The organism is Pseudomonas sp. W5-01 (genome assembly GCF_046540435.1).
GTDB classification, from domain to species: Bacteria; Pseudomonadota; Gammaproteobacteria; order Pseudomonadales; family Pseudomonadaceae; genus Aquipseudomonas; species Aquipseudomonas graminis_B.
The window spans coordinates 515,837-572,477 of the sequence record NZ_JAXCIP010000002.1 but is presented as its reverse complement, the minus strand read 5'-3'; the positions used below and the strand labels follow the sequence as shown (position 1 = coordinate 572,477).

Genomic DNA, 56,641 nt, shown 5'->3' with positions numbered 1-56,641 from the left:
GCTACTGTCCGAGCGTTCTGCCACGGCGCACCTATCCAACGGCGCCCACCATTCGCTATACGCCCGTCTGCTGCGCGGACAGGTGGACAGCGAGCGGGACAACGTTCGCGACTTCCTCCAGGAGCACCTGGAGAAAGCGAATACGCTGCCGTCAAACCTGCCTGCTGACCTCAACGATCTGTCGGCATGGGTGGCCAGTAACAGCCATTCCGTGGCCGAGCAGTATGGCGTCTATCTCGAGGAACGCCGCGCCGGCGGGCCCAGGAAGTTCTTCACCAACAAAGCTCACGCGCTGTTCTTTCTGCAAAGTGTTGCGCCGAGCAAGCTGGTAGATGGCGCCTGGCTGTACGGCACGGTGAAGCATGCCAACGACTGGCGCTATCACGGCTTGATCCGTACCTACCTTGAAGAGCTGGGCGACGGCGAGCCTGCGCTGAATCACGTCGTGCTGTACCGCAATTTGCTCACCGAACACGATTGCGCGCCCATCGCGCCACTGGACGATGCGCTCTATCTGCAAGGCGCCATTCAACTGGGGCTCGGCCATTTGAGCGACGAATTCCTGCCGGAAGTGTTGGGCTATAACCTGGGCTACGAACAACTGCCGCTGCACCTGCTGATTACTGCCTTCGAGCTGAGTGAGCTGGGCATCGACCCGTATTACTTCACCTTGCACGTGACCATCGACAACGCCAGCTCCGGCCACGCCCATAAGGCGGTGCAGGCCGTGCTGGATCTGTTGCCGAACGACGACAGCAAGGATGAGTTCCTCCAGCGTCTGCGCGCAGGCTACCTGCTCAACGATCTGGGCATTGGTTCGACCGACATCGTCCGCGCCTTCGATCTGGAAGAAGAAGTGGTCTCGATGCTGGAGACCAAAAGCACCTTCGGCCAGCACATGCATTCCGATTACTGCCGCCTTGAAGGCCGGACCATCAACGACTGGCTCGCCACCCCTGGCCAGAGTCGCCAGCTGTTGGGTGCGCTGGAGGACCGTGGCTGGATCAAGCGCAATCAAGACCCGCAGGACAGCCGCTTCTGGCAACTGATCGACGGTCCCGGCGCCGTGATGTTCGGTGTGTTCAGCGGCTATGAGATGCAGCTACTGAAAGACTGGATCGCCGGTGACTGGCAGGCCTCCGAGCAGAGCAATCCGTTTCGCGCGCGCTTTCGCCGTCGCCCGGTGGCCGCGGCCGACATCAGCCAGCCGCGCAATACCCCGTCTCTGCCGCTCGAGCGACTGGTCCAGCTGATCGCCCCCGATTCCCATTCAACGCCTGAAGGTCTGGCGGCCACTCGAATCTATGCTCTCCAGTTGGCGCAAGGAAGCCTGACGCAATGAACCAGCAGACACTGCTTGAAACGAACCTTGATCAGCCCGTGCCGGACATGCCGGAAATGACCGACGCAAGCCACGACCTCGCGCTGCTCCAACTGGGACAGCGTCTGCAGGACGGCGGCTATCGTTTCACCACGGTCACGCCGTTAACCCATCAACGGGTCAACGCCCGTGAACAGAACCGCGAGGCCCGCAGCCTGCGCGACGTCTTCGGCTGGAGCCGCCCGTTCGAAAGCGGATTGCTGGACGAAGCCGAACTCGAAGCACTGCTTGCCGCGGGTGTGCTGCGGGCCCATGCCGGCATGTGGGTCAGTGAAGTGCGTTGGTCGAGCCTTGATGACCTGCTGTTCGTCCACTCCGCCTTCCCCACCGTGGCTCACGATTCGGTGTTCTTCGGCCCCGACACCTATCGCTTTGCCCAGGCCATTGGAGAACACCTGCGCACCTCGACCCATCCGATTCGTACCGCCGTCGACATCGGCTGTGGCAGTGGCGTCGGCGCGATCCTCATCGGCCGTGCCCGACGGGATGCGAGTGTGCTGGCGGTTGACATTAACCCCACTGCCCTGCGGTTCACTGCCGTCAACGCGTCGCTGGCCCAGGCCGACAACGTGGTCGCTTACCACAGCGACATCCTGGCGGGCACCACCGGGGAGTTCGACTTGATCGTCGCCAACCCGCCGTACATGAAGGACACCCAGGAACGCGCTTACCGCCACGGTGGCGAACAACTGGGCTCCGAGCTGTCCGTGCGTATCCTGGCGCAAGCCATTGAGCGACTGGCGCCGGGCGGCAGCGTATTGCTGTACACCGGCGCGCCCTCGGTCGACGGCGTTGATCTGTTCCTCGAGCAGGCGCGCGCACTCGTTGATCGTCCTGATCTCGCCTGGTCCTATCGCGAGATGGACCCTGACGTGTTCGGTGAAGAGCTGGAAACCGACACGTACCAGGAAGCTGACCGCATCGCTGCCGTGGTGCTGACGGTGACGCGGATTCAGTGAAATACCCAACGACGCCGGACGGTCGCTATTTCGTCGTCAAGGGCCAACTGTGGCGCTGCAGCAACCCGGCCCTCGGCGAAGAAGAGCGCCAGCAGTGGGTCAATGCGCTGATGAAGGCGCGGCAGGCCGTCAAAGCTGCCAAACGCGCCGATGACGCTGCCGCGCTCCAGGGGGCTCGCGCTTCGGTCAATGCGGCGAAGATTGCACTGGGCGAGCGCGGTCCGGTCTGGTGGTCGGACGGTGCGGCGGACTTCAATCGCTTCAAGGCTGTGAATACGCCTTATCGGGAATGGTTTGAATCGTTCTGACACAGAGTTGCGGACGGTTTGAGGCGTTCCACAGGCGACCTGACAGCAGCTGGTTATGAAATTCTCTGAACGATTAATGTGATCAGTGCGTCGGATTAGTTGCTGGCACTCAAGCCACGTCAAGGACAGAAGAGGAACTTCACTATGGCAAATCTTATTCAGACTTCCGCACTCGCATTGTTGATGGCTATCGGTAGCCAAGGCGCTTTTGCAGCCCAAGACAACGACGACTTCGTGGAAGATGCATCCGCCAAAGGTGTGGCAGAAGTTGAAGCCGGTAAACTCGCGCTGGAGAAAGGCACTTCCGCTGATGTGAAAGCCTTCGCGGAAATGATGGTCAAAGATCACACGGCCGCCAACACCAAACTGAAAGGCATTGCGGACACCAAGAAGCTGGAAGTGTCTGATAACGCCATGCTCATGGACAAAGCCAAAGCGATGATTCTTGAGCTGCGCAGTTCGAAGTCGTTTGATCAGGCGTATGCGAACAACCAGGTTGTCGCCCATGAACAAACCATCGAGCTGTTCAAGAAAGAAGCCGCCGAAGGCAAAGACGCTGATCTGAAAGCGTTCGCGACCGCTACGTTGCCGAAGCTGGAAGAGCACCTGACCCACGCCAAGGCCTTGGCCAAAGCACATGGCGGTGACGCTGCTAAATAGTTCGGAGGACGCCTGTCACGGGCTGATTCGAATCTTTAGTTGAAGGAGGCAGGGTTTAGACACCCTGCCTTTTTCATGTCTGTCAGTGTGTGATCAAGCAATCCGCGCCTGCCCCCCTATAACGTGAGGCCCGACATGAGCAATGCGACCCGCAATCAAATGGCTGTTGTCCTCAATCAACTGGACGAACTTCGCGGCAGCGTTAACGAACTGTTCCGGCTTGAACTGGCCGAAGTCACCGAGCTGACCGGCCACCAGACGGTGGACGATAAACAGAGCATCGCTCAATGCTTTGCTACGCTGGAAGCGTCTATCGTGGACATGGAACAGACCCTGGCGATGCTGGCGGAAGCGACGGAGCAGCGTGGGGCTGTATAGCGCGTCTACGCTCTATGCCAGGCCGTCGATTTTGCAGTGTCTTGGCCGACGCCTTCCCGGCTAAAGCGGGTCCTACTAACAGACCGCGCTGCACACGTAGGACCGGCTTCAGCCGGGAACTGGCCCGTTCGGGCGCGGATATTGTACGGTGTGCCACTTGACGCCTTCCCGGCTAAAGCCAGTCCGGCTGTTGAGCCGCGCTGCACCTGTGGGACCGGCTTCAGCCGGGAACTGGCCCGTTCAGGCGCCGTTATTGTTGCGGGTGTCAGGCGAGGATCGAACCGATACCGGAACTCCGCCCGCGCCGCGAACTCTGCGTTTAACAGACACAGGCTGCAGGCTGAGGGATTTCCATGAGTGCCGGACTGGACGAATACAACCGCAAGCGCGATTTCGACGCGACGCCCGAGCCGTCAGGCAGCGCCAAGAAAAAACGCGCTTCGAGCAACAAAGCAGCCCATGCCCTGCAGTTCTGCATCCAGAAGCATGACGCCTCTCGCCTGCATTACGACTTCCGCCTCGAAATCGATGGCACGCTGAAAAGCTGGGCCGTGCCAAAGGGCCCCTCGCTGGACCCGGCAGCCAAGCGCCTGGCGGTGCACGTTGAAGATCACCCGGTCGAATACGCCACCTTCGAGGGCAGCATCCCCGAAGGGCATTACGGTGCCGGCGACGTCATCGTCTGGGACCGCGGCGTGTGGACACCCCTCACCGACCCTGCCGAGGCCTACGCCAAGGGCAAACTCAAATTTGAACTGCAGGGCGAGAAGCTCGGCGGCGTGTGGAATCTGGTCAAGACGCACATTCCCGGCAAGCAGGAGCAGTGGTTCCTGATCAAGCACCAGGACGAATTTGCCCGCCCGGAGAGCGATTACGACGTGGTCAGGGAACTGCCCGACAGCGTGCTCAGCGAGCGCACCCTGATTCCTAAAAAACGCGGGAGCAAAACGGCGGCAACGTCCAAGCCTGACAAGCCCAAAGCGGTAGAGAAAGTCCCCGCCCCCCGGAAGAAATCCGCCAAGGCGCAACTGGTGGGCGCCGAACCTGGTGATATCCCGGATCTCATCAAGCCCGAACTGGCCACGCTGGTGGAGTCCGCGCCTGAGGGCGACTGGCGCTACGAGATCAAGTTCGATGGCTACCGGGTCATGGCGCGAGTCGCCGAGGGCAACGTGCAGCTCTTCACCCGCAATGGCCATGACTGGACGCACAAACTGCCGCACCAGGCCGACGCCATCGCCGGGCTGGGCCTTGAATCGGCCTGGCTCGACGGCGAGATGGTCGTCGCCAACGACGAAGGCGTGCCCGACTTCCAGGCCTTGCAGAACGCCTTCGAGGCCGGTCGCAGCGGCAAGATTATTTATTACCTGTTCGACATGCCCTTTCTCAACGGCATGGACCTGCGCGAAGTGCCGCTGGAACAGCGTCGCGCCGCGCTGTCCAAGGTGCTCGAACGGACCGACGACGAGGTGCTCAGGTATTCCGAAGACTTCGCCGAAGTGCCGGAAGTCCTGCTCAACAGCGCCTGCCAGATGAAAATGGAAGGCCTGATCGGCAAGCGCGCCGGCAGCCCTTACCTGTCGCGCCGCAGCGGTGACTGGATCAAGCTCAAGTGCAAGCGCCGCCAGGAATTCGTCGTCGTGGGCTACACCGATCCCAAGGGCGCGCGCAGCAAATTCGGCGCATTGCTCTTGGGTTTGCACGATGCCGACAGTGGCGAACTGAGGTACGCCGGAAAGGTCGGGACCGGTTTCAATGAAGCGACATTGGGCACGATCTACGACCAACTCACGCCGCTCCACGGCAAGAAGGCTGCGGTGGTCAATCCGCCCACCGGCATTGAAGCCAAGGGCGTGCACTGGCTCAAACCAGTGCTGCTGGCCGAAGTGGCGTTTGCCGAGATCACCAAAGACGGATCGGTCCGGCACGCTGTTTTCCATGGCCTGCGCACCGACAAGCCTGCGGAGTCGATCACCGAGGAGCTACCGGCGCCAGCGCCTTCAACCGATCAAACGTCGAAGCCCGGGCAGGCGTCAGACGTGCCAGAAGCGCGGTCAGAAGACACGCCAAAACCTGCGACCCCGCGTAAGCGTGCGAAGGCATCCAAACCTGTCAACGCCGAAGAAGGTCCGCGTGAGTCCGACGCCGCCGACACCCAAACAGGCAAGATTCGCCTGACCCACCCCGAACGAGTGATCGATCCCACCAGCGGCGCGACCAAGCGCGACCTCGCCGATTACTACATCCGCATTTCCGAATGGCTGCTGCCGCAACTGTCTCAACGCCCGGTGGCGCTGGTGCGGGCACCGGAGGGCATCGGCGGCGAGCTGTTCTTTCAGAAAAACGCCGACCGCCTCGCCATCCCCGGCATCGAGACCATGGGCAAGGAATACACCGGCCATCCTGTGATGCTGATCAACAACATCGAAGCGCTGGTCGGTGCGGTGCAGATGAGTGCCATGGAGCTGCACACGTGGAACGCCGTCGCCACGAACCTTGAGCGGCCGGACCGCTTCATACTTGACCTCGACCCCGATCCGGCGCTGCCCTGGAAAACCATGGTGGAAGCCACGCAACTGACCCTCGCTGTGCTGGATGAACTGGGGCTCAAATCGTTCTTGAAAACCAGCGGCGGAAAGGGGATTCATGTGGTCGTGCCGCTGACGCCGAAAGCGGACTGGGACGCCGTGAAGGATTTCAGTCATGCCATCGTCAAGCACATCGCCAGGCTGCTGCCGGAGCGGTTTTCGGCGGTGGCCGGGCCGAAGAACCGCATTGGCAAGATCTTCATCGACTACCTGCGCAACGGGCTCGGCGCCACCACGATTTGCGCGTACTCGGTGCGCACCCGGGAGGGCCTGCCGGTGTCGGTACCGATCTATCGCGAAGAACTGCTGGAGATCAAAGGCGCCAACGCCTGGGACATCAACACCGTCCACGAACGTCTCGCCGAACTGGACAGCGACCCGTGGGCGGACCTGGGCAAAACACGCCAGACCATCACCCCCGACATGCGCAAACGGGTCGGGCTTAAATAACCCATCCCCGACGCGGGTTTCCTGTAGCACCGCGATGAAGTAGCAGGACCGGCTTCAGCCGGGAAAGGGTCGGCAGCCACACTGCAAAGATGATGGTGTCTACACAGCCCTCTTCCCGGCTGAAGCCGGTCCTACCAGCACCAAACGCACCGCTAATCCCCCACCGCTGCAAAGTCCTGAACTAAACCCCTCGCCGCCTGCTCCGCTACTTAGTTGCCCCTAATTAATCGCGGAGAAAAACCACAATGAGAGCACTCACCTACCACGGCGCCCATGACGTGAAAGTTGACACCGTCCCCGATCCGGTCATCGAACAGGCTGACGACATCATCCTGCGCGTGACCGCCACCGCAATCTGCGGCTCCGACCTGCACCTCTACCGCGGCAAAATCCCCACCGTCGAACACGGCGATATCTTCGGCCACGAATTCATGGGCATCGTCGAAGACACCGGTTCAGCCGTGACCGCCGTGCAGCGCGGCGACCGGGTTGTCATTCCCTTCGTCATTGCCTGCGGCGAATGCTTCTTCTGCAACATGGACCTGTACGCCGCCTGCGAAACCACCAACACCGGTCGCGGCGCGATCATCAACAAGAAGGCCATTCCACCGGGGGCTGCGCTGTTCGGCTTCAGCCACTTGTACGGCGGCATCCCTGGCGGCCAGGCCGAATACGTGCGCGTGCCGAAAGCCAACACCGGACCGTTCAAGGTCCCTGGCACGCTGTCGGACGAAAAGGTGCTGTTCCTCTCCGACATCCTGCCCACCGGTTACCAGGCGGTCCTGAACACCGGCATCGGCCAGGGTTCGAGTATCGCCATCTACGGCGCGGGTCCTGTGGGGTTGATGGCTGCGGCCGTGGCCCGGATGCTCGGCGCCGATCAGATCTTCATGGTGGACCATCACGCTTACCGGCTGGCGTACGCCCAGGCCACCTACGGCGTGATCCCGATCAACTTCGATGAAGACGACGACCCGGCCGATACCATCATTCGTCAGACCAAGGGCATGCGCGGTGTGGACGGCGTGGTCGATGCGGTGGGTTTCGAAGCCAAAGGCAGCACCACCGAAACCATTCTGACCAACCTGAAAATCGAAGGCAGCAGCGGTAAGGCCTTGCGCCAGTGCATCGCCGCCGTGCGCCGTGGCGGCGTGGTCAGCGTGCCGGGTGTGTACGCCGGTTTCATCCACGGCTTCCTGTTCGGCGATGCGTTCGACAAGGGCCTCACCTTCAAAATGGGCCAGACTCACGTGCAGCGCTACCTGCCGGAATTGCTGGAACACATTGAAGCCGGCCGTCTCGCGCCCGAAGCGATCATCAGCCACCGCATGTCTCTGGAGCAGGCCGCTGAGGGCTACAAGATTTTCGACAAGAAACAGGAAGACTGCCGCAAGGTCATCCTGACCCCAGGCAGCCCGGACATCCCTTTGACTGCATCCGTGACCGAAACTGAAACGGGTACTGCAACGGTTACCGGCATCCCCGCCATGTGATCCCGCGCGGACCGAGGACAATGAAATGGACACGCTGTTCTCGGCCGCCCTGGTGGTCATCATCCTTCTGATCGACGTGTGGGCCATCGCCAATGTCTGGCGCGGCCCCGAATCGCCCTGGACCAAAATCGGCTGGGTGGTGCTGATCTTCATTTTCCCAGTGATCGGCGTTGCCATCTGGGGCATCGCCGGGCCACGGGGCATCGCCAGAGCCCCCACGTCCAGGGTACGCCGCAAGGGCTGAAGCGCTGCGAGGGCTGCCTCCTCTGCTGCGCGGCGAGCAGGCGCGAGTCCTGGGCGCGACGCAGCAGTCCATCCATGATCAGTTACAGGATCGGCTTGCCGCCGGTCACCCCATAACGTGTGCCCGAAATGTAACTGCCTTCGTCGGAGCCCAGCAGTACGTAGATCGGTGCGACCTCCACCGGCTGACCCGGACGGCCAAGTGGCGTCTCCTCGCCGAAGCTTTTCACGTCTTCGTCGGTCATGGTCGACACAATCAGCGGCGTCCAGATCGGGCCGGGCGCGACGCTGTTCACGCGAATGCCGCGCTCACCGAGCAACTGCGCCAGGCCAGCGGTGAAGTTGGCGATGGCGCCCTTGGTGGCCGCGTACGGCAGCAGCGTTGGCTTAGGCGAATCGGAATTGACCGAACTGGTGTTGATGATCGAACTGCCCGCAGCCATGTGGGGCACCGCCGCCTTGCAGATGCGAAACATCGCGGTGACGTTGATATCGAAGGTTTTCACCCATTCCTCGTCGGAGATTTCCTCAAGAGATGCGTGGGACATCTGGAACGCGGCGTTATTGACCAGCACGTCGATGCGGCCGAACTTCCTCACCGTTTCATCGACGATGGCCAGGCACTGCGCCTTCTCGGCCAGATCGCCCGGCAGCAGCAGGCACTGACGGCCCGCCTCCTCCACCCAGCGTGCGGTTTCCTTGGCATCTTCATGTTCATCGAGGTACGAAATCGCCACGTCAGCGCCTTCACGGGCGTAGGCGATAGCGACTGCACGGCCAATGCCGCTGTCGCCGCCGGTGATCAGCGCAATCTTGTTGCTCATGCGGCCCGAGCCCTTGTAGCGGGTCTCGCCGCAGTCCGGGTAGGGGTCCATTCGGCTCTGATCGCCAGGAACAGGCTGCTGTTGAGGCTTGAACGGCGGTTTCGGGTAGTCAGTCATGGGGCTCTCCTTGAAATGTTCCAACCCAAACGGTCAGCGTTAAAAGTGGACTGAACGACCGGGGACGAGTTCGGAGTTTTTTTGCAGCGGCCCTGCTCGACGATTTGCCAGATGTTCCAGCGCCGGGGTTGATTGTTCCCGCAACGGAAACACTGTATTGCGAAATGATAGCTAGCTAACGGTTAACCTCACTGCTAGTTTCAATGACGTTGAATCCGCCGATTTGACAACCCCCCCGGAGCCGCCTTCACGTCAGAGATAACGTGACGGCGGCTCGCTTTTTGTGGACAGCCCCAGGCGCATTGGCACGAATTTTCTGATCGGACCCCTGCTCACTCGGCCGGCCACAACGCTGTCAAGCCTCCCTTTTCCCTTCCGAGTCGGACATCATGGCCGTCGGCCGTTCCTGGCCGGTCATCCACACACTCGTAGAAGAGAACGCCCATGGCCAACCACGACATCACCTTCACGCCGGATCCTGACGCGGATTCCATCTCCTCGGACGTCGCCGGTTTCGGCGGTCTGCTGGTTTCCACGCAGATCCCCACCCGGGCCGACGGCAGCCTGGAACTGGGCGGTATCGTCGAGCAGAGCGAATGCACGTTGCAGGCGTTGAAAGGGGCACTGGAGCGGGCCGGCAGTTCCATGGACCGCGTGCTGCACCTGACCATCTACCTCACCGACATGGCCGATCGCGCCGCATTCAACGAAGTCTACACACGCTTTTTCGCCAAACCCTGGCCTGTGCGCGCCGCAGTGGGCGTCGCCGCGTTGGCCGTCGAAGGCATGCGCGTGGAAGTCACGGCGATGGCCGCCAAGGCCTGATCACGCGGGTTTCCGGCGCCCCCACCCCACAGGCGGGCGCCATCGGGCAGCAGACGGGTGCCGGTCAGGCGTTTCGCCGCTACAATGCGCGCCTTGACCGTGACCGTGCCGACTAAAAAATATGTCTCTGCCCAAACATCATCTGGAATTGCTCAGCCCTGCCCGCGACGTGGCCATTGCCCGCGAGGCCATTCTGCATGGCGCTGACGCGATCTACATTGGCGGCCCGAGCTTCGGCGCGCGCCACAACGCGGCCAACGACGTCAGCGAGATCGCCCAACTGGTCGAGTTCGCCCGCCGTTACCACGCCCGCGTCTTCACCACCATCAACACCATTCTTCATGACAACGAACTTGAACCGGCGCGCAAGCTGATCCATCAGCTCTACGACGCTGGCGTCGACGCGCTGATCGTGCAGGACCTCGGCGTGATGGAGCTGGACATTCCGCCCATCGAGCTGCACGCCAGCACCCAGACCGACATCCGCACCATGGAGCGGGCACGCTTTCTCGATCAGGCCGGCTTCTCGCAGCTGGTGCTGGCCCGTGAGCTGAACCTCCAGGAAATCCGCGCCATCGCCGACGAAACCGATGCCGCCATCGAATTCTTCATTCACGGCGCGCTGTGCGTAGCTTTCTCCGGTCAGTGCAATATTTCCCACGCCCACACCGGGCGCAGTGCCAACCGTGGCAACTGCTCCCAGGCCTGCCGTCTGCCCTACACGCTGAAAGACGATCAGGGCCGCGTGGTTGCCTACGAGAAGCACCTGCTGTCGATGAAAGACAACAACCAGAGCGCCAACCTGCGCGCACTGGTGGATGCCGGCGTGCGTTCGTTCAAGATCGAAGGCCGCTACAAGGACATGGGCTATGTGAAGAACATCACGGCCTACTACCGTCAGCGTCTGGACGAGATCCTCGAAGACCGTCCGGACCTGGCCCGCGCCTCCAGCGGCCGCACCGCGCACTTCTTCCTGCCGGACCCGGACAAGACTTTCCACCGGGGCAGCACCGACTATTTCGTCACCGACCGCAAGGTCGACATCGGCGCGTTCGATTCGCCGACCTTCACCGGCCTGCTGGTCGGCGTGGTCGAGAAAGTCGGCAAGCGTGACTTGCAGGTGGTGACCCATGAGCCGCTGTCCAACGGTGACGGCCTCAATGTGCTGGTCAAGCGCGAAGTGGTGGGGTTCCGCGCCAACATCGCCGAGCCAAAAGGCGAGTTCGAAGAAGACGGCGAGAAGCGCTACCGCTACCGCGTCGAGCCGAACGAGATGCCAAAAGGCCTGCAACTGCGGCCCAACCATCCGCTCAGTCGCAACCTCGATCACAACTGGCAGCAGGCTTTGCAGAAGACCTCGGCCGAACGCCGCATCGGCCTGTCATGGGTGGCGCGCCTGCGTGAAGAGCGTCTGGAACTGGTCGCCACCAGCGAGGAAGGCATCAGCGCTCGCGTCGAGCTGAACGGCCCGTTTGGCGTCGCCAATAAACCGGAGCAGGCGCTGGAGCAGCTCCACGATCTGCTCGGCCAGCTCGGCACCACCGAATACCACGCAACTGCCATCGAGCTGGACGCGCCGCAAGCGTTCTTCATCCCGAACTCGCAACTCAAAGCGTTGCGCCGTGAAGTCATCGAGACCTTGACCGCCGCTCGCATCCAGGCGCACCCGCGCGGTGCCCGCAAGCCGGAAACGTCGCCGCCGCCGGTTTACCCCGAGGCGCACCTGTCGTTCCTGGCCAACGTTTACAACGAGAAGGCGCGGCACTTCTATCACCGTCACGGCGTGCAGTTGATCGACGCCGCGTACGAGGCCCATGAAGAGAAAGGCGAAGTGCCGGTGATGATTACCAAACACTGCCTGCGCTTCTCCTTCAACCTGTGCCCCAAGCAGGCCAAGGGCGTGACCGGCGTGCGCACCAAGGTCGCGCCGATGCAACTGGTGCATGGCGATGAGGTGCTGACGTTGAAGTTCGATTGCAAGCCGTGCGAAATGCACGTGATCGGAAAGATCAAAGGCCATATTCTGGGCCTGCCCCAGCCGGGCAGCGGCGTTCAGGTGGTGGGGCATATCAGCCCTGCTGATCTGCTGAAGACCATCCCGCGCGGGGCGCACTGATCCTGCTATCGCGTTGATTGCTCGCGCTGCACCTCCAGGGCTGCAGCGCGGTCAGTCAGCGCCGTGCGACTTCGTGCTTGATGCAGCCTTCGTAATACACCTGTTTGACGCTTTCCGGCCGCAGCCTCGAAGGGCTGTCGTAAGTCTGCTCGGTAATGCCCAGGGCACTCATGCGCATCCATTGCTGGGCGAAATGCTGGGCCTGCATCTTCTTGCGGGCGCCGTACAGCGTCAGGCCGGACAGTTTGTATTGTTGAGCAGTACCGGCCATCCCCGCGCCCCAGGTGCAGAGGTCGCGTTCGTTCTTGTTTGGACTGCGCGCCAAGGCCTGGGAAGTCACCGTTATGAGCACGCAGAAGGTCAGTAGAGTCTTGAGAAATGACATGCGATTCCTTGCCTAAGTGACTGATCAGGCGTGGATTCTGACGAGGTACGGCGCCCACCGGGGCCAGCATATTGCCTTTTTTGTTTGTCAGCCGACCAATGACACCTGCACCCCTGCGCTCCACGGCACGGCGTCACATTTGAGTAACGAAAGCCTGCGCCGCCTGCTACCGTGTAGGGGTTACGTATGAACCTTATCGACCGATCCCCGGTCGATAGATGCACCTCTGGTTCCGTCGACCGTTGTTGTACCCGACCGAACCCGCTTATTTCCAGAAGGACCGTCCATGATTCCGATTCAACGCATCGCCTGGCTCAAGGCCTGGGGCGCCCATGGTTTTACCGCCACGGGCGTGGTGCTCGCCTTTCTCGCGACCATTGCTCTGTTCGACAACCAACCCAAGGCGTGCCTGCTCTGGCTGGGCTTCGCCCTGATCGTCGATGGCGTAGACGGCTCCCTGGCGCGCAAGCTGAACGTGCAGTCGGTCCTGCCGCACTTCGACGGCTCGGTGCTCGACCTGGTGATCGATTACCTGACCTACGTGTTCATTCCCGCCCTGTTCATCTACCGCTACATCCCGCTGCCTGAATACACCCTGCTGCTGACCACCTCGATCATCCTGGTGTCGTCGCTGTTCTGTTTCTGCAACGTCGAAATGAAAAGCAAGGACAACTACTTTCAGGGCTTCCCCGCCGCCTGGAACGTCGTCGCCCTGTGCGTCTACATCCTTTCTCCGGCGCCGTGGCTGACTTTCATCACGGTGATCTGCCTGGCGCTGCTGACGGTGACGCGCATGAAGTTCCTGCACCCGTTCCGCGTCCGCCGCTTCATGCCCCTGAACATCGCAGTCACTGCCGTGTGGTTCTTCTGCAGCTTCCTGCTGGTGATGAATCATCCGTACAACGGATCGGTGGCCCTGTTCGTGTGGCTGGCCATGTCAGCGTACTTCCTGGGGATCTGCATCTGGCGCACGTCCATGGAATGGATCGACAAAGCCCGCGTCTGATTCAACAGACGACTTTCCTCGACGCATAAAAAAGCAGCCCTCTTCGGAGGGCTGTTTTTTTTGCGCAGAATTTGGATGAAGCGTGCTGATGCGGGTTTACAGGGTGTAGCTCAACGGCAGCTGGGTCGTGGACTTGATCTGCTCCATGGCGAAGCTGGAACTCATGTCAGTGATGCCCGACAACTGGATCAGCTTTTTGTAAACGGCATCGTAGCCAGCGATGTCCGGCACTACGATCCGCAGCATGTAGTCGGTGTCGCCGGCCATGCGATAGCATTCCACCACTTCGGGCAGCGTGGCGATCAGATCATGGAAACGACCCAGCCACTGGGCGTTGTGCTGATTGGTTCGAATGGCGGCGAACACCGTTACCGCGACGTTCAACTGCGCCGGGTCAAGCAGCGCAACCCGCCCGCGAATCATGCCCTGCTCTTCGAGCTTTTGTACGCGACGCCAGCATGCGGTGCTGCCGAGGCCGACGCTGTCGGCGATTTCTGCAATCGGGCGGGTGCAGTCGTTCTGCAGAATGCTCAGGATGGCCTGGTCGAATTTGTCCATGGAACGCGCGGTGGCCTCGGTAAATTCATATGCCGGGAAGCGATAAGGATAGGCCAGAAAGGCCAGTTCATAAAATGATATTCCCTTCAATGAGCCTTTGATGGAAATTCATTCTAATCCGAGGGCAAATCTCCGTTGAGGAATCAATTTTTTTTCACCCTGACGCTAGTAGTATTTTCGGCACGACGGACAGCGCAGAACTCCCCATGAAAACACTCCCTTGTTATTTCGATTACGCCGCCACCACCCCGGTTGATGACCGCGTCATCCAGGCCATGGTCACCTGCCTCGGCCGCGAAGGTACATTCGGCAACCCGGCATCCAGCTCCCACGCCTACGGCAATCAGGCCCGGCAGTCCGTGGAGTTGGCGCGCCGTCAGGTTGCAGAACTGGTGGGTTGCAGTGCCGATGACCTGGTCTGGACCTCAGGCGCGACAGAGTCCAACAATCTGGCGATCAAGGGCATCGCGCTCAACCCCAACAATGGCGCCCGCCGCCACCTCATCACCAGCACCCTCGAACACAAAGCCGTCATCGACACCGTTCGCCAGCTTGAGCAAGCCGGTTGCCCGGTGACCTGGCTCGAACCCGACAGCCGCGGCCTGATTCACCCCGACGCCGTGCGCCACGCACTGCGAGATGACACGCTGTTGGTGTCGCTGATGCTGGTCAACAACGAACTGGGCACCGTCACCGATATCTCGGCCATCGGCCAAATCGTGCGTGAGCACGGGGCCCTCTTCCACGTCGACGCCGCCCAGGGCGCTGGCAAACTGGCGATCGACCTGAGCGCATTGCCGGTGGACCTGATGTCCTTCTCCGCGCACAAAACCTACGGCCCGAAAGGCATTGGCGCTCTGTACATCGGCGAACGGGCAAGGCCGCTGCTTGAAGCACAGATGCACGGCGGCGGCCACGAACAGGGTTACCGCTCCGGCACCCTCGCCACCCACCAGATCGTCGGCATGGGCGCGGCGTACGCACTGGCCAGCGCCGAAATGGACGAAGAAGTCGCGCGCATCGGTGCGTTGTCCGCGCAGTTGCGCGAAGGCCTGCTCGGCTTGGACGGCGTGAGCCTGAACGGCGATCCCCAACAACGCGTTCCCCATACGCTCAACGTCTGCATCGACAGCCCGGGGTTTAACGTTGCCAGCCTGGCGAGCGAACTGGCGGTTTCTTCGACCTCGGCGTGTAACTCCGCGAACAGCAGCGTTTCTCACGTGTTGCTGGCGTTGGGGCTGAGTAAAGCCCAGGCCGGGAGCAGCTTGCGGTTAAGCCTGGGGCGGTATACCGAGGTGGGTGATGTGGAGAAGGCGATCGCAGTGATTGCCGGGAAGTTGACTGCGCCGGCTACGACGTTTTGGTGAGGAAAGTGGGTTGATCGTAAGGGGACGATTATAAGGGGACTGATTTATTTACAGCGCTTCACCGTAAATTAATCTGTCCCCGATAGCGGAAGGGGTTAAAGGTTCAAAAGACGATCGTAAGGGGACTGATTTATTTACAGCGCTTCACCGTAAATCAATCTGTCCCCGATGGCGGAAGGGGTTAAAGTTTCAAAAGGTATCCGTCCCCTTTAACCCCAGTTGAACCTGCCTCCGGATATACGAAGATGTGCGGCATCAGTACGCCCTGCTCTGCGAACAGATCAAAGTCAGGAAAACTTACTGCAAAAAATATATCCTCTCTATCTTCAGTTGCTGAAAGCGCTCTAATCGAGCCAATAAGAAAAAATGCCAGGCTGATCAAAAATTCCGAACTCTTGTCGCTCCCTACACTTTTCTTTAAGATCTTTAGCCGGTGATCCCTAGAGACCAATGGTATTTCTTCGAAACTTTCGAATTCGGAGAAAAAAACGCTTAAATCGTTATAGGGTTCTTTGCTGATTATTTTACGGAATAGCTTCGTCAAATTCATTTTTTCGGAATACTCCATCCATGACCGTTCAGCCAGTCGATAGTCCCTCTTGAAAACCTGAGTTAAAGGGATCCGTCCCCTTTAACCTCTTTAATCTTATACATCAGTAATAGATCAGCTCGCGTACATTGTTCACGAAACGAATCTCGGCATCGTCGCCGACTATTCCCTCAAACTCTCTAAAAAAGAAGTCCAAGTCCTTTGAGAATGCAAAGAATGCATCGCGACCATGCTCTCCAGACACCAACGCTCGTAGTATATAGTGGCAACTTTCATGTAGAGCTTCATACAGCTCTTTTCCGATTATTGATAAATATTGCTCCTCAATAATACTAGCAAGCATCGAACTTTTAGGCATTGTTGTGGGCCTATGCCTCGAGATCACGTTGTATTTCCTCAGATCTTTGTCATACTGCAGATGTTCTTGAACCAGCCTTTCAAATTTGCCGCCCTTATCTCGGAACAGGAGCCGAGGCATTCCTTCGACGTCTTCCGCCAATGGTATTTTTATACTCAAATGATTTATATCGACTGAATAGCATTTGGATACAAGCGCTTTTATAGCTGATTTACCTTGGGCCGTGGCTCCGAAGCCAACCCCTCCTTGCAGATTCGTAGCCATCACCAATGCGAACTCGTCAGTATCATCCGCGGACATTTCGCTTATAAAATCGTTAGCATGATTCTTAAACTCAGCAAATTCGGCTTTAAAGCATAAGATCTTGTAGTATTTCATATCAGATTCCTGTACGTCCTGCCGGGTAGGTGAACACTATTACCGCACCCTTTGTATTTGTGGCGTGAACATGTGGCATTTCATGGTGAGCTGGTTGATCATCTCCGACCAAGTCAGGATGCCCATCTGGATGATCGAACACTTCTGGTACCCCACCTTCACCCCTGCGCCCTAGCGTAGTGATCCCGCGACTTTTCATACAGTTGCAATTCACTCCATGGCTACTTAGGTTGAGATCTTTCATTGGGATCGCCTGCCCACCTCTACCTAACCGCGGTACCTGAGCATGTTGCTGAGCCTTTTTCATCGCAGCCCTACGGCTATTCGTTGCGACAACTTTTTGCAAACCGAGTGGGTCGATCCAACCCGTCGGGTTCGGCACGTAGTAATAGAGGTTTAGCCCACCACTGTAGCCAATCGGGTCCTTGCTGATAAATCGCCCGACCCTTGGATCATAGTATCGATGCCGGTTGTAGTGCAGGCCGGTTTCGTGGTCGTGGTATTGGCCTTGGAAGCGGATCGGGTTGGTCAGGCCGACTTGTTGGGCGAACTCCGAACGGTTTTCCTGTGCTTCGCCCCAGGCTTTGTATTGCGCGCTCCATGCGGTGTGGCCGTTCTGGTCAGTGATTTCCTGCGGGGTGCCCAAGTGGTCGCATTGGTACCAGGCCAGGACGTCGATTGGCAGTGCGACAGGTTTGTAGTTCCAGAGCGGGTCTTCTTTGAAGTTGTAGCGGCCTTCGTAGGTCGGCTGGCTGACGAGGCGGATGGTTTCGTGGCGGATGGCCTGGGCCACTGGCACGAAAGTGCCGGGTTCGTGGATGTAGTGGACGGTGCGGCCGAGGGCACCTGCGTACGGCGGCGGGCTGCTTTCCCACGCAAGGTTGTCGCCGTCCCAGCCGTACAGGGTGAAGCCGCAGCCGAGTTCGCGCTCTTTTCGCGCGTGTTCGTTTTCGTTCCAGCCGGTGCCGGCTTCGGGACGAGGTCGGTAGTGGGCTTTTGAGAGTTTGTAGAGGCGACGTCCCAATGGGTCGTAGCCGAAGTCGACGGTGAGGCGCGGATCTCGGAAGTGCACCAGACGATCGAAGAGGTCCCAGTGCAGCTCGCTTCGCAATCCATTGGTCCAGCGCTCTGTCTGGTTGCCGCGTTCGTCGTATTCGTAGTGGTTGCCGGCGTAGTCGCGTAGCAGGTTGTCGACGAGTTTGTGGCGGACAGGTTCGGGGTCGAGTGGACGGCGGACGGGTGCTGCGCTGTCGTCGAGCAGGTTACTCGCGGGATCGAAGGCGAAGTGCTCCGTGCCGAGGCGACTCGTGGCGGCGAGCAGGCGGCTGACGGGATCGTATTTATAAGCAAGAGAACCGCGACGGCTGTCGTTGATGTCGGTGAGCTGCCCGGCAGCGTCGTAGGTGTACGCGCGTTTGATGAGTGTGGCTTTGTCGTCGGGACGTCCTAGCAGTTGCTCTTGCAGGCGTCCCGCCGGGTCCCAGCTTTGGGTTTGCAGGAGTTGGTTGCCTTGGTGGCGGGCGACTTCGCGATGCAGATCATCGCGCTCGTAACTGAGGAGTTCGTGCTCGTCCAGTTTCAGCCCCAGCAGATGACCGCTGCCATAGGTCAGCCAACTGACGCGATGGCCGTCAGGACGGATAGTCGCAACGCGGTTATTGAGCTCGTCGTACTCGTGCTGCCAGACGGCAACCAGTGGTTTATCCAGATTCGAGTAATGCTGATGCTCTCGCAGCAGGTTGCCGGCCGGATCGTGAAACCATTGCAACTTGCTGATGGCGTTGGTAGCCATGATCAGATGGCCATTGCCGTCGTAGGCAAAGGTTTCGCTCTGGGATTTCTCTCCAAGCGTGGCGCGGCGTTCGGTCAGGCGGCCCATCGGGTCGAAGGACAGCGCAATGGTGCGTTGGCCGTTGATGACCTCGGCAAGACGCCCGGTTTCGGGATCGTACTGATAGCGAGTCGAGCGCCCATCAAAGCCGCGCTCTTCCAGCAGCCTACCCACCGGGTCGTAGTGAAAGTGAGCGCGGCGTTCGTTTTCGTTTTCCAGCGCCACGAGGCGCCCCAGTTTGTCCCAGCGGTAACGCAAGGTTTGCTCGGCTGCGTCGACGCGTTCGGCGATAAATCCTGCAGCGGTGTAACGCCAGGTGGTGCAGCGTTCCAGGCCGTCGGAGTGGGCGAGCAGCCGACCTTCGGCGTCGCGGCTAAAGCGTTCTTCGGTTTTGTCCGGGTGCTTGATCAGGACAAGCTGACCCGCTTTGTATTCGTACGTGGTCCTGTGCCCGGCCGGGTCAGTGAAGCGAACCATTTGGCCGCGTTCGTCGTACTCCCAAACACTGACCTTGCCCGAGCAGTCGGTGTAGTTAACCAGTTGTCCGGCGTCGTTGTAGGCCAGCGCCTTGGTATTCCCGTTGGCATCCTTGATCGCTGTAGGAAGGCCGAACGAGTTGTAGGCGTATTCGGTGGTGTTCTCTAGCGGATCAGTCGCCTCAACCAGATTGCCGCGAAAGTCGTACTCCCGTGTCCACAAACCGCCCTCGCCATCGCTGATCTTGATCAGGTGGCTTTTATCGTCGTACGCGTAATTCATGACGCTGTGATCAGCGCGGGTGTGCTCGGTCAGATTACTCAGCTTGTCGTAGCGATAGCGGTCTGTACTGCCATCGGTATGGACGTGGCGAATGATGTTTTTTGCAGCATCACGGAAGAACCATTCCGAACGCCCGTCCGCATGGCAAATGCGATAGGTGTAGCCAAGGCTGTCGTAGTAGTGCCGGGTTTCGTGGCCCAAAGCATCCGTGACGTAGGTCAGACGGATGTTTTCGTCCCACGCCAGCCGCGTGTCAAAACTGCCGTCGTCGGCCCATTCGCGAATAGCCTTGGCGTCGGAACCTGTTCCCTGCCATTGCAGGTTCAAACCGCGATTGGTGCGGTCGGTATAACGAGTAATCAGGTGGTTTTGATACTGGTAGTGCCAGGCCGAACCGTTTTCGTCCTGCGCTAAAGTGAGATCGCCAGAAACGTCGTATTGATACGCGCACAGTTGACGTTTGACTTCGCCATCACGTATTTCCCAAAGGCCCGTCAGACGCCCTTGATCATCAATCAAAGTGCCAAGGCGAAGATGGACTTTGTTTACATCTTTCTCCGAGTAAGTCACCAACTCGGAAAGCACCAATCCCCCACCGTGCCGATGCTCGTAATGCAGCATCACCCCAGCGTCGTTGGGCAAAACCTTGTTGATCAGAACAAAACGACCACCCCGTCGAACATAGGTTTCCCTGTGTTCCAGGCCACGCATCAGCACCAACCGGTCCTTGCTGAGGCGAACGACGGTCAGGTTTTCAATGGCGTTGAAGTGAAACAGCTTGACCTTGGGAAGAGGAAATTCATGGCTGCGACCGTCGAAGTCATGGAAAACCAAACCATCACCCACACAATCAAACCGCGTGGTAAACGGCGTGATCCAGCGTGCGCCGATAACGCCCTCATCGTAGGCATCCAGACTGGAGCAATAGGTCCGCGTCCACTCAATCGGAAACGGCCCCGGCAAGCTGAAGTCCGTATGACTAACCGACTCCGAGCCCATCGCAAAGCTGATGCTCTTGATCGTCGACGCGCAGGCGCAATTCTTCTGTTCGTTGGGCCGACCCTTGGCAGGCCTCTCGTGCTGAACAACTTCGAGCTTGCCTTCGCCGGCCCGGCGCTTGGCCTGATTAACCATCCCCGGCTTGATGTTGAAAGACTGCCCATGCCCGTTGCGCGCCCGCCAGGAGACCACTGCACCCGCCAAAGTCTGCAGCAACGCCCCAATCGAGTTCTGGACCCCAGGATCCGCCAGACCATTAATCTGGGTCCGAAGCTCCGAGCCCATGGCACGCAGCGCTTTGGCCTGCCTGCGTACCGGGTCTTTCAGCACCTCAGGCACAAGATGCTCGACGGTGCCGTTGACGATGTGTTGGCCGGCAGCGATGTAAACGTCGGCAACCGCGATGAAGATATTGGAAATCGCGCCTTTGGGATCGTAGTCCCACTGCTGGCGCCCCTCGCTGATCAGCTCCACCGCCTCAAGCAGATTGCCCTCGGCATCGAGATCGCCGTTGATCACGCTCTCCAGGCCCTTGGCGATCTCGTTCAACACGCCTTCGCCCAGTTTCCCCGCAGCGTCGAGAATCCCTGGAAGCTTGCCCTGCGCCTGGGTCACGAAGTCATCAAGCGTGCCAACGATGTCCGCATTGAGATGCCCAATCAGCACCTCAATCAGCGATTCCCCAAGCACCAACTTGCCCGCCTGACGCATCTCCTGACGCACCAGAAACAGCGTCGGCCGCAGGCTCATTCGCGCTGCCGCCATGGTCGGCGGCGTCGGCAAGACGCCAATCAGATTGATGCCCAGACTCACCCAATCCAGCGGATCGCGCGTCTCACTCGTCGCCAGCCGAACGATGTCATTCAGCGCATCAACCAGCGCCATGATGTTGCCCACCACCGGTAGAAAACCGGCAGCGCTCTTGATCCGCCCAAGCGAAACAACCCCGCCGCTGATGTCCTGCAGCCAGGCATCGACATTGGCCGCGCCGGCCCCGACGTCCTCAAGCTGGATCTGATCAAGCGGCACAACCGCCACTTCAGGTTCGCGTTTCTCACCACCAACAGGCAGATTTAAGGGGGTCGCCAAGGATGCTCTCCGTGCTCAAAAACCATCCGAAAAAGCGTGAATGCCAATCCGGGGGCGACGGAGATATCAAGGGCTATGCCAGCTATCAATTAGCCAAACAAAATCAACAGCTTAAGAGAAACAACGGCAGGTTTAAGCGAACGCTCAACCCGAAAACAAAGAACAAGTGCGCAAGAAGTTGCGCACCCCTGTGCAACTTCTTGCGCACTCGTCTGCACACCACGAACGACGTGGCCTCCAACCCATCAATCACCCCACTTCCAACAAACGAGTGCGCAACTTTTTGCGCATTATGGCTAAGAGTCATCCCAAAGCTCTCGGCGCGAGCCCCTCCCCAACCCCTGGCACGGTCAGGAGTCCGAAAATCCCTGATCAGCATCAAGCAGGCGCCATCAGGACGAAGCTGATAGACTGCGCCCCGAAATTACTTAAGAGGAACGCTTCATGGCCACTAACCGCTCCCGTCGTCTGCGCAAAAAACTCTGTGTCGACGAGTTCCAGGAATTGGGCTTCGAACTGAAGCTGGGCTTCAAAGAGGACCTGGATGACGAGGCCATTGATGCTTTCCTCGACGCTTTCCTGACAGAAGCCATGGACGCTAACGGTCTGGACTATGTCGGCGGCGACGACTTTGGCCTGGTCTGCCTGGCCAACCGTGGTTCGGTCAGCGAAGAACAGCGCGCCGCTGTCGAAGCCTGGCTCAAAGGCCGCAGCGAGCTGACTGAAGTTGAAGTCAGCCCTCTGCAGGACGCCTGGTACCCGGAAAAGCCGATCAACGCGGCTGTCTGATTAGCGGGCGGGCCTTCCCGCCGAGCTGATACGGAAAAAGCCATCCCCCGGGATGGCTTTTTTGTGTCCGGGATTCAAGCATTCACTCGCCAGAAAACGTGTCCAGCTATCACTCATCGCACTGCCAGGTGCAAAGCCCAGCCAGACACAGGCAGAGAAATTCACGGTTTAACGTGACTTTAAATGGGCAAGCGCAAAAAATAGCGCGGTTTGACGGCTGTACCCCGGCGCAAGTCACGAAAGCTTGGGGCATAATGCCGCTTTACCGAAACGCCAGTGTCACGCCCTGCTATCGGGCATTTTCTGGCGGTTCGTTCACAGTGCGAGGGAATTCACCCCCTCTTCATCTCCGTGTTTGCTGCAGTAGGGTTTATTGAATGATCAAGTCTTTGCGTCCGCTGTTTATCGCCACCCTGCTCTTGCCCCTCTCATTCTCCATCGCCGCCGCCCCCATCAACACCGCCCTGCCTCCCAAGGTCCAAGAAGCACTCAAAGCCAGCAAGCTGCAGAACGATGCGCTGTCGCTGGTGATGCTACCGGTCAGCGGACCCGGCACCCCGACTGTTTTCAACGCCGATGTGTCGGTCAATCCGGCCTCGACCATGAAGCTGGTGACGACTTACGCCGCGCTGGAAATGCTCGGCCCGACCCATCAGTGGAAAACCGAGTTCTACACCGACGGCACCCTCAGCAATGGCGTTCTGCGCGGCAACCTGTACCTCAAGGGCGGCGGAGATCCCAAGCTGAACATGGAACGCCTGTGGCTGCTGATGCGCGATTTGCGGGCCAACGGCGTGCAGCAAGTGACCGGTGATCTGGTCCTGGATCGCAGCCATTTCGTGCAACCGCAGCTGCCAGTGTTCGACGACGATGGCAACGACAAGAACAAGCCGTTCCTGGTGCGTCCCGACTCCTTGATGGTCAACCTCAAGGCCCTGCGTTTCGTCACCCGCAACGACGGGGGCAAGATTCTGGTCTCGGTGGAGCCGCCCATCGCCGCCATCCACATCAACAATCAGGTCAAGGCGCTGTCCTCCAGCAAATGCACCGGCGACGTGCTGTACAACCCGGTGCCGGAAGCCGATGGCGGGATCACCGTAACCGTATCCGGCCAATTGGGCGACGGCTGCAATTCCCAGACGTATCTGTCGCTGCTCGACCACCCGACCTATACCGCGGGCGCCGTGCGTGCCATCTGGCAGGAACTGGGCGGGACCATTCTCGGCAAGGACCGTCTGGACGTGACGCCCGGCAGCGCCAAGCTGCTGGCCAGGGCGTTCTCGCCTGATCTGGCGGAGATCATCCGCGATATCAATAAATTCAGTAACAACACCATGGCCCAGCAGCTGTTCCTCAGTCTGGGCGCTGAGTTCCGCAATGAAGCCGACGGTGACGATGCCAAGGCCGCGCAGCGTGTGGTGCGCCAGTGGCTGGCCAAGAAAGGCATCATCGCAACGCACCTGGTGATGGAGAACGGTTCAGGCCTGTCCCGCGCCGAACGGGTCAGCGCGCGGGAGATGGCGCAGATGCTCCAGGCAGCGTGGAACAGCCCGTTTCAAGCCGAATTCATGAGTTCGCTGCCGCTGGCAGGGATGGACGGCACCATGCGCAAACGCCTGAAACGCACGGCCCTGCGCGGTGAAGCCCACATCAAGACCGGCACATTGAACACCGTTCGGGCGATCTCCGGGTTCAGCCGCGACAGCAACGGCAACACCTGGGTCGTCGTGGCAATCCTGAACGACCCCCGTCCGTGGGGTGCGTCTTCCGTACTGGATGAAGTGCTGGTCAGCCTGTACAACCAGCCGAAACTCGCGAGCACGTCGATTTCCCTTCAGCAGTAATCTCCCGCGCCGGGCTGTGCGAAGTCGTTCGACGACCGACGCACAGCCCGGCCGCAACCTTCCTGCCCGCCCGCCCTGCCCCAACTCCGGCAAACCGAGCATCTGCTTGCGCAGGCCCGCCGGATGCGCCGCTGCCAGGCTCCGCTTGCTGACGCCAATGTCATGCACCTGGACGGGCACTACCGCTATGCTCAGTGCTCAGCCCATCACAGGATTCGCGCTGCCAATGAAGACGTCCAGAACCCAGCCCCTCCGCCACGCCCTTCTCCTGTCCGGATTGCTCGGCGCACTGCTGTCGGCAGCGCTGCCCGCCCACGCCGAAGACGGCAAACCCACCCGCGTGCGCGGCGCCATCACTGCGGTCGAAGGCGATTCGCTGAAAATCCACAGCAATCGCGGAGAGGACCTGCAGGTTGCGTTGACCCCTGATACACAGATTCGTGGCGTGACCCTGGCGCAAGTGTCGGAAATCAAACCGGGCAGCTACATCGGCTCCGCGGCGGTGCCGTTGCCGGACGGTTCGCTAAAGGCGCTCGAGGTGCATGTGTTTCCGCCGGCCATGGCAGGCACGGGAGATGGCCATCGGGCTTTTGACCTGACGCCGGACAGCACCATGACCAACGGATCGGTTGGTGATCTGGTCGCCAGCAACGGACGCACCATCACGGTGAATTACAAGGGCGGGCAAAAGAAGATCGTCATCCCTGACGACGTGCCGATCGTCAACCTGGTGCCCGGCGATCGCAGCTTGCTCAAGCCCGGCGTGAAGGTGGTGCTGCAAGCGCAGAAAGGCGCGGGCAACACGCTGACCGCGCTGTCGATTTCTGCCGGGGAAAATGGCGTGACTCCGCCGATGTGAAGCAGGCGATGTCAAAAGCCGAGGTAAAGCGGCCAGGGTGAATCGTCTGTGTTGCTCAAAGCCTGCGCGACGCCGGGACATGATAGAACCGGTCAGCACGCGCAGGTCAGTGAATGCAGGCTCGATTCAGAGGCAGGTTGCGAGCACCGCGCCACGCTGCTCAACCACTTTGGCGCCCGGCTTGGCGTAGAACTTGACGTTGGTCATGCCCGCCTTGCCCGCCACATCAGCGAAATACTCGCCTTCGGTGGTGTAGACCGTGAACGCGCCAGGATCCCCTTTGGCCATGAACACGTCCGCTACATCGCCGAACAGCTGGACGTTGGCCCAAGTGACCTTGATGCACTCGGCAACGGCAACCGCAGGCTTCTGACTGGTGTAAACCTGCGCCGGCCCTGCCGAGCGCGTCTGATTCAAGCTCATGCAGCCAGACAGCATGATCAGTGCCACAGCGCCCGCCCAATGTTTCATGCCAGTCCCACTCATCAAACGTCCCTTTCGGTGAAAAAGGAGCGATGTTACCAGCAACGCCAAGCGAGCCCCATGGGTATCGCGTCTGAGCGGTTAATCATCCAGCCCGGCAGGCGGCGCAGCGGGCGCGACCTTGCCAGGCTTGGCCGGCTTGCCCGACGGCGTTGCGGCCTTCGGCTCGGCGACGGGTGCAGGAGCCGCAGCGGCGGCCGCCTCTTTCTCAGCCATCGGCATCTGGTCGATGGTGCTGAAAATCTCCTTGGGATCGATGGGGCCGTTGTGGATCATTTTCTTCTCACCGTCCTTACCCACCAGGATCACCTGAGCCTGCTTGTCTGTCTGCGCGCCAAGCTTAAGCTCGCGAACCAGCGCCATGGTGGTCTGGGCATCGAGGTCCTTGCCGCCACGCTGACCGACCATGTTAATGATGGTGTAAAGGACCATGTCACGCTTGGCGAAACCCTCCTTGTTGGCGCTCTCGTCCAGACTTTTCTTCAGACTCACCAGCGTCGGATCAACCGAACTCGATGCGATGACGATCAATGGACGGTTCTTGCCGCGCTCCTGAGACAGTGGGCCATCACCGTCGGCAGCCAGCAAGGGGCTCGACAGGGCGAACAAAACGGCAAGGGTCAACGACCGGCTAAACATACACACCTCCTCTGGATTTCCATGCACTGATGATCGCGCATCATGGGAAAAGGTCCAGACGGTAGCGGGAAAAAAAACGGATTTTTTCGCGGCTCGGCATGGTACGTAAGCGTCAAATCGGGCTGAAGCGTCCGGCCATAGGGGCTATGGCTGATTCAGGCAAGGCTGGCATGACTTAAAAGTTTCAGGCAATAAAAAAGGGCGAATCTTTCGATTCGCCCTTTTTTTGTTACCGCCCAGCAGAGCGGATTTGTTTGGTAGGCGCGATTGGACTCGAACCAACGACCCCCACCATGTCAAGGTGGTGCTCTAACCAACTGAGCTACGTGCCTGCTGTGGGTCGGCATTCTACGGATATTCAAATAGCTGTCAACGTCTTTTTCGCCCAGTAAGCCTATGAATATGCAAATTATTTCCCCGGCACATCGACACGGACGGCTTGACCTGACACGGCCCCTGTCGATCAGCCAGACCCGGCGGTCAATCCCCTGACACACAGGCTGATCTTCGCCACCCGGCTAGATCGAATGAGCGGTATCCCGCCAATGACGCCCCCACCAACATGCCGCTTGTCGCCGTGATGGCACTTCGGACAAGGTTCAGATGCCGAATGGGGACAAGGAACCAAGACACGGAGATCACCTGATGAACAGATCACTTGCTGCATTCACGCTGGGCTGCGCGCTGTCCTGCACCTCCCTTGCTGCGCTGGCTGGCGCGACATCGCCGGACATGGGTCCGCCGCCTTCGCAGACGGGCATCGATCCGCGCGTACAAGGCAGCGACCCGGCTCGCCAAGGTGCTGATGTGGACGCGCAAAACAAGAAGGGCATCAGCATTGGTGGCGGCACGTCAATGAGCAATGGCACCGGCAACAAAGACGATGCGGATTTGCCCGGTGGCGATACCACGACGGGCGGCGGCAGCAAGGGCTCGGGTTCGTCGAGCGCGGGCGGCGCGGGCGGCTGAAGCATCACCCACGCATGAGCCGTGACACGAGGCATCCAAGGGCGCTTGAACAGCGCCCTTTTCGTGCCTGGTGGTCGTGGAAGGCCATCGTGCTTTGATATAGTGCGTCGCCGCCGCGCCTGAATCAGAGGCGCGGGCCCGGCGGTAATCAACAGTGGAGAGCGGCACCGTGGGCATGAAAAAATCAGCGCTGGAACTCAAGCGTGACCTGAGCGGCATCGCGGCCAATCTGGAAAGCACCGCTGGCGAAATCAGCCGGTTGGCCGAACGTGTCAACGATGTGGACGTAGTCGCCGTGCTGCACTTGATGAATCAGCAGTACAAGGATGCTGACCGGCTGCGCGCCTATGTGGACGAGATCAGGGCGGGCCGCATTACCCGCGCCAAGGGCGAGTGACCGGTCAGCCATAAAGGACCGCACGCCTGACGTCATTCGGATTCGAGCACAAAAAAAGGGTGACCCTCTCGGGCCACCCTTTTTTGTCACCGCCCAGCAGAGCGGATTTGTTTGGTAGGCGCGATTGGACTCGAACCAACGACCCCCACCATGTCAAGGTGGTGCTCTAACCAACTGAGCTACGTGCCTGCTGTGGGGCGGCATTCTACCGAGATCCGCATCGCTGTCAACTTCGATTCAGCCCTAAGCCCATGAATGTCCAAGCTATTTGCGCCGGCACTCTCGAATCGGTCTGAGTAGATGCGCCTGTGCCTCGATGGCCGCTGCCTTGCCAGCGTCTCGTCGACACCGCAAAGCTGCGGCGGTGGCTGGCCGCCCAATTTCATCTCAGGTACGATCCGCCCATTCGTAAAAAATATAAAACAGGGGTTACAGGATGACGAACACGCCATACCCACATTCCTACTACGCTGCTTCCGCCAACCCCGTTCCGGTGCGGCCACGGCTGCAAGGGGACGTCGAAACCGACGTGGTCATCATCGGCGCAGGCTACACCGGCCTTTCGAGCGCGCTATTTCTCCTGGAACACGGCTTCAACGTCACTGTGCTGGAAGCCGCCAAGGTCGGCTTCGGCGCCTCGGGGCGTAATGGCGGGCAAATCGTCAACAGTTACAGCCGCGATATCGACACCATCGAAAAGTCTGTCGGACCGAAGGAAGCGCAACTGCTCGGCCATATGGCCTTCGAGGGCGCGCAGATCATCCGCGACCGCATCGCCAAATACCAGATCCAGTGCGACCTCAAAGACGGCGGTGTCTTCGCGGCGATCACGCCCAAGCAGATGGGCCATCTGGAATCACAAAAACGCCTCTGGGAACGCTACGGCCATACGCAGCTGGAGCTGATGGACCAGCGCCGCATCCGTGAAGTGGTGGCGTGCGACCAGTACATCGGCGGCATGCTCGACATGAGCGGCGGTCACATCCACCCGCTGAACCTGGCGCTGGGCGAAGCGGCGGCGGTCGAGTCACTGGGCGGGGTCATTTACGAACAGTCGGCGGCAACGCGCATCGATCGCGGCGCCAGCCCGGTGGTGCACACCGCCGAGGGCAAGGTTCGGGCGAAGTTCGTCATCGTCGCGGGCAATGCCTATCTGGGCAATCTGGTCCCGGAACTGGCGGCCAAGTCGATGCCCTGCGGCACACAGGTCATCACCACCGAGCCGCTGAGCGAGCAACTGGCAAGCACTTTGCTGCCTCAGGATTACTGCGTCGAGGACTGCAACTACCTGCTCGATTACTACCGGCTGTCTGGCGACAAGCGTCTGATCTTCGGCGGCGGCGTGGTGTACGGCGCGCGCGATCCGGCGAACATCGAAGCCATCATCCGGCCGAAGATGCTCAAAGCCTTTCCGCAACTGAAGGACGTGAAGATCGATTACGCCTGGACCGGAAACTTCCTGCTGACCTTATCGCGGTTGCCGCAGGTGGGCCGGCTGGGGGACAACATCTATTACTCCCAGGGATGCAGCGGCCACGGCGTGACCTACACCCATCTGGCCGGCAAAGTGCTGGCCGAAGCCCTGCGCGGACAGGCGGAACGATTCGACGCCTTCGCCGGCCTGCCCCACTACCCGTTCCCGGGCGGGCAACTCTTGCGCACGCCGCTGACGGCATTGGGTGCCTGGTATTACAGCCTTCGGGACAAGCTGGGGTTCTGAATCAGAGGTGATGAACGGCCAACCGTTAACGGGCGGCCGGATTGTTCAGTGCCTTGACCGCCTCACCCGCCGCCTGTTCTTGCCCGGCCTGGGCCAGATCATTGGCGGCTTTCAGCCAGCGTTCACGGTCGACCGGCACTGGCACCTGACGCGGGCTCTGGATCAGCACGGCCCAGTTGCCGGCGTCGTTCCAGTCCGAGGTAAACGAATCGAAGCTCGTCGTCACCCGCCCTGGCCCGGTATAGATCAGCACCGTGCGCTTGTTCTGATCGAACCCGACCAGCACCCCGTAGCGCTGCTCTTTCCACAACAGGGAGCCGTCCGAAAACCGCACCATGACTGGATACCCCGCCGACACCTGGGCCAGCAGGTCCGGGAGACCATGGTCGACGGGATACACCACAAAGCCGTATTCGCGGGCCAGATTCAGCATGCTGCGGTCGAGCTTGTCTTCGGCGCCCGGCAGTTTCAGCGGCTTTTCCAGCAGGCCCGGCGTGGTCTGGACGCCATGCACGGTTAGCATGCTGGCCAGCGCGAACGGTCCGCTCTGGTAATCCTTGCCCCGGAACGACGGCACCGCGTTGATTTCCACTCGGTCGGGCAGTGCCTTGTACATCGGCGGGTAGCCGGGCTTCCAGTTGTGGGCGTTCGAGCAGCCTGCCAAGACCAGCACGGCGGCAAGCGCCAGCCATTTGCGTCGACTTGCAACGCTATCCAATCGCGTCAATGCCCGCACGTTCTTCACTCACTTGACTGATGGCAACGGATCCCGAGATCCGGCCGGAACGCGGATGATAGAGCCGCCACCGATTGTGGTATAGCCCGAAGCGCTGTCAACGCGAGTGGATAGAACGAATCGGTCATGCAATTCCTACCACCGGTCAATTTTTGGCAACAACAGCGAGACTAGACTGTCGGTAACTAAGAGACGAAGAGAAGAGCCGGAGGAAGCCATGGGCCTCGGAATGACCATTGTGATGTTGATCGCTGCCTGGCTGGCCGTTGCGGCTGCCATGTTGTGGGGGGTGATGCGCATCTCGCGTCGCCATCATCCGCACTATCGGGAAACCGAAGCCGCGAAATCCGTAGAGCGTGCACAACGCAAAATCCGTCCTGTCACGGCGCACTGAGGATGTGACGACGTGAATGCGGAAAGGACAAACGAAAACGGTCGGTAATGGCATCCCATTCCCGACCGTTTTTTATTGCCCTGCTTATTACGGCCCCGCCCTCGATAGCCAGGCAAAGCCGTCCAGGCGTCAGACCTTCTGAGCTTGGGCTTCGGCGTCCAGGCGGCGCTGGCGGGATCGACGAACCAGCATGTTCAGCACTTCAATCAGGGCCGAGAACGCCATCGCGGTGTACACGTAGCCTTTCGGAACGTGGGCGCCAAAGCCTTCGGCGATCAGCGTCATGCCGATCATGATCAGGAAGCCCAGCGCCAGCATGACCACGGTCGGGTTGTCGTTGATGAACTTGGCGAGGGGCTCCGACGCCACCAGCATCACAACCACGGCGGCGATCACGGCGATCACCATGATCGGCAAGTGCTCGGTCATGCCAACGGCGGTGACGATACTGTCGATGGAAAACACCAGGTCAAGCATCAGGATCTGACCGATCGCGGCAGCCATGCCCAGCGTGACGGCGCTGGAAGCGGCTTTTTCGGCTTCGCTCTTTATGTCGACGCTGTGGTGGATCTCGGTGGTTGCCTTCCAGACCAGGAAGAGGCCACCGGCGATCAGGATCATGTCCTTCCAGGAGAAGGTCTGCCCGAACACTTCGACCACAGGCGCGGTCAGCTGGACAATCCAGGCCACGGTGGTCAGCAGGCCCAGGCGCAGGATCAACGCCATGCTGATACCGATCCGGCGCGCCTTGGTACGCTGATGAACCGGCAGCTTGTTGGTGAGAATCGAGATAAAAATGAGGTTGTCGATACCGAGCACGATTTCCATGACGACCAGTGTCGCCAGAGCGATCCATGCCGTTGGGCTTGCAGCCAGTTCCAGAAGATATTCCATATAGCGAGTGTCCAGGATCAGTTCAGGGGATAGGGCAGCATTCTAGGGACGGAAACACTTCAGCAAAATTCGTATTTTTCAGGCGTATACTTCGGTTTTTCCGAAGTGACAGCGCCCATGCTCAATTACCGACAGCTGCACTATTTCTGGGTCGTGGCCAAGACCGGCAGTATTGTCCGCGCCTGCGAGCAATTGAACCTCACGCCCCAGACCATCAGCGGGCAGATCAGCCTGCTGGAGCAGACCTACGGCGTCGAGCTGTTCAAGCGCGTGGGCCGTCAACTGGAGCTGACCGAAACCGGTCGCGTTGCCCTGCCCTATGCCGAACAGATGTTCCAGCTGGGTGGGGAACTCGAAGCCGTTCTGAGCGCCCAGCCCGACGAGCAGCAAATCCTCTTTCGCGTCGGCGTCGCCGATGTCGTGCCCAAGTCCATCGTCTATCGCCTCATCGCGCCGAGCATGGCGCTCAACGAACTCGTGCGCATCAGTTGCCGGGAAGACCAGCTCGAACGCTTGCTGGCGGACCTCGCGATTCAGCGCCTGGACCTGGTCATTTCCGACAGCCCCATGCCTTCTCATCTGGACATTAAAGGCTATAGCCAGAAGCTCGGCGAATGCGGCGTGAGTTTTTTCGCTACCCGCGCCCTCGCCGCCCTGTACGGCAAGCACTTCCCCCACGGCATGCAAGGCGCGCCGCTGCTGGTTCCGGGCCAGCAAACGGTGGTGCGCAGCCGGCTGATGCGCTGGTTCGCCGAGCAGAATATCCAGCCGAAGATCGTCGGCGAGTTCGACGACAGCGCCCTGATGAAGGCCTTCGGCAAGTCCGGCAGCGGGATTTTCATTGCGCCGAGCGTGATCGCCGATGAGGTGATCGAGCAATATGACGTCGAGCTGATCGGTCACACCGACGCCGTGACCGAGTCGTTCTACGCGATCTCGGTGGAGCGCAAGGTCAAGCATCCCGGCATTGTGGCGATCACTGAAGGCGCACGCCGCCAGTTGTTCCCGGACTAGGCGTCGCAGGTCGCCGGGTTTGGGCGGACTGTCATCAGCAGCAAGGCCAGCAGAATCGACAGCAGGATGATGCCGGCCGCCGCGAAGCCCAGGCTGCCGAGGCCCAGGTGATCGATCACCCGTCCGCCGATGATCGCGCCAATGCCGATGCCCAGGTTGGCCCCCGCGATGTTCAACGAGGCGGCGAAGGCCGGGGCCTGTGGGGCGGCTTTCATCAGCCGCACATGGCTGACCAGAAACAGCGCCGCCTGGGTCGCGCCCCACACGGCCAGCGCCAGGGCCAGCGCAGGCAGCGAATGCATGCTCGGCACCACCATGACCATGCCGCCGATCATGAAGGTGCAGAAGGTCAGGCTGGCGATCAGCGGATGGCGGTCCACCAGGCGCCCGCCCAGGGAATTACCCAGCAAGCCCACCGCGCCGAAGCCCATCAGGCACCAGCCGACCACGGTGCCGTTGAACCCGGCGAGTCGCTCGAGCATGTCCGCGAGGTAGGTGTACGCGGTGAACATGCCGCTGAAAACCAGCACCGACAGCAGCACGTGGCCTTGCATCAAAGGACTGCGCAGAATCCGGAACTGGCTGCGGAAGGAGGCCTGATCCTTGTGCACGCTGCGGGGCAGGTAAATGAACAGCAGCAACGCCTTGGCGAACGCCATCACCGCGAGGACGGTGAAGGCGCTGCGCCAGCCGATGGCGTCCGAGATCAAGGTGCCGACGGGGATGCCGAACACCGTGGCGCAGACGATGCCGAAGCCGATCTTGGCAATCGCGCGCCCGGCATGCTTTGGTCCGACGATGTCCACGGCGGTTTCGCTGGCCAGGGCCCAGAACACCGGCAGCCCGAGGGCCGGGATCAGCCGCGCGGCGGCCATCACCCAGATGTTGGGGGCCAGCGCTGCAACAACGTTTGAGACGCCAAACATGATCAGCACCGAAATGAACAGGCGCTTGCGCTCGAAGCGCGAGAAATACGCGGTCAGGAACGGCCCGAAGCAGGCCACCGTAAAGGCGAACAGCGTGACCAGCAAGCCGGCCTGGGGGATGGTGACGGCCAGGTCGCGGGCGATCGCGGGCAGCAGACCGACGATGACGAACTCTGTGGTCAGCACGGTAAAGCCGGCGGCCGACAGCAGGTAGATGGGGAAGAACATGAAATCTCCAGAACGACAAAACGACCAGTCCTTGCGGAGCGGTCGATCGGATGTGGCGTGAATCAGGATGCGGAGGGTATCAGAGCCGTGGGTCTGGCTCGCAGACGCCGGACGAAACACGTGTCGCTGCCCGGTTAGCGCCGGGCAGCGATGCAATCAGGCCGTGATCGCGTCAGGCAGTCTGGCCGATCAGTAAGCGCCCATGTAGTCGCGCTTGCCGACTTCCACGCCGTTGTGGCGCAGCAGGTCATAAGCGGTGGTGACGTGGAAGAAGAACTGCGGCAGCGAGTAATGCAGCAGGTAGGTCTGGGTGTCCAGACGCTTTTCTTTTTCGGTGCCAGGGCGCAGCACGATTTCGCGCGCTTCGTTGCCATCGACCTGTTCGGCCTTGATCGTGTCGAGAAACGCCAGCACTTTGGTCAGTAGCGCTTGCAGGTCGGCAAAGGTGGTTTCGGTGTCTTCGTACTTCGGCGGCTCAAGACCTGCCAGTCGTGCGCCGGCGCCCTTGGCGAAGTCAACGGCGATTTGCACCTGACGCACCAGCGGGAACATGTCAGGGAACAGACGCGCCTGCAGCAGGGCATCCGGCTGAATGTTTTTTGCAGTGGCGTGGGCTTCGCCTTTGGCCAGCACGGCGCCGAGGGCGGTGAGCATTTGCTTGAAGACAGGAATCGAAGCGGCATAAAGAGAAAGGGTCATGGCAGTTCCTGGGAAATGAGTCGCACGGAGGAGGACGCGAACGCGGCTTGTCTTTTACCTCATCCAGCCCCTACCCTCATAGCCTTTTCAACGCTTGGGGAATGGGTCATGTCTGACGAGCTGGATTCCGAAAACACCGTTGAAGCCTCGGATGCGCTGCAGCTGAGCAGCACCGAAGTGCGCATTCTGGGCTGTCTGATCGAGAAGCAGGCCAGCCATCCCGAGACTTACCCCTTGACCCTCAACGCCTTGGTGCTGGCCTGTAACCAGAAGACCAGTCGCGAGCCGGTGATGAACCTGACGCCCGGCCAGGTCGGCCAAAGCCTGCGCGCGCTGGAAAGCCTGCAACTGACGCGCCTGGTCATGGGCAGCCGGGCGGACCGCTGGGAACAGCGCGTCGACAAAACGCTGGAGCTGGTGCCGGCGCAACTCATCCTCACCGGCCTGCTGTTGCTGCGTGGCCCGCAAACCGTCAACGAGCTGCTGACCCGCAGCAACCGCATGCACGACTTCGAAGACGCCGACGCGGTGGTGCATCAGCTTGACCGGCTCATAGGCCGTGGGCTGGCGGTATTGATCCCGAAACAGGCAGGCCAGCGCGAAGACCGCTACCTGCACGCACTGGGCGATCCGGCTGACAGGGAGACAATCCTCGCCGCCCGGGCACACCCGACCGAGCGCAGCAGTTCAGGCAGCCCGGGCAGTTCGGCGCTGGCCGAGCGCGTCGAAACCCTCGAAGCCCGTATCGCTGCGCTGGAAGAACGGCTGGCGTTGCTGGAGGGGTAAGCGCGCTAGCCCCGCGCGAACGCGGCGGCTGCCTGATACTGCTCCTCGGTTGGCGTCACACCGGTGTAAAGAATGAACTGCTCCAGGGCCTGGATTGCCGCAACCTGGTCCCCGGTGATCAGGCGTTTGTCGAGCCGCTCGGCCTCGATGATGAACGGCGTGCGCGCCGGCGTGGCGACGACGTCAAACGCTGTGTCGGCGTGTTCGAGGGCGGATACCTCAAAAGCCAGCGCCTCGGCCTGATCACCGGCCATACCCAGCGGGGTGACGTTCACCAACAGAGGCGGGCGTTCACTGCCCAGTTCGGCTTGCCACGCAAAGCCGCACGTCTGCGCGAGCGCCCTGCCCGCCTGCTCGTTGCGCGCCACGATCAGCCCGTCGGTGAAACCGGCGTCGCGCAGGGCGCAGGCGACGGCCTTGGCCATGCCGCCACTGCCACGCAGCGCAAATCGCGTGCGCGGCACTTCATGGGTGTCCACCAGTTGAGCGATGGCAATGTAATCGGTGTTGTACGCTTTCAAGTGGCCATCGGTATTAACGATGGTGTTGATGGATTGAATGGCGGCGGCGGACGCGTCCAGTTCATCGACCAGCTCAAGAGACGCTTCTTTGAAAGGCATCGACACGCCGCACCCGCGAATGCCCAATGAACGCATGCCGGCGATGGCGGCGGACAGGTCGGTCGGCGAGAAAGCCTTGTAATAGAAGTTCAAGCCCAACTCTTGATAGAGGTGGTTATGGAAGCGCACGCCGAAGTTGCCCGGACGTCCGGCCAGTGACATGCACAACCGCGTTTCCTTACTGGCAGTGACCAACATGAAATCTCCCGAGTGGTATTAGAAGACGCCTGGGGAAAGGCGTAGAATCGCAACGCTTCGCCGGAATGGGCACAGCTGTTGTTATTAAAGTTGTCGAATACCTTACACAAAATTTACGCAACGGCCTCGCAGATATTTCCTGAACCGTTGTCTGAGAAGTTATCCCGTGGCAGTGCCTGAGCGTAACGCAGGCTCGCGACAACGGGACTGAACACCGAGGAACAGTCATGATTCGTCAGATCCCCAAAGTTGCCCTGTTGTTAGGCGCCCTCGCCCTGGCAGGCCAGGCTGAAGCCCATGGCGGCGGCCCGGGCTGGGGTGGAGCAGCCGTGATCGGCGCGGTCGTCGGCGGTGTCGTCGGCGCGGCAGTGGCGTCCGGTCCGGTCTATGCGTCGCCCGCTCCTGTGTACTACTCGGCCCCGGCGCCGGTTTATTACGCGCCACCGCCACCGCCGCCGGTTTACTACCAGCCGGCTTATGTCGTTGAACGCCCGGTCGTCTACGCCCCGCGTTACTACGGCCCGCCACGTTATTACGGCCCACCACCGGGCTACTACCACGGTGGCGGTCGCTGGTAACAGCGGCTTTCCCGGCCGGAAGGCTGCCGATTCAGGGTCGCAGCCCTCACCCCATACTGACCCCGCCTCCTCGGCGGGGTTTTTGTTTGCGCAGCATTTATGCCGGACCGCAGCCCGGTTTTGCGCACGTGCGCCCATCAGTGCCCCTACCCGCTCATCAATGACGACTATCGAGCGCGTTGATTTCTGGATCAACCGGTCGCGCCGTACAGTGGCGCCATAGATTGATGGAGGCCCCTATGACCAAGGTACAAATCATGTCGGTTGTCGGCAGCGCAGTACCCGCCCAGCTTCGTGAGCGCGGTCTGCTGGCGTGCTGGTACTTGATGCACGATGGCGAACCCGTCAGCGGCCCTTTGCCTTCACTGCCGGCCGCGCAAGCGCTGTCGCAGCAGCTTGAACACCCCCCGCTCAACAGCTGAAACCCTGTTCCCTTATCCCTGCGAATCGTGCGTTGCTCCGCACACCCCTTTAGCCTGCCTCTTTAATGACGCGGGCTTTTTTTTGCGCGCCGATCCGGTTTTGATGCGCGGCCATGACCGTCAGGCGCGCCATAAACAGCAATTCGACCCTTTTAAATACAGGCTTTTTGGATCCGCCAACTGAACCTGAGCTATACAACAGCGGTTTATTAACGAAACCCCGCGCCAGCCCATCGACAACTTCAGAAACTTGCTCCTAAAATGCGCCGAACGTGTTGTCGTCCTTGAAGAAAGTCCGACGTTCCACGCTATTTCCATCATTAAGTGAGCGTTGCTCTTGAAAATCCGCCCAACCGTCATCGGCCTATTATTTGCACTTACAGGCTGCGCACTTTCCACCGTCACACTGGCCAAAGAATCACCGACCTTCAATCGCGATCCGGCCAATCTGCATCTGGCTTCCGGCAGCGCCATGATTACCGACCTGCAAACGGGTCAGGTGCTATATGCGAGCAACCCCGACATCGTCGTGCCGATCGCCTCGGTGACCAAGCTGATGACCGCGATGGTCACCCTCGACGCCAAGCTGCCCATGGACGAGATGATCAAGGTCGACATCTCCCAGACCGCCGAAATGAAAGGCGTGTTCTCCCGGGTCAAGCTGGGCAGTGAGCTGAACCGCCACGACATGATGCTGATCACCCTGATGTCGTCGGAAAACCGCGCCGCGGCGAGCCTGGCCCACAGCTACCCGGGCGGCTACCCGGCCTTCATCCGGGCGATGAATGCCAAGGCCAAGGCGCTCGGCATGAACCACACCGTGTACATGGAGCCCACCGGCCTGTCGGTCTACAACGTTTCCACCGCGCGGGATCTGACCAAGCTGGCCCTCGCCGCACGTAATTACCCGATGCTGCGCGAGCTGAGCACCACGCCTGAAAAAACAGTGACCTTCCGCAAGCCGAATTACATCCTCGGCTTCAGCAACACCGACCACCTGGTGCGTAAATCCAACTGGGACATCAAGCTGACCAAGACAGGCTTCACCAACCAGGCCGGCCACTGCCTGGTGCTGTTGACCAGCATGGCCAATCGTCCTGTGTCGGTGGTGATTCTCGATGCCTTCGGCAAATACACCCACTTCGCCGATGCCAGCCGCATGCGCTTGTGGATGGAGACCGGCAAAAGCGGTCCGGCGCCGGAAGTCGCCCTGCAGTACAAGAAAGAAAAGAATCAGGTGCTGAGGCAGAAAGGTTTGCAGGCGTCGGAATAACACCTCCCGCCACGTTCAGTGGGAACCCGCCGGGCTCCCACTGATCACTGACTCGCCCGCGCCATGCGCTTGAGTATCACCACCATCCCCACGCCCAGCCCGGCCATGCCGACCAGCAACGCCGGATAACTGACCCACCACGGGACGGGCGTGGTCATCATGCTGAATTCCGACATCCCGCCAATCCCCGCCACCAGATTCAATGGCAAGAACACCACATTGATCAACGTCAGCTTGCGAAACAGATTGTTGGTGTTGTTGTTGACCAGATTGCCCCGCGCGTCCATCAGGCTGGCGAACACCGTGGAATAGATGTTCGCCTGTTTATGGCACTGCTCGTTCTCGATGATCATGTCTTCGATCAGCGCCAGGCTGTCGCCGGAAAACTGATGTTTGTGCGCATGATTGCGCAGGCGCGTCAGCACCGAGCCGTTGCTGTCGATGGCGTTGATGTAATAGACCAGGCTTTCGCTCAGGTTGAACATCTGCACCAGATGGCGGCTGTCCATCGAGGCATTGAACTGCTGTTGCAGTTCCCGTGCGATCATCTTGATCACCTTGAGGTGACCCAGATAATGATGGATGTTGTGGAACAACACCTCCAGCAACACGTCCAGCAGCGTGTGCATCGGCCGGTGCTGTCCCAGGTCGCCGAACTGTCGCTCGTCCGCGCAGATCAGCACCATGTGATGGGGGCTGAGCAGCACCCCGAACGATGACACGTCGAAGGAAAAGGTGTCCTTGCCCGAATAGTTTTCCGGGCGCTTCCAGATCATGAACAGCGCGTCCGGGTGAAATTCGATGCGCGACACCTCGTCGGGGTCGAGCGCCGAGGCCAGGGCGTGGTCGTCCAGATTGAAGCGCTCCAGCAGCAGGGTCTTTTCCGCTGCGTCCGGATCGCTGAACCACAGCACACTCGCATCGGCTTCGGCGCATTCCCGTAACCGGCCCGCCTCAAGGCGGTGACCCTTGACCACCGCCCTAACCCGCCAGACCGCGACGTTTGATGTCGAGCCGGCGAATGAACTCCTCCAGCACCAGCGCGTACAAGTCGTCCTGCAGCCAGGCGTCTTCGATGCCGGCGTCGAGGTTGGGGTTGTCGTTGACTTCGATCACCACCACGCGGTCGCCGGATTGCTTCAAGTCGACGCCATACAGCCCGTCGCCAATCAGGTTGGCCGTCTTCACCGCCAGGTCCACCACGGCGCGCGGCGCATCATGAACGGCCAGGGTGCGGCACTCGCCGTTGATCTCCGCGTCGATGGCCTTGTGGTTGTAAATCTGCCAGTGCCCCTTGGACATGAAGTACTGACAGGCGAACACTGGCTTGCGATTGAGCACGCCAATGCGCCAGTCATATTCGGTGTAGAGGTATTCCTGGGCCAGCAGCAGCACCGAGTGCTCGAACAGCTCCCGCGCCGCATCCTGCAACTGCTTCGCGTCCTGCACTTTGATCACGCCCTTGGAAAAGCAGCCGTCGGGTATTTTCAGCACCAAGGGAAAGCCCAGTCGTGCCGCGACGTGCTCCAAATCATCCGGTCGCTCCTTGTAGAGGATTTCCGTGGCCGGCATGCCCAGCTTGTGGCTCTTGAGCAGGTCGGTCAGGTAGACCTTGTTGGTGCAGCGCAGGATTGACGCCGGGTCATCCATCACCACCAGCCCTTCGCTCTCGGCCTTCTTGGCGAAGCGGTAGGTGTGGTTGTCGACGCTGGTGGTCTCGCGGATCAGCAGCGCGTCGTATTCAGCCAGCCGTGAGTAGTCCTTCTTCTCGATCAGCTCGACGTCCACGCCCAGTTGCTGGCCGACGCGGATGAAGTTGTCCAGCGCCTTGGGGTTGGACGGCGGCAGCGCTTCCTGCGGGTCGTGCAGAATCGCCAGGTCGTAGCGATAGGTGCGACGTGACCGGGGCTGGCGCCAGATCTTGCGGCTGAAACTGTCCAGGGACTGGGCGAACTGGTCCTGCTGATGATCGCGCAGGCGGGTCAAGGCGCCGGTCTTGATGCCGACGATGTGCCAGTTGTCGCGCTTGCGAAACTCCACCAGCAGGATCGGCGCCGGAAACGCCTCGAACAGCTGACGGGCCATATCCTGCAACGGCGCGAGATCGGTCTGACCGAAATACAGGCTCAGGGTGAAGCCTTCGGTTTCGTCGTACGGATGGTCACGCAGCGCGTGTTCGAGGCGCTTGTCGAGGTCATCCAGCGCCAGGCCGTAGAGGGATTTGCGGGTCAGCTCGCTGATGGTTTTCACCGATGGAATCACGTGGTGACCCCGGGCTTCGGCCAGCAGCGAGCAGTAATAACCGTGGCCGAGGTAGCGATAACTGCGGCACAGGTTAATCACCTGCACCCGCTGACTGGCATTGTTCTGAGGCGGGTTTTCAAGATAGTCCTGGGCGCTGATCAAGTGTTCGCTGGGCAAGTAAGACGACCAGTCTTCGAGCCGCTCCACCACAATCAACAGTTGGCTTCGGGTTGAAACAGGTTTCAGCGGATTGACATTTAAAGTTGCCGAACGCTGAGGTTGTGCTGATACTTCGTCGGTCTTCACCGGCACCGCATTCATGAGTTGATCCTTCGGGAAACAGTCCTTTCTATAAAACATGGCTTTGTAGAAATGTCCCGTTTCGTTACTCACTCTTTACGGTGCCTGACATGAACTTTATATATCGCCTCGCCCGGCCGGCCGATGTGGACGAGCTGCTGGTGCTGGAAAACCAGTGCTTTGAATCCGACCGCCTGAATGCGCGCAGCTTTCACTGGATGGTCACGCGGGCCAACGCGCGATTGATCGTCGCGCTGAGTGATCAGCCCGAACAACGCCTGGCCGGTTACGCGCTGGTGCTGTTTCATCGCGGCACTTCTCTGGGCCGGCTTTATTCCCTGGCGATCAGCGACGATGCCCGGGGTCAGGGCCTCGGGCAGCACCTGTTGGCCCAGGCTGAACAGCATGCCCTTGAGCGTGAGTGTGCCTATTTGCGGCTCGAAGTCCGGCCGGACAACGCCCCGGCGATTCGTCTTTACGAGCGCAACGGCTATCGGCTGTTCGACCGCATCGACGACTACTACGAAGACCACGCCCCGGCATTGCGCTACGAAAAACGCATCCGCGAACACGCCACCGGCTTCACTCGCCACGTGCCCTACTACCCGCAAACGCTGGACTTCAGCTGCGGTCCGGCTTGCCTGCTGATGGCCATGAAAGCCCTGCAACCGCCGCGCGCCATGCAGCGCCACGAGGAGTTGCAGATCTGGCGCGAGGCGACCACGGTGTTCATGACCTCGGGCCATGGCGGTTGCAGCCCCCAGGGCCTGGCGCTGGCAGCGTTGCGACGTGGGTTCGAGGTCGGCCTGCAGGTGTCGGTGCGCGGACCGTTGTTTCTTGCCGGTGTGCGCAGCGAAGAGAAGCGCGAAGTCATGCGCCTGGTGCACGAGGAGTTCAGCCGCGAACTGGCTGGCAGCGCGGTCCGTCAACTGGGCAGTGCGCCGCTCAATCTCTGGCAACTGCAACAGGACAACGGTCTGGCGCTGGTGCTGATCAGCAGCTATCGGCTGACCCGCTCCAAGGCGCCGCATTGGGTGCTGGTCACGGGGTGCGATGACGATTTCGTTTACTTGCACGACCCCGACATTGATCACAGCCAACAGCGTCAGGCCATGGACTGCCAATACATGCCGGTCAGTCATAAAGAGTTCGCCGGCATGAGTTGTTTTGGTGCCGACAAACTTCGCGCAGCGGTTGTTCTATATGCAGAGGGGCAGCCGCAGGGGCACGCGCCTATATAAACGGCGTCAGTCAAGACGTCGTTCGCGTAAAGATCCCGTCGTATTGATTGCAGTTGCACCTGCAAACGGAATGAATAGGCGCTCGGCCTTTAGGCGATGGGTGGAATAAGTGTGATGGATAACTCGGTGATCGGTCTGGTGATTGTTTCGGTGATAGCGGTATTTGGACTTTCGGCGTTTTACTTTGATTTCGTTCATCCGCGTCGCAAGCCACGCCTGGAAAAACGACGCCACCTGCAGAAATGAGCGACGGCGCCCCCGACGGATTATTTTTCTTGCCCCACTTGATCGGTCAAGGCGTAACGCCAACGACCCGCTACGCTTGTGCAGGTGACGCTTGCTTCGCACATCGCTCGGGGGAGTTCAAACATGCTCATCAAATGGGTACTGGCTGCGGTGCACCTGCTGGCGTTCGGTTTTGCGATAGCGGCGGTGCTGGCGAGGGGACGGGCGTTGCGGCGGCTGCGCACGGACGATCCGAGATCGTTCAGGGATGTGTTCGTGGTCGACAATATCTGGGGCGTCTCAGCAGGGGTTCTGCTGGTGACCGGGGCATTTCGGGCGTTCGGCGGGCTGGAAAAAGGCTCGTACTATTACCTGCATCAGCCACTGTTTCACCTGAAAATGGCGGCGTTCGTGGCCATTCTCGCGCTGGAAGTGGTGCCGATGTTCGCGTTGATCAAATGGCGCATCGCATTCAAAAAGAACCAGCCCATTGATACGTCCCTGTCGCGCCGTTTCGCCCGGATCAGCCACATGGAGGCGTTGCTGATGGTCATCATCGTCATCGCCGCCACGGGCATGGCGCGGGGGATATTGCTGAGTTGAGGCCGGGGCGATGCCCTGACCTCTGTCTGTCAGACCACCCAGAAATACATGAGGGTCAGGTTCGCGCCCGAGATCAATCCGAACAGGCCCCAGGCCAGGGTTTTGGTCAGGCGACTGTTGGCGAACGAGCCCATCAATTGTTTGTCGCTGGTGAAGCGGATCAGCGGCCACAGCGCGAAGGGCAATTGCAGGCTGAGGACGACCTGGCTGAGCACCAGCATCTTGCCCACCGCGCCGTCGCCGAACCAGATCACCCCAATGAACGCCGGAATCAGCGCCAGGCCGCGGGTGGCCAGACGGCGTTGCCAGCACGGGATCTTCGCCTTGAGAAAACCTTCCAGCACCACTTGGCCGGCGATGGTCCCGGTGAACGTTGAGCTCTGCCCTGCCGCCAGCAGCGCGACGCCGAACAGCACGCTGGCGACCGCGCCGCCCACCAGCGGATCCAGCAGATGGTAGGCGTCCTGGATTTCCACGATGTCGGTGTGGCCGGTGCCGTGGAACGCGGCAGCCGCCAGAATCAGAATGGCCGCGTTGATCACCAGCGCCAGACTCAGAGAGGCGATGGTGTCGACCCGGGCGTAACGAATGGCGCTGGCCTTGCTTTCCACCGACGTGCCGTTGACCCGGGTCTGCACCACCGATGAATGCAGGTACAGGTTATGGGGCATCACGGTTGCACCGAGAATGCCGATGGCGATGTACAGCGGTTCCTGATTACTCAGCATCTCCCACGACGGCTTGAGCCCTGCGACGACGTCCGGCCAGAACGGTTTGATCAGCACCAGCTCGATAAAGAAACACGTTGCGATGGTCGCGATCAGCCCCAGCACGATGGCTTCGAGACGCCGGAAATTGGCGCCCTGCAAGGCCAGCACGATGACCGTGTCAAACGCCGTCAGCGCCACGCCCGTGGTGATCGACACCCCCAGCAGCAAGTGAAACGCCAGCGCAGCACCCAGCACTTCTGCCAGATCGGTCGCAAGGATCGACAGCTCGGCGAGAACCCACTGGCCCATGCCGACCCGGCGGCTGTAGTGCTCGGACGACAGCTGCGCCAGATCGCGGCCGGTGGCGATGCCCAGTCGCGAACACAGGTTCTGCAGCACCATGCCCGACAGACTGGCCAGCACCACCACGAACAACAGCGAATAACCGAAGCGCGAGCCGGCCTCGATGGCGGTGGCCCAGTTGCCGGGGTCCATGTAGCCGATGGAAATCAACAGGCCGGGGCCGACGAACAGCATCAGCTTGCGCAGGAACGACGCATTGGCGGGAATGGCGACGCTGTCGGTGGTCGCCGACGGGCAGAATGGCGCGGTGGCAGTGGTCGGGAGTTTGTACTTCACGGGAATCCGAAACGTGGTGGCAGTCAGTCCCGGAGCTTAAACGTGCAGAAATGTTTTGTCTTGAATCTCTGGGGCACTAACATGCTGCGTCTCACCGATCCGGAAAAAACAATAATGCATGCCGTGCCCGATAGCCCTGACAACGCCCATTCGACCCGTGACGGCGTCGACCCGATACGTGCTGCGCGGATTTCCGCGCGCATCGACCGACTGCCCGCCGTCGCCACGATCTGGAAGCTGGTGGCGCTGTTGTCCATTGGCGGTTTCTTCGAGCTCTACGATTTGTTTCAGACCGCCTATATCAGCCCCGGTCTGATTCGCGACGGGCTGTTCGCCACCGGGGCCCAGGGCGTGTTCGGCTTTTCCGATCAGGCGGCGTTTGCCTCGGCCACCTTTCTGGGACTGTTCCTCGGTGCCAGCCTGCTGAGCCCGATCGCCGACCGCTACGGCCGCCGCGCGATCTTCACCTTCGCGTTGATCTGGTACACCGTCGCCACGGTGCTGATGGGCATTCAGACCTCGGCACTGGGCATCATCTGCATGCGCTTTCTGGTGGGCATCGGCCTGGGCATCGAGCTGGTGACCATCGACGCGTACCTCTCGGAACTGGTGCCCAAGCGCATGCGCAGCTCGGCGTTCGCCTTCGCGTTTTTCGTGCAGTTCCTGTCGGTGCCGTCGGTGGCATTGATGTCCTGGTGGCTGGTGCCGCAAGACCCGTTCGGCATCGCTGGCTGGCGCTGGGTGGTGTTGGCCAGTGCAGTGTTTGCGCTGTTCATCTGGCGGCTGCGCTCGCGCCTGCCGGAATCACCGCGCTGGCTGGCGCAACACGGCCGCTTCAGCGAGGCCGAAAAGATCATGGACGACCTCGAAGCCCGCTGCGTGAAGGACCACGGCCAGGCACTGGACGAGCCGGAAACCCACAACGTGGCGGTCGAAGGCAAAGGCCGTTTCGCTGACATCTGGCAACCGCCGTATCGCCGCCGCGCGCTGATGCTGATTGTCTTTCATGTGTTCCAGGCGATCGGCTTTTTCGGTTTCGGTAACTGGCTGCCTGCGTTGCTGTCGGGGCAAGGCGTGAGCGTGACCCACAGTCTGGCGTATGCCTTCGTGATCACCCTCGCCTATCCCCTTGGGCCGTTGTTGTTTGTGAAGTTCGCCAATCGGTTCGAGAATAAGTGGCAAATTGTCGGCTCGGCGCTGGGCTCGATGATTTTCGGCACGCTGTTCGCGCAGCAGACGACGGCCGTCGGGCTGATTTTTTGCGGGGTGATGATTACGTTTTGCAATGCGTGGCTGAGTTTCAGTTATCACTCGTATCAGAGCGAGTTGTTCCCGACCAATATCCGCGCCCGGGCGGTGGGGTTTTGTTATTCGTTCAGTCGTCTGTCGACGGTGTTCAGCAGTTTGTTGATCGGGTTGTTTCTGGATCACTTCGGCACGCCGGGGGTGCTGACGTTCATTGTGATGAGTATGTTGATTGTGATCATTACGATTGGGGGGTTTGGGCCGAAGACGCGGAATCTGGCGCTCGAAGATATTGCTCATCGCTAGGGGACCATCGCTAGGGGACTGATTTATTTACAGCGCTTCACCGTAAATTAATCTGTCCCCGGTTGCGCGGTGCGGCTGGTAGAAGATCAAGATCCTTTAGATCAAGAGCGCCTGCCTAGGGGCAGGCTGTTTCGCCTTCGGCGACTTACTTTTGAAAAGCCTAAAAGTAAGCAAAAGTGCCTGCTCCTGGCTGGGCCCTTCCTTCGTCAGGGTTCCTTCACTCCGGTCTCGCTCCGTGGGCCCGCTGCCATCCGCCATCCATGGCGGGGGGCAGCTCTCGCCGCATCCATGCGGCTCGGCCCACTCCACGAGACCTGCGTTCAGCCTGCACCAAAGTCGCGTTTGGTGGTGTCTGGAATTTCTGTGTATGAAGATCAAAAGCAGATCAGGAGCAGATCAGGAGCAGATCAGGCCTAGGGGACTTGTGGGAGTGAGCTTGCTCACGAAGGGATCGGTACATCCACCGGATCTTTGGTGTTAGAGATAAAGCATTCGCGAGCAAGCTCGCACAGTATGGGTGTGCGATCAGCAAAATTGTTGGTGCCTGGGCTGGCCTCTTCCCGGCTAAAGCCGGTCCCACTAAGAGCAGCGCATGCATCCAGTGGGATTGGCTCCGACTGTAGGACCGGCTTCAGCCGGGAAGCCGTTGCCGTTGCCGTTGCCGCTGCCGTTGCCGTTGCCGTTGCCGTTGCTTTTGATCTTTCTCCACAAAAAGTCCTGACAACACAAATCGCGACTTGGGTGCAGGCTGAACGCAGGTCTCGCGCAGTGGGCCGAGCCGCAGGGATGCGGCGAGAGCGCCGTCAGGACATGGATGTCCGTTCGGCGCGGGCCCACGGAGCGGGACCGGAGTGAGGGTATTCCGACGAAGGAGGAACCAAACCGAGAGCAAGCACCTTTGGTTACTTGGGGTGCTTTTCCAAGTAACTCGCCGAAGGCGAAACAGTCTGCCCCTAGGCAGACGCCCTTGATCTTGACGTAGGAAGCCGCACCGCATACCCCGGGGACAGATTAATTTACGGTGAAGCGCTGTAAATAAATCAGTCCCCTTTGGCCTGACGGTGAAGCGCTGTAAATAAATCAGTCCCCTTTGGCCTTGAGTCCCCTTTGGCCTTGATTTAAAAAACCTACCGAATCCCGAGTCGCCGGGCCAGGCGACTGAGGTTAGCCCGATCAACGTCCAGCTCCCGCGCCACATCCGCCCATTTGCCCTGATGCCGCTCCAGCGCCTCGCCGATCAACCGCTTCTGAAACCCGTCCACCGCCCGCTTCAACCCCTCGCCCGGCTGAATCACCGGCATGACGCCATTCGAATGCAACACAACAGGAGCAGGCCCCCCTGACTCATCAAGCCCCAAAACATCCGCCTCGATCGTCAAAATCCGCGGCCGCTCACCCTGCACCGACAGCGCCTTGAGCACCGCGCGGCTGATCAGATGCTCCAGCTCCCGCACGTTTCCCGGCCATGCATACGCCAACAGCACCGCCTGCGCCTCCGGACTCAAGCGCAAACTGCGCAGCCCCATCCGCGCCCGGTTCTCCTCGAGGAAATACCCCGCCAGCAACAACACATCGCGCCCCCGTTCGCGCAACGGCGGCACCACCAACGGGTAAACGCTCAGGCGGTGATAGAGATCCGCGCGGAAGCGCCCGGCGCGCACTTCTTCTGCCAGATCACGGTTGGTCGCGGCGATGATGCGCACGTCCACGCGATGCTCTTGATCGGACCCGACGCGCTGCAACTGGCCGCTCTGCAACACCCGCAGCAACTTCGACTGCACTGGCAGCGGCAGCTCGCCGACCTCGTCGAGGAACAACGAACCGCCATGGGCCAGCTCGAACTTGCCGCTGCGTCCGCTGACCGCTCCGGAGAACGCGCCTTTCACATGGCCGAACAGCTCGCTCTCCACCAACAGTTCGGGCAGCGCGGCGCAGTTAAGGCTGATCAGTGGCTTCGCCGCCCGCGGCGACTGAAGGTGAATGGCCTCCGCGACCAACTCCTTGCCGACGCCGGTTTCGCCCGTGATCAACACCGTCAGCGGGCTGTTGCCCACCAGCTGGATTTCCTGCTGCAAACGCTTGTGCACCGGGCTTTGCCCGATCAGCTCCCGAGGCCCGCGTCCGCCTGCGGCGCGTTTGTACACCTCGGCCAACTGGCGCTGATCCTCAAAGCCACGGGCCAGTTGGCTGATCCGTTCGCTGGCCATCACCGTTGCCGCCGCCAGGCTGGCAAACGCCTGGAGATTGCCCAGATCGGCCTGGCCAAAGCGTGCAGGATCCAGGGAATCCAGGGTCATCACCCCCCACAGCATGTTCTGCAAATACAGTGGGCAACCGAGGCAATCGTGCACTTCCAGGTCGCCGTGCACGCCTTCAACCAACCCGTCGTAAGGGTCCGGCAGATCGCAGTCGGTGGAGAAGCGGGTCGGTTCGCGGTTTTGCAGAATGATGTCCAGCCGCGGGTGCTCCCCCAGCCGGAACCGTCGCCCCAGGGTATCCGGACTCAGTCCCTCGACCGACAAAGGCACCAGCGCCTCATCCTCCAGCTTGAGCAACGCCACGGCGTCACACGGGAATAGCTGGCGCAGTGACCGCAGCAGGCGTCGGTAGCGCTCATCGTCCGGCAGGTCCCGGGACAGGTCGGCGACCAGCGGAGTGAGCGCCAGCAGCAAAGGATGGGTCATGAGAACTCCCGGCAACGGCATGGGAAGGGGGCAGTGGCGAGTCATTATGACTGCGATGCCAGTCGAAACGACAGCGCCGTCGCCAACGCAGCTCCCGCCGGTCTGCAGGAAGCACGCTACACACACATAGCCGTGAATCGCCGTATTAAACACGGCACTAAACCGTCATTGCCGAGAAGTCATTAGTTGGTCGCCAATTCTCCGGCAGCGCTTGTGTAATAAATGAAAAACTGCCGCGCTCACTTTTCTCAAAAACTCGCTACTTAATTCTGACGCCACCTCGCCGACGTCACGCCCGGGGCCCTTTAATTTAAATGAAGTTGTGAACATCCGATTTTGTTTATAGTCAGCCGACCCCACAGGAGCACTCACTATGGCCAGAATTCAGGGACGAGTTCTTGAAACTTACCCTCCCTTGGTAGTTGATCTCGACGGCACGTTATTGCGCTCGGATTTGCTCATGGAGACGGCCATGGCGTTCATTCGTGGCCAGCCGCTGAAAACCCTGAAAATGCTGGGCTGGCTGTTCAAAGGCAAAGCCGCGCTGAAAGAAGGCCTGGCGCTGAGCACCGAAATAGACGTCTCCGTGCTGCCTTACGATCCGCAGATCATCGAAATGATCCAGCGCGAACGAGACACCGGCCGCATGGTGGTACTGGCGACGGCGAGTCATGTAAGCCTCGCCGAGCGAATCGCCGAACACTTGCAATTATTCGATCTGGTGCTGGCGTCCAATACCCACCGCAACTTGTCCGGCCACAACAAACGTGACCTGTTAGTTGCCCACTTCGGCGAGGGCGGATTCGATTACATCGGCAACTCGAAAGATGACTTGCCCATATGGAATGTGTCCCGCCAGGCCTATGTGGTCAATCCCGACAGAGGGGTGGAAGCCCAAGTAAAAGCACAAGTCAGCGTCGAGCCGACTATCCGCAGCAACTCGCCGGGCCTGCGGGACTGGCGCAAGGCCCTGCGCTTGCACCAGTGGTTGAAAAACGCGCTGATCTTCGTGCCGCTATTGGCGTCCCATCGCCTGGCGCAGTTCGAGTTGATGCGCGACGGCGTCATCGCGTTCCTTTGTTTCGGCATGTGCGCCTCCAGCGTCTACATCCTCAATGACCTGCTGGACCTGTGCGACGACCGCCATCACAAAAGCAAATGCAACCGACCGTTCGCCAGTGGCCGCCTGTCGATCAAGACCGGGCTAGTGATGGTGCCGGCGCTGCTGGCGATGGCCTTCGGCGCCGCGATGCTGCTGTTGCCGTGGCAGTTTTCAGCGGTGATGGCCGCCTACTACGGCCTGACCCTGACCTACTCGCTGAGACTCAAACGCCTGATGGCCTGGGACGTGATCGCCCTGGCGATGCTCTACACCGCGCGAATCATTGCCGGCGTCGCGGCGTTCAGCCTCACTCTGACGTTCTGGATCCTCGCCTTCTCGATGTTCATTTTCCTCAGCCTGGCCATGGTCAAGCGTTACGCCGAGTTGCGCGATGCCCGCGCCCGGGAGATCAATACGTTGGCGAGGGGCCGCGGCTATCACCCGGGCGATCTCGACATGATTGCCTCACTGGGAGCGTCGTCGGGTTACCTCGCGGTGATGGTCCTGGCGCTGTACATCCAGGACGCGAAAACCACTGAGCTGTACGTCACCCCGCACATCATCTGGCTGGCCTGCCCGCTGCTGCTGTTCTGGGTGACGCGGGTGTGGATGCTGACCCATCGCGGGCAGATGAACGAAGACCCGGTGGTGTTCGCCATCCGCGACCGCACCAGTCAGCTGATCGGCGCGGCGTTTCTGATGATGTTCTGGATCGCCGCATGAGCACGCCGTTGTATTCCTGGGGACGTTTCCCCCTTCGTCCACAACGGGGTCATGGCTGTGTGTGGCTCGACGAATTGCCTGCGCAGATGGACCGCGTGATCGGCGCCCACCGCAGCAGCCTGCCCTACGGCAACGGCCGCAGTTACGGCGACAGTTGCCTGGCGGCCAGCGATGAGGTGCTGCACATGCGCTCGCTGGACCGGCTGATCGAAGCCGACTGGAGCACCGGCGTGATCAAGGCCGAGGCCGGCATCACCCTGGCGGAAGTGCTGGCCGTGGCCATCCCCCAAGGCTGGTTTTTGCCGGTGACGCCCGGGACCCAGTTCGCCACCCTCGGCGGCGCCATCGCCAATGACGTTCACGGCAAAAACCATCATGTGCGCGGCACCTTTGGCCGCTACCTGCTGAGCTTCGGCCTGTTGCGCCACGGCGAGCCGGAGGTGATCTGCTCGCCTGAAGATCAACCAGCCCTGTTCGCCGCGAGCATCGGCGGGCTCGGCCTGACCGGGGTCATTCACTGGGCGCAGATCCAGTTGATGCCGATCCGCGCCAGCCAGATCGACACCACCACGGTGCGCTTCGCCAATCTGGCCGAGTTTTTTGCGCTGTCGGCCGAGCTGGACGCGCGTCATGAGTACAGCGTTGCCTGGGTCGACTGCCTGGCCAAGGGCGCCGAGACCGGACGCGGGGTGTTCATCGTCGGCGATCACGCGCAGTACGGCTCCCTCGACGTCGGTCAGCGCAAAAAGCTCAGCGTGCCGCTGACGCCGCCGGTATCGCTGATCAACAAAGTGTCCCTCAGCGCCTTCAACAACCTCTACTGGCGTCTGCACCCCAGCCAGCGCAAGCAGGGCCGCAGCGCCTACGAACCGTTCTTCTACCCCCTCGACCGGATCCTGCACTGGAACCGGATTTATGGCCGCCGGGGGTTTCAGCAATACCAGTGCGTCGTGCCTGCGGCGAATGCCGAAGCGGCCATGGGCGAACTGCTGCGCACCATTGCCGACGCCGGCCAGGGGTCGTTCCTTGCCGTGCTCAAGCGCTGTGGCGATATAGCCTCGCCGGGGCTGCTGTCGTTCCCCCTGGAAGGCACCTCCCTGGCGCTGGATTTTGCCCAGAGCGAGGCGCTGGAGAACGTGTTGTTCCCGCGTCTGGACGACATTGTTCGCGCCGCTGGCGGGCGCTTGTACCCGGCCAAGGACGCCCACATGAGCGGTGCCGATTTCCGGCGGGCCTACCCCGCCTGGGAGCAGTTGGAAGCGCTGCGCGATCCCTCTTTGATGTCCCGTTTCTGGAGCCGTGTGATCCTATGAAAACTGCAGTGAAGAAAGTCCTGATCATCGGCGCCACCTCCGCCATCGCCAGCGCGTGCGCACGGTTGTGGGCCACGGAAGGCAGCGATTTTTTCCTGGTGGCGCGCAACGTCGAGAAGCTGCAGCAGACCGCCGCCGACCTCAAGGCGCGCGGAGCGACCCACGTCACGCTGCACGAGATGGACGCCAACGACATCGAGGCGCATCCGCTGATGATGGGCCGCTGCCTGACTGCGCTGGGACAGATCGACATCGCCCTGATCGCCCACGGCACGCTGCCCGATCAGAAGGCCTGTGAGCGCGACGTCCACCTGGCGCTGAAGGAATTCGCCAACAACTGCACCTCGGTGATTGCCCTGCTCACGGTGCTGGCGATGCAGTTCGAAACCCAGCGCTGCGGCAGTCTGGCGATCATTTCTTCGGTAGCGGCTGACCGGGGTCGCCCTTCCAATTACCTCTACGGCAGCGCCAAGGCGGCGGTGTCGACCTACTGCGAAGGCTTGCAGGCGCGGCTGTTCAAAGTCGGCGTGCACGTCACCACCATCAAACCGGGCTTTGTCGACACGCCGATGACCCAGGGGCTGTCGTTGCCGGCGGCCCTGCTGGCACAGCCGGCCCAGGTCGCCCAGCGCATCGTCAAAGGCATCGCCAACAAGGTGCCGACGCTCTACGCACCGGGTTTCTGGGCGCTGATCATGCTGGTCATTCGTTCGATCCCGCAGCCGGTGTTCAAGAGGCTGAACCTGTGAGCGAAGCGGTGCCCGAGACTTCGCACCTGTCCGGCTGGCGCTACCGCGCGGTGGTGCTGTCGGTGGTCGGCTCGGCGTTGGGCTATCTCGGTTTTTCGCTGTGGGGCGGCTGGCAGGCAGTGGGCGCTGCGGTGAGCGAGGTCGGGCTGGTGGGCATTGTCATCGCGCTGCTCATGTCATCGGTCAACTACGGCCTGCGCTTTGTGCGTTGGCAGACCTACCTGAAAGTGCTCGGCCATCCCATGCCGTGGCGGCCGAGCCTGAACATTTATCTGGCCGGCTTTGCCCTGACCACCACGCCGGGCAAGGCCGGAGAAGCGTTGCGCGGCGTGCTGCTGAAACGCTGGGGCGTGCCCTACCCGCAGAGTTTCGCGGCGTTTTTCAGCGAGCGGCTGTCGGACCTGTTCGCGGTGGTCTTGCTGACCCTGTTCGGCCTGTCGCTGTACCCCCAGGCATGGCCGATGATCGTGGTCGGCGTGGCGCTGGTGGCGGTCGGGCTGGTGGTGCTGTCGCAACGTCGCCTGCTTGAGCGGATCACCGACAAGGTGCCTGTAGGTGGCGGCAAGGTGCTCGGGCTGCTGCGCCATCTGCTGCAAGTGCTGGTGCATGCGCAGCAATGCCATCGCCTGCGTCTGATGCTCGGGCTGACCGCATTGAGCGTGGTCGCCTGGAGCGCCGAAGCCCTGGCGTTCGACTGGATTCTGAAATGGATGGGCGCGGATATCCCGCTGACGTTCGCGGTGTTTGTCTACGCCCTGGCAATGCTGGCCGGCGCAGTGAGTTTCATGCCTGGTGGACTGGGCGGCGCGGAGGCGGTGATGGTCGGCCTGCTGGTCTGGAAAGGCATGGACAGCGCCGACGCCGTGGCCGCCACCGTGCTGATTCGTCTGGCCACGCTGTGGTTCGCCGTGGCCATCGGCGCGGTGATGCTGATCAGGCTCAAAAGCGAGGCTGCAACGCCTCAGGCTCAACCGGTTCAATAACGCTTTTCGACGGGATTAAAGGGACAGGAGTGCAAGTCATGGTGGCAGCAGTACGTTATCGAGCGTTATTCGGCATTCCCCTGTTGCTGGCGGTGGCCGCCGTGGTCTGGAGCTTTCTGGCCTCCAGCGGCCCGATTCAATGGATGGACAACGGCATCTTCATCGCCGACGCCTCGGAGGGTCGCTATTTCAGCGACACCCTCGGCCCGCTGGATCACCCGTTGTACCTGTTCGTGACCACGGCGCTGTTCGCTCACTTCGGCCCGCTGGTGCTGAGTTTCATGAACTCGATGCTGCTGATCCCACTGGGCTGGGCGATCTTTCGTCTGGCCAAAGGCGTCGGCGCGACGTCGCAGCAGGCCTTGCTGGCGATTGCCGCGGCGGTGTTGTGCCATTGCGTGTTCTGGGTCTCGACCAAAGCCGAGGTGTATCTGCTGCACACGCTGCTGGTAACCCTGGCCTACATGGTGCATTTTCGCGATAAATCGCGCTTGGGCCTGCTCACCGCGCTGTTCGTCATCGGCATCCTCACCGGCCTCGCCGCCGCCATTCACCAACTGACGTTCATCGTGCTGTTCCCGCTCTACGTGCAGCTGGTCTGGCAGCACAGGGCGCGGGTGCTGTTGACGATCCCGGGGTTTGTGCTGGGCTTTGCGGTGGCGATCCCCGGTATTTTGCAGGAGCTGCAAAACGGCTTGAGCCTGATCGACATCGGCCACCGTTACCTGATTGGCATCCCCGACAAAACCACGGAACAGAGCTGGCAGGGTTCGCTGTTTCGCTTCGACGACATGTGGCACGAGAAGAACTCGGTGGTGCTGCTGATGCTTTCCCTGCTCGGCCCGCAACTGGTGGCGCTGGTGCTGTTCCCGAAAAGCCGGCGGCTGCGGCTGCTGTGGTGCGCGGCGGTGCTGAACTTCCTCTTCGCCGTCTCATACAACGTCACCGACCGCTTCACGTTTTTTCTGCCGGGCGCGGTGCTGTTGAGCATCATCGGCGTGATCCATGTGCAGGCGTGGCTGGCGCGGCACAATGCCGCCGTTGTCGCCTATGCCCTGCCCCTCAGCGGCCCGGTGACCCTTCTGACGGTGTACGCGATTTACGCCAGCGGTGTCGTTGCGCTGCCCACCCACAAGGAAGCGCTGCCTTTCCGTGACGATATCCATTACTTCATGGCGCCGTACTTGCGCGATCGTTCGGCGGAGGCGTTCGTGCACAGTTACGAACAATCAGCTCCCCTAGGCGCGCTGATTGTTGCGGACTGGACGCCCAACGGCGCATTGCGTTCGGCGCAAGCCAGCGGCCTGCTCAAAGGACGAACCGTGGCGCTGTGCGAGGGCGCACAAAACATCGAGTCGTACTTGAATGGCCCGGGTGCCTTCCTGGCGCGGACCAGTTACTGCTCAAGCATCTCTGATCGCTTTGATCTGCAGACGTTGGCGGTGGGGTACGAATTGCGCGCGAAAAAAGCGGACGGGCAAAGCAGCCCAAACGTGCTCGTGAATCCACTGAGAGGCGGATGACCGTCCGTCGGATCGAATGCACCTCTTGCGTTGGCGGGTTGACCAATAGGTATCCATGACAACAAAGGGATTCACATCATGATCAAGACTAAATTGACTGCCCTGACACTCGCTGGCCTGATGGCTGTTGCTACTGGCTCCGCGTTCGCTGGTTCCACCGGCCCAACCGATCCGATCGACAAGAACGGTCCGAAGCCAAGCACCTCTACCAGCGGTCAAAACAACGACGGCAGCTCCCCGGGCACGTCGACCCCAGGGACCAAAGGCATGGGCAGCACCAACGGCACCAACCGTGGTGACGCTGACGGCGGCGGCATGACCAATGGCAGCGGCATGGGCGGCAGCGGCGGCGGTACCGGTGGTGGCGCGAGCGGTTCCAGCGGCAGCAAGTAAATCGCTGTGCTGACCGTGTGCCTCTGAGCGAACGTAGCGCCGAGGCAGCACTGAATACGATGAAGGGCCGAATATGATTCGGCCCTTTTTTCGTTTCTGGTTTCATTCCCGGGAAAGGCCGACCGCCTCACGCCACTGCCCAAAGGTCATCAAGGGTGGACCACCCGGCCTCTTCCCGGCTGAAGCCGGTCATCCGATGGAATTGCGGCATTCCGCAGGACTGCTTTAGCCGGGAAAGCGTATGACTTTTCATTGCAAAACCCGAGGAGAAACACGGGCCTAAATTTTCCGCCGTCGCTGTCGATACGCTATTTGTAGAGCCCCAATAGCGGGTTGGACCCGATCAGTGAAAGGCAAAAGCATGTACACAAACATTTTTCTGCTGGTAGAGCATGGCCGCGATCAAGGTGAAGTATCTGTTTTGGGCTGGTTCGATGACGAACGCGCCGCGCAGGACACCGCCGAAGCCATGGAGTGGAAAGCATATCGCGATGAAGCCAAACGTCATCATCAATGGTCGAGCCAGCCGTTGCTGCCGCCGGACCAGACGGCCCATCGACGATTCTGGGTCAAAGGCATCTCGAAATTCAGCCACACCCCGGCGCCCCGTTCGTGGGCGGTGCATTGATCTCTGTTGAGCAAAAACTCAGCGCAGCGGGCACCGCCGAGGTGCCCTGCTACTTGTAATTGCCCGACGCTGGCTTGTCAGCAGAACTGATTCAAGACAGAGTCGGTCGCTCGACAACCTCGCCCTCCCACACGCCTTCATGCCGACGGGCAATCACCAGGCAGTCGCCCGTACCCGTCGCGCTTACCACCCGCTCACCTCCGGGTGACCAAAATGCGCTGCGTCCCGCGCAGGCCCAGCCTCCCGACGGTCCGCCATGGTTGGCCATCAACACGCCCATCGAATGCGCACAGGCATAGCTCTGCAGCAATTCAGCGTCTCGCGCATAGCCTTCTTCGCTGATCAAGACGCTGCTGGCGTACAGACTGGCGCCAACTTGCGCCGCTGCCTGGGCGTGGGTGGCGTGGGTAAAATCCGCACAGACCGAGAGCGCAATGCGCTCGGCGCCGATATCCACCAGCGCACCGCCCTCCCCGCCACTGAAAACCGCCTCTTCGCCCGGATGAAGATGCTGCTTGGTGTAGACCGACTGCGATCCATCGGCGGCCATCACCAGTGCGCCAATCAGTATGATTTCGCTGCCGGGTTGACGCAGTGGCAGCCCCACCACGGTGATCACCCCTGACTGCGCCGCGAGCTCACGCAGCGGTTGCAAACACTCGGCGTCAGGTGTCTGAGCGAGTTCGCGCGCGAGGAACGGCTCGTAGCCGGTCAAGGACAACTCGGGGAACAGCAGAAACTGAACGCCATGCTCGACCGCGCGGCGCATGGTGTGAAGATGCCGGTCGATGTTGACGTTGATGTCACCGGCGACCGAGCAGTATTGAGCAGCACATATCACGAGGTTTGTCATAGGAACTCGTTTTTTTCAGACAGCGAGGGAGTGACGAATGCTTCGATCAACTGACGTTGCGGCGGCAAGCGGTCAGGCACGCGCCGT

At 60.6% G+C, this 56,641-nt stretch carries 53 protein-coding genes and 2 tRNA genes (1 of these 55 only partly in view); 35 read left to right on the top strand and 20 right to left on the bottom strand.

Features of this window, described 5'->3' with window-relative positions:
* The 8 genes from SLW75_RS07965 to SLW75_RS07930 all read left to right on the top strand — a co-directional run.
* Positions 1–1,342, top strand: partial view of an iron-containing redox enzyme family protein gene (locus SLW75_RS07965; protein ID WP_410934102.1) — the 3' portion only. 14 nt of this gene lie to the left of the window's left edge; 1,342 of the gene's 1,356 nt are visible here — the last part of the coding sequence; its start codon lies beyond the left edge, outside the window; the stop codon is at positions 1,340–1,342.
* 47 nt (positions 1,343–1,389) lie between these two features.
* Entirely contained in the window at positions 1,390–2,340 is a 951-nt protein-coding gene (locus SLW75_RS07960) for a methyltransferase (protein ID WP_410934375.1), read from the top strand.
* Positions 2,337–2,648 (top strand): hypothetical protein, encoded by a 312-nt coding sequence (locus tag SLW75_RS07955; RefSeq protein WP_296308988.1) that lies wholly within the window; start codon positions 2,337–2,339, stop codon positions 2,646–2,648. Before SLW75_RS07960 ends, SLW75_RS07955 begins: the two co-directional genes overlap by 4 nt.
* 144 nt (positions 2,649–2,792) lie before the next feature.
* Positions 2,793–3,308: a DUF4142 domain-containing protein gene (locus SLW75_RS07950; protein WP_065988800.1), complete on the top strand. Its 516-nt coding sequence runs from the start codon at positions 2,793–2,795 to the stop codon at positions 3,306–3,308.
* A 135-nt stretch (positions 3,309–3,443) separates the two neighbouring features.
* Positions 3,444–3,686: a hypothetical protein gene (locus SLW75_RS07945; protein ID WP_065988799.1), complete on the top strand. Its 243-nt coding sequence runs from the start codon at positions 3,444–3,446 to the stop codon at positions 3,684–3,686.
* Between the two features lie 353 nt (positions 3,687–4,039).
* Entirely contained in the window at positions 4,040–6,724 is a 2,685-nt protein-coding gene (ligD, locus tag SLW75_RS07940; RefSeq protein WP_410934101.1) for a DNA ligase D, read from the top strand.
* A 245-nt stretch (positions 6,725–6,969) separates the two neighbouring features.
* A complete protein-coding gene (locus SLW75_RS07935) occupies positions 6,970–8,217 on the top strand; it encodes a zinc-dependent alcohol dehydrogenase (protein WP_410934100.1) in 1,248 nt (415 codons plus the stop codon).
* 25 nt (positions 8,218–8,242) lie between these two features.
* Positions 8,243–8,461 carry a PLDc N-terminal domain-containing protein gene (locus tag SLW75_RS07930; protein ID WP_410928865.1) on the top strand — a complete coding sequence of 73 codons (219 nt, stop codon included), beginning with the start codon at positions 8,243–8,245 and terminating at the stop codon, positions 8,459–8,461.
* 82 nt (positions 8,462–8,543) lie between these two features.
* Here SLW75_RS07930 and SLW75_RS07925 read toward each other — a convergent pair whose 3' ends face one another.
* Positions 8,544–9,401 carry an SDR family oxidoreductase gene (locus SLW75_RS07925; RefSeq protein ID WP_192130275.1) on the bottom strand — a complete coding sequence of 286 codons (858 nt, stop codon included), beginning with the start codon at positions 9,399–9,401 and terminating at the stop codon, positions 8,544–8,546.
* A 444-nt stretch (positions 9,402–9,845) separates the two neighbouring features.
* On the opposite strand from SLW75_RS07925, the gene SLW75_RS07920 reads away from it, so the two are divergent.
* Complete coding sequence (locus SLW75_RS07920) at positions 9,846–10,226, top strand: RidA family protein (protein ID WP_192130274.1); 381 nt, start codon at positions 9,846–9,848, stop codon at positions 10,224–10,226.
* A 121-nt stretch (positions 10,227–10,347) separates the two neighbouring features.
* Positions 10,348–12,342, top strand: coding sequence for a peptidase U32 family protein (locus tag SLW75_RS07915; protein WP_410934099.1), 1,995 nt, complete (start codon positions 10,348–10,350; stop codon positions 12,340–12,342).
* A 55-nt stretch (positions 12,343–12,397) separates the two neighbouring features.
* Here the strand turns inward: SLW75_RS07915 and SLW75_RS07910 are convergent, their stop codons facing one another.
* Positions 12,398–12,727, bottom strand: coding sequence for a hypothetical protein (locus SLW75_RS07910; protein ID WP_065988792.1), 330 nt, complete (start codon positions 12,725–12,727; stop codon positions 12,398–12,400).
* A gap of 286 nt (positions 12,728–13,013) precedes the next feature.
* Here SLW75_RS07910 and pcsA point away from each other — a divergent pair, with 286 nt between their 5' ends.
* The gene (gene pcsA / locus SLW75_RS07905; RefSeq protein ID WP_065988791.1) at positions 13,014–13,733 is read left to right on the top strand and encodes a phosphatidylcholine synthase; all 720 of its coding nucleotides are present in this window, start codon (positions 13,014–13,016) and stop codon (positions 13,731–13,733) included.
* A 96-nt stretch (positions 13,734–13,829) separates the two neighbouring features.
* On the opposite strand, the gene SLW75_RS07900 is transcribed toward pcsA, so the two are convergent.
* Positions 13,830–14,291: an Lrp/AsnC family transcriptional regulator gene (locus SLW75_RS07900; RefSeq protein ID WP_192130271.1), complete on the bottom strand. Its 462-nt coding sequence runs from the start codon at positions 14,289–14,291 to the stop codon at positions 13,830–13,832.
* A 206-nt stretch (positions 14,292–14,497) separates the two neighbouring features.
* Here SLW75_RS07900 and SLW75_RS07895 point away from each other — a divergent pair, with 206 nt between their 5' ends.
* Entirely contained in the window at positions 14,498–15,658 is a 1,161-nt protein-coding gene (locus SLW75_RS07895) for a cysteine desulfurase family protein (RefSeq protein ID WP_410934098.1), read from the top strand.
* Between the two features lie 181 nt (positions 15,659–15,839).
* Here the strand turns inward: SLW75_RS07895 and SLW75_RS07890 are convergent, their stop codons facing one another.
* From SLW75_RS07890 to SLW75_RS07880, 3 genes are all read right to left on the bottom strand, one after another.
* Complete coding sequence (locus tag SLW75_RS07890; protein WP_410934097.1) at positions 15,840–16,208, bottom strand: Imm15 family immunity protein; 369 nt, start codon at positions 16,206–16,208, stop codon at positions 15,840–15,842.
* A gap of 103 nt (positions 16,209–16,311) precedes the next feature.
* Complete coding sequence (locus SLW75_RS07885; protein ID WP_410934096.1) at positions 16,312–16,944, bottom strand: hypothetical protein; 633 nt, start codon at positions 16,942–16,944, stop codon at positions 16,312–16,314.
* Between the two features lies 1 nt (position 16,945).
* Positions 16,946–21,622, bottom strand: coding sequence for an RHS repeat-associated core domain-containing protein (locus SLW75_RS07880; protein WP_410934095.1), 4,677 nt, complete (start codon positions 21,620–21,622; stop codon positions 16,946–16,948).
* 444 nt (positions 21,623–22,066) lie between these two features.
* Here SLW75_RS07880 and SLW75_RS07875 point away from each other — a divergent pair, with 444 nt between their 5' ends.
* The 3 genes from SLW75_RS07875 to SLW75_RS07865 all read left to right on the top strand — a co-directional run bounded on the left by SLW75_RS07875 (position 22,067) and on the right by SLW75_RS07865 (position 25,114).
* A complete protein-coding gene (locus SLW75_RS07875) occupies positions 22,067–22,411 on the top strand; it encodes a YggL family protein (protein WP_065988787.1) in 345 nt (114 codons plus the stop codon).
* A gap of 377 nt (positions 22,412–22,788) precedes the next feature.
* Positions 22,789–24,255, top strand: a complete 1,467-nt coding sequence (gene dacB, locus SLW75_RS07870) for a D-alanyl-D-alanine carboxypeptidase/D-alanyl-D-alanine-endopeptidase (RefSeq protein ID WP_065988786.1) — start codon at positions 22,789–22,791, stop codon at positions 24,253–24,255.
* A gap of 226 nt (positions 24,256–24,481) precedes the next feature.
* Entirely contained in the window at positions 24,482–25,114 is a 633-nt protein-coding gene (locus SLW75_RS07865; RefSeq protein ID WP_410934094.1) for a DUF5666 domain-containing protein, read from the top strand.
* 126 nt (positions 25,115–25,240) lie between these two features.
* Here SLW75_RS07865 and SLW75_RS07860 read toward each other — a convergent pair whose 3' ends face one another.
* The 3 genes from SLW75_RS07860 to SLW75_RS07850 form a co-directional block, all read right to left on the bottom strand.
* Positions 25,241–25,585: a 2-oxoacid ferredoxin oxidoreductase gene (locus SLW75_RS07860; RefSeq protein ID WP_410928857.1), complete on the bottom strand. Its 345-nt coding sequence runs from the start codon at positions 25,583–25,585 to the stop codon at positions 25,241–25,243.
* 93 nt (positions 25,586–25,678) lie between these two features.
* Positions 25,679–26,236: a DUF4174 domain-containing protein gene (locus tag SLW75_RS07855; protein ID WP_410934093.1), complete on the bottom strand. Its 558-nt coding sequence runs from the start codon at positions 26,234–26,236 to the stop codon at positions 25,679–25,681.
* A 255-nt stretch (positions 26,237–26,491) separates the two neighbouring features.
* Positions 26,492–26,568: transfer RNA gene (locus tag SLW75_RS07850), tRNA-Val, on the bottom strand.
* Positions 26,569–26,881: 313 nt separating this feature from the next.
* On the opposite strand from SLW75_RS07850, the gene SLW75_RS07845 reads away from it, so the two are divergent.
* Together SLW75_RS07845 and SLW75_RS07840 are read left to right on the top strand one after the other, a co-directional pair.
* Positions 26,882–27,205, top strand: coding sequence for a hypothetical protein (locus SLW75_RS07845; protein WP_065988781.1), 324 nt, complete (start codon positions 26,882–26,884; stop codon positions 27,203–27,205).
* 175 nt (positions 27,206–27,380) lie between these two features.
* On the top strand, positions 27,381–27,602 hold the full coding sequence (locus SLW75_RS07840) for a hypothetical protein (protein ID WP_244160351.1): 222 nt from the start codon (positions 27,381–27,383) through the stop codon (positions 27,600–27,602).
* Between the two features lie 112 nt (positions 27,603–27,714).
* Here SLW75_RS07840 and SLW75_RS07835 read toward each other — a convergent pair.
* Positions 27,715–27,791, bottom strand: a tRNA-Val gene (locus tag SLW75_RS07835).
* A 247-nt stretch (positions 27,792–28,038) separates the two neighbouring features.
* Here SLW75_RS07835 and SLW75_RS07830 point away from each other — a divergent pair.
* Positions 28,039–29,322 (top strand): NAD(P)/FAD-dependent oxidoreductase, encoded by a 1,284-nt coding sequence (locus tag SLW75_RS07830; RefSeq protein ID WP_369319981.1) that lies wholly within the window; start codon positions 28,039–28,041, stop codon positions 29,320–29,322.
* 25 nt (positions 29,323–29,347) lie between these two features.
* On the opposite strand, the gene SLW75_RS07825 is transcribed toward SLW75_RS07830, so the two are convergent.
* Positions 29,348–30,049 carry a peptidase C39 family protein gene (locus SLW75_RS07825; RefSeq protein ID WP_244160350.1) on the bottom strand — a complete coding sequence of 234 codons (702 nt, stop codon included), beginning with the start codon at positions 30,047–30,049 and terminating at the stop codon, positions 29,348–29,350.
* A 226-nt stretch (positions 30,050–30,275) separates the two neighbouring features.
* Between SLW75_RS07825 and SLW75_RS07820 the strand changes: the two genes are divergently transcribed.
* Positions 30,276–30,452, top strand: a complete 177-nt coding sequence (locus SLW75_RS07820; RefSeq protein WP_410934092.1) for a hypothetical protein — start codon at positions 30,276–30,278, stop codon at positions 30,450–30,452.
* A gap of 129 nt (positions 30,453–30,581) precedes the next feature.
* Here SLW75_RS07820 and SLW75_RS07815 read toward each other — a convergent pair whose 3' ends face one another.
* Positions 30,582–31,346, bottom strand: coding sequence for a TerC family protein (locus tag SLW75_RS07815; protein ID WP_065988779.1), 765 nt, complete (start codon positions 31,344–31,346; stop codon positions 30,582–30,584).
* Between the two features lie 117 nt (positions 31,347–31,463).
* On the opposite strand from SLW75_RS07815, the gene nhaR reads away from it, so the two are divergent.
* Positions 31,464–32,360 (top strand): transcriptional activator NhaR, encoded by an 897-nt coding sequence (gene nhaR / locus SLW75_RS07810; RefSeq protein ID WP_065988778.1) that lies wholly within the window; start codon positions 31,464–31,466, stop codon positions 32,358–32,360.
* On the opposite strand, the gene SLW75_RS07805 is transcribed toward nhaR, so the two are convergent.
* Positions 32,357–33,514 (bottom strand): MFS transporter, encoded by a 1,158-nt coding sequence (locus SLW75_RS07805; protein ID WP_410934091.1) that lies wholly within the window; start codon positions 33,512–33,514, stop codon positions 32,357–32,359. The genes nhaR and SLW75_RS07805 overlap by 4 nt on opposite strands.
* A 189-nt stretch (positions 33,515–33,703) precedes the next feature.
* Positions 33,704–34,213 carry a DUF1993 family protein gene (locus SLW75_RS07800; protein ID WP_065988776.1) on the bottom strand — a complete coding sequence of 170 codons (510 nt, stop codon included), beginning with the start codon at positions 34,211–34,213 and terminating at the stop codon, positions 33,704–33,706.
* A gap of 108 nt (positions 34,214–34,321) precedes the next feature.
* Here SLW75_RS07800 and SLW75_RS07795 point away from each other — a divergent pair, with 108 nt between their 5' ends.
* Complete coding sequence (locus SLW75_RS07795) at positions 34,322–34,999, top strand: YceH family protein (RefSeq protein ID WP_410934090.1); 678 nt, start codon at positions 34,322–34,324, stop codon at positions 34,997–34,999.
* 5 nt (positions 35,000–35,004) lie between these two features.
* Here the strand turns inward: SLW75_RS07795 and SLW75_RS07790 are convergent, their stop codons facing one another.
* The gene (locus SLW75_RS07790; protein WP_410934089.1) at positions 35,005–35,817 is read right to left on the bottom strand and encodes a shikimate 5-dehydrogenase; all 813 of its coding nucleotides are present in this window, start codon (positions 35,815–35,817) and stop codon (positions 35,005–35,007) included.
* 227 nt (positions 35,818–36,044) lie between these two features.
* On the opposite strand from SLW75_RS07790, the gene SLW75_RS07785 reads away from it, so the two are divergent.
* From SLW75_RS07785 to pbpG, 3 genes are all read left to right on the top strand, one after another.
* Positions 36,045–36,395, top strand: a complete 351-nt coding sequence (locus SLW75_RS07785; protein WP_065988773.1) for a hypothetical protein — start codon at positions 36,045–36,047, stop codon at positions 36,393–36,395.
* Positions 36,396–36,634: 239 nt separating this feature from the next.
* Positions 36,635–36,817: a hypothetical protein gene (locus SLW75_RS07780; protein ID WP_065988772.1), complete on the top strand. Its 183-nt coding sequence runs from the start codon at positions 36,635–36,637 to the stop codon at positions 36,815–36,817.
* A 337-nt stretch (positions 36,818–37,154) separates the two neighbouring features.
* Positions 37,155–38,090, top strand: coding sequence for a D-alanyl-D-alanine endopeptidase (gene pbpG, locus SLW75_RS07775; protein ID WP_065988771.1), 936 nt, complete (start codon positions 37,155–37,157; stop codon positions 38,088–38,090).
* A 44-nt stretch (positions 38,091–38,134) separates the two neighbouring features.
* Here pbpG and SLW75_RS07770 read toward each other — a convergent pair whose 3' ends face one another.
* Positions 38,135–39,067, bottom strand: coding sequence for a magnesium transporter CorA family protein (locus SLW75_RS07770; RefSeq protein WP_410934088.1), 933 nt, complete (start codon positions 39,065–39,067; stop codon positions 38,135–38,137).
* Positions 39,068–39,071: 4 nt separating this feature from the next.
* On the bottom strand, positions 39,072–40,655 hold the full coding sequence (locus SLW75_RS07765; RefSeq protein WP_410934087.1) for a RimK family protein: 1,584 nt from the start codon (positions 40,653–40,655) through the stop codon (positions 39,072–39,074).
* Between the two features lie 89 nt (positions 40,656–40,744).
* Between SLW75_RS07765 and SLW75_RS07760 the strand changes: the two genes are divergently transcribed.
* The 3 genes from SLW75_RS07760 to SLW75_RS07750 all read left to right on the top strand — a co-directional run bounded on the left by SLW75_RS07760 (position 40,745) and on the right by SLW75_RS07750 (position 42,703).
* The gene (locus SLW75_RS07760) at positions 40,745–41,875 is read left to right on the top strand and encodes a peptidase C39 family protein (RefSeq protein WP_410934086.1); all 1,131 of its coding nucleotides are present in this window, start codon (positions 40,745–40,747) and stop codon (positions 41,873–41,875) included.
* A 114-nt stretch (positions 41,876–41,989) separates the two neighbouring features.
* Positions 41,990–42,121, top strand: a complete 132-nt coding sequence (locus tag SLW75_RS07755) for a hypothetical protein (protein WP_274605101.1) — start codon at positions 41,990–41,992, stop codon at positions 42,119–42,121.
* A gap of 123 nt (positions 42,122–42,244) precedes the next feature.
* Positions 42,245–42,703 (top strand): DUF2214 family protein, encoded by a 459-nt coding sequence (locus SLW75_RS07750; protein WP_296312698.1) that lies wholly within the window; start codon positions 42,245–42,247, stop codon positions 42,701–42,703.
* A 29-nt stretch (positions 42,704–42,732) separates the two neighbouring features.
* Here SLW75_RS07750 and SLW75_RS07745 read toward each other — a convergent pair whose 3' ends face one another.
* On the bottom strand, positions 42,733–44,052 hold the full coding sequence (locus SLW75_RS07745) for an Nramp family divalent metal transporter (RefSeq protein ID WP_410934085.1): 1,320 nt from the start codon (positions 44,050–44,052) through the stop codon (positions 42,733–42,735).
* A gap of 114 nt (positions 44,053–44,166) precedes the next feature.
* Between SLW75_RS07745 and SLW75_RS07740 the strand changes: the two genes are divergently transcribed.
* Positions 44,167–45,603, top strand: coding sequence for an MFS transporter (locus tag SLW75_RS07740; protein WP_410934084.1), 1,437 nt, complete (start codon positions 44,167–44,169; stop codon positions 45,601–45,603).
* Positions 45,604–46,730: 1,127 nt separating this feature from the next.
* Here SLW75_RS07740 and norR read toward each other — a convergent pair.
* Positions 46,731–48,308 (bottom strand): nitric oxide reductase transcriptional regulator NorR, encoded by a 1,578-nt coding sequence (gene norR / locus SLW75_RS07735; protein WP_410934374.1) that lies wholly within the window; start codon positions 48,306–48,308, stop codon positions 46,731–46,733.
* A 352-nt stretch (positions 48,309–48,660) separates the two neighbouring features.
* Here norR and SLW75_RS07730 point away from each other — a divergent pair, with 352 nt between their 5' ends.
* The 7 genes from SLW75_RS07730 (at position 48,661) to SLW75_RS07700 (ending at position 55,701) form a co-directional block, all read left to right on the top strand.
* Complete coding sequence (locus SLW75_RS07730; protein ID WP_410934083.1) at positions 48,661–50,112, top strand: UbiA family prenyltransferase; 1,452 nt, start codon at positions 48,661–48,663, stop codon at positions 50,110–50,112.
* Positions 50,109–51,425: an FAD-dependent oxidoreductase gene (locus SLW75_RS07725; protein ID WP_410934082.1), complete on the top strand. Its 1,317-nt coding sequence runs from the start codon at positions 50,109–50,111 to the stop codon at positions 51,423–51,425. Before SLW75_RS07730 ends, SLW75_RS07725 begins: the two co-directional genes overlap by 4 nt.
* An 8-nt stretch (positions 51,426–51,433) precedes the next feature.
* On the top strand, positions 51,434–52,174 hold the full coding sequence (locus SLW75_RS07720; RefSeq protein WP_065988738.1) for an SDR family oxidoreductase: 741 nt from the start codon (positions 51,434–51,436) through the stop codon (positions 52,172–52,174).
* On the top strand, positions 52,171–53,157 hold the full coding sequence (locus SLW75_RS07715; protein ID WP_192130250.1) for a YbhN family protein: 987 nt from the start codon (positions 52,171–52,173) through the stop codon (positions 53,155–53,157). Before SLW75_RS07720 ends, SLW75_RS07715 begins: the two co-directional genes overlap by 4 nt.
* Positions 53,158–53,195: 38 nt before the next feature.
* A complete protein-coding gene (locus SLW75_RS07710; RefSeq protein ID WP_410934081.1) occupies positions 53,196–54,680 on the top strand; it encodes a DUF2723 domain-containing protein in 1,485 nt (494 codons plus the stop codon).
* Positions 54,681–54,758: 78 nt separating this feature from the next.
* Positions 54,759–55,073, top strand: coding sequence for a hypothetical protein (locus SLW75_RS07705; protein ID WP_065988487.1), 315 nt, complete (start codon positions 54,759–54,761; stop codon positions 55,071–55,073).
* Between the two features lie 361 nt (positions 55,074–55,434).
* Positions 55,435–55,701: a hypothetical protein gene (locus SLW75_RS07700; RefSeq protein WP_065988488.1), complete on the top strand. Its 267-nt coding sequence runs from the start codon at positions 55,435–55,437 to the stop codon at positions 55,699–55,701.
* Positions 55,702–55,792: 91 nt separating this feature from the next.
* Here SLW75_RS07700 and SLW75_RS07695 read toward each other — a convergent pair whose 3' ends face one another.
* Positions 55,793–56,554: a carbon-nitrogen hydrolase family protein gene (locus SLW75_RS07695; RefSeq protein WP_410934080.1), complete on the bottom strand. Its 762-nt coding sequence runs from the start codon at positions 56,552–56,554 to the stop codon at positions 55,793–55,795.
* Positions 56,555–56,641 lie beyond the last annotated feature (87 nt).

What these genes read in the sequence shown, in the direction of transcription:
- SLW75_RS07960 (WP_410934375.1), top strand. Translation starts at nt 1,390, where the DNA reads ATGCCGGAAATGACCGACGCAAGCCACGACCTCGCGCTGCTCCAACTG.
- SLW75_RS07950 (WP_065988800.1), top strand. Translation starts at nt 2,793, where the DNA reads ATGGCAAATCTTATTCAGACTTCCGCACTCGCATTGTTGATGGCTATC.
- SLW75_RS07945 (WP_065988799.1), top strand. Translation starts at nt 3,444, where the DNA reads ATGAGCAATGCGACCCGCAATCAAATGGCTGTTGTCCTCAATCAACTG.
- ligD (WP_410934101.1), top strand. Translation starts at nt 4,040, where the DNA reads ATGAGTGCCGGACTGGACGAATACAACCGCAAGCGCGATTTCGACGCG.
- SLW75_RS07935 (WP_410934100.1), top strand. Translation starts at nt 6,970, where the DNA reads ATGAGAGCACTCACCTACCACGGCGCCCATGACGTGAAAGTTGACACC.
- SLW75_RS07930 (WP_410928865.1), top strand. Translation starts at nt 8,243, where the DNA reads ATGGACACGCTGTTCTCGGCCGCCCTGGTGGTCATCATCCTTCTGATC.
- SLW75_RS07925 (WP_192130275.1), bottom strand. Translation starts at nt 9,401, where the DNA reads ATGACTGACTACCCGAAACCGCCGTTCAAGCCTCAACAGCAGCCTGTT.
- SLW75_RS07920 (WP_192130274.1), top strand. Translation starts at nt 9,846, where the DNA reads ATGGCCAACCACGACATCACCTTCACGCCGGATCCTGACGCGGATTCC.
- SLW75_RS07915 (WP_410934099.1), top strand. Translation starts at nt 10,348, where the DNA reads ATGTCTCTGCCCAAACATCATCTGGAATTGCTCAGCCCTGCCCGCGAC.
- SLW75_RS07910 (WP_065988792.1), bottom strand. Translation starts at nt 12,727, where the DNA reads ATGTCATTTCTCAAGACTCTACTGACCTTCTGCGTGCTCATAACGGTG.
- pcsA (WP_065988791.1), top strand. Translation starts at nt 13,014, where the DNA reads ATGATTCCGATTCAACGCATCGCCTGGCTCAAGGCCTGGGGCGCCCAT.
- SLW75_RS07900 (WP_192130271.1), bottom strand. Translation starts at nt 14,291, where the DNA reads ATGGACAAATTCGACCAGGCCATCCTGAGCATTCTGCAGAACGACTGC.
- SLW75_RS07895 (WP_410934098.1), top strand. Translation starts at nt 14,498, where the DNA reads ATGAAAACACTCCCTTGTTATTTCGATTACGCCGCCACCACCCCGGTT.
- SLW75_RS07890 (WP_410934097.1), bottom strand. Translation starts at nt 16,208, where the DNA reads ATGAATTTGACGAAGCTATTCCGTAAAATAATCAGCAAAGAACCCTAT.
- SLW75_RS07885 (WP_410934096.1), bottom strand. Translation starts at nt 16,944, where the DNA reads ATGAAATACTACAAGATCTTATGCTTTAAAGCCGAATTTGCTGAGTTT.
- SLW75_RS07875 (WP_065988787.1), top strand. Translation starts at nt 22,067, where the DNA reads ATGGCCACTAACCGCTCCCGTCGTCTGCGCAAAAAACTCTGTGTCGAC.
- dacB (WP_065988786.1), top strand. Translation starts at nt 22,789, where the DNA reads ATGATCAAGTCTTTGCGTCCGCTGTTTATCGCCACCCTGCTCTTGCCC.
- SLW75_RS07865 (WP_410934094.1), top strand. Translation starts at nt 24,482, where the DNA reads ATGAAGACGTCCAGAACCCAGCCCCTCCGCCACGCCCTTCTCCTGTCC.
- SLW75_RS07860 (WP_410928857.1), bottom strand. Translation starts at nt 25,585, where the DNA reads ATGAAACATTGGGCGGGCGCTGTGGCACTGATCATGCTGTCTGGCTGC.
- SLW75_RS07855 (WP_410934093.1), bottom strand. Translation starts at nt 26,236, where the DNA reads ATGTTTAGCCGGTCGTTGACCCTTGCCGTTTTGTTCGCCCTGTCGAGC.
- SLW75_RS07845 (WP_065988781.1), top strand. Translation starts at nt 26,882, where the DNA reads ATGAACAGATCACTTGCTGCATTCACGCTGGGCTGCGCGCTGTCCTGC.
- SLW75_RS07840 (WP_244160351.1), top strand. Translation starts at nt 27,381, where the DNA reads ATGAAAAAATCAGCGCTGGAACTCAAGCGTGACCTGAGCGGCATCGCG.
- SLW75_RS07830 (WP_369319981.1), top strand. Translation starts at nt 28,039, where the DNA reads ATGACGAACACGCCATACCCACATTCCTACTACGCTGCTTCCGCCAAC.
- SLW75_RS07820 (WP_410934092.1), top strand. Translation starts at nt 30,276, where the DNA reads ATGGGCCTCGGAATGACCATTGTGATGTTGATCGCTGCCTGGCTGGCC.
- SLW75_RS07815 (WP_065988779.1), bottom strand. Translation starts at nt 31,346, where the DNA reads ATGGAATATCTTCTGGAACTGGCTGCAAGCCCAACGGCATGGATCGCT.
- nhaR (WP_065988778.1), top strand. Translation starts at nt 31,464, where the DNA reads ATGCTCAATTACCGACAGCTGCACTATTTCTGGGTCGTGGCCAAGACC.
- SLW75_RS07805 (WP_410934091.1), bottom strand. Translation starts at nt 33,514, where the DNA reads ATGTTCTTCCCCATCTACCTGCTGTCGGCCGCCGGCTTTACCGTGCTG.
- SLW75_RS07800 (WP_065988776.1), bottom strand. Translation starts at nt 34,213, where the DNA reads ATGACCCTTTCTCTTTATGCCGCTTCGATTCCTGTCTTCAAGCAAATG.
- SLW75_RS07795 (WP_410934090.1), top strand. Translation starts at nt 34,322, where the DNA reads ATGTCTGACGAGCTGGATTCCGAAAACACCGTTGAAGCCTCGGATGCG.
- SLW75_RS07790 (WP_410934089.1), bottom strand. Translation starts at nt 35,817, where the DNA reads ATGTTGGTCACTGCCAGTAAGGAAACGCGGTTGTGCATGTCACTGGCC.
- SLW75_RS07785 (WP_065988773.1), top strand. Translation starts at nt 36,045, where the DNA reads ATGATTCGTCAGATCCCCAAAGTTGCCCTGTTGTTAGGCGCCCTCGCC.
- SLW75_RS07780 (WP_065988772.1), top strand. Translation starts at nt 36,635, where the DNA reads ATGACCAAGGTACAAATCATGTCGGTTGTCGGCAGCGCAGTACCCGCC.
- SLW75_RS07765 (WP_410934087.1), bottom strand. Translation starts at nt 40,655, where the DNA reads ATGAATGCGGTGCCGGTGAAGACCGACGAAGTATCAGCACAACCTCAG.
- SLW75_RS07760 (WP_410934086.1), top strand. Translation starts at nt 40,745, where the DNA reads ATGAACTTTATATATCGCCTCGCCCGGCCGGCCGATGTGGACGAGCTG.
- SLW75_RS07755 (WP_274605101.1), top strand. Translation starts at nt 41,990, where the DNA reads ATGGATAACTCGGTGATCGGTCTGGTGATTGTTTCGGTGATAGCGGTA.
- SLW75_RS07750 (WP_296312698.1), top strand. Translation starts at nt 42,245, where the DNA reads ATGCTCATCAAATGGGTACTGGCTGCGGTGCACCTGCTGGCGTTCGGT.
- SLW75_RS07740 (WP_410934084.1), top strand. Translation starts at nt 44,167, where the DNA reads ATGCATGCCGTGCCCGATAGCCCTGACAACGCCCATTCGACCCGTGAC.
- norR (WP_410934374.1), bottom strand. Translation starts at nt 48,308, where the DNA reads ATGCCGTTGCCGGGAGTTCTCATGACCCATCCTTTGCTGCTGGCGCTC.
- SLW75_RS07730 (WP_410934083.1), top strand. Translation starts at nt 48,661, where the DNA reads ATGGCCAGAATTCAGGGACGAGTTCTTGAAACTTACCCTCCCTTGGTA.
- SLW75_RS07725 (WP_410934082.1), top strand. Translation starts at nt 50,109, where the DNA reads ATGAGCACGCCGTTGTATTCCTGGGGACGTTTCCCCCTTCGTCCACAA.
- SLW75_RS07710 (WP_410934081.1), top strand. Translation starts at nt 53,196, where the DNA reads ATGGTGGCAGCAGTACGTTATCGAGCGTTATTCGGCATTCCCCTGTTG.
- SLW75_RS07705 (WP_065988487.1), top strand. Translation starts at nt 54,759, where the DNA reads ATGATCAAGACTAAATTGACTGCCCTGACACTCGCTGGCCTGATGGCT.
- SLW75_RS07700 (WP_065988488.1), top strand. Translation starts at nt 55,435, where the DNA reads ATGTACACAAACATTTTTCTGCTGGTAGAGCATGGCCGCGATCAAGGT.
- SLW75_RS07695 (WP_410934080.1), bottom strand. Translation starts at nt 56,554, where the DNA reads ATGACAAACCTCGTGATATGTGCTGCTCAATACTGCTCGGTCGCCGGT.